Genomic DNA, 57,671 nt, shown 5'->3' with positions numbered 1-57,671 from the left:
GCTTGATTGCTATCGCTTCTCCTATAGACTATCTACAAGTTAGTGCTGATTTTGAATATCTAAATGTAAATAGAAACTTTGCAGATGCTAGTTTTGATGATAATTACTGGATTCCGGCATTGTTTTTAGGCGCAGGTTATCGACAAGGTAACTTTGTGATAGGTGCTCGATATGATGTCCTATATGATAACGAGCGCAGTATATATAATAATGGGATTCAACCTTTTGTAAGAGTATTGTTTTAAAGACACGCTTTCGCGAAAGCGTCATAATTTACTGCCTCAATCTAAACTGAATCTTAATCCATTCTCGATTTATAAATCCTAGAATGATGCCGTGTTGCAAATGGCGTTCTTGAACATCTGCTAGATAGTAGAGTTGTTGTAGTTTAGGATTTGAGTCTTCTATAGCTTCACTAAGTAACGAAGCTAGCTCCATGAGAAACTCTTTAGGATTATTTTCTTCTATGGCCTCAAATCCAGATCGCTCCAGATCCTTATTTACCTGATTTTTATAAATCGTAAACACATGATGTCTAGACTCTAACTTTTCTTGTATTTGTGGTAGTAAATCACTCATTAACTAACACGACTCATTAAATCAAGTGAAAAAGCAATAAGCTGCTTTTTAGAGTCATCGCTTATAGCTAGTTGCTCTATAATATTAAGTGCTTTATCTGTATAAGTTTTTATGGCGTCTTGAGTTGCAACAGCACCACCGCTTTCTTCAAAAAATACTTTTACCGTTTCTTTTTTTGTTTCAATTTGCTCTTCATTCATCTCTTGATAATCCATAGCAAACCATTCTTTAAGCTCAGTAGCACAACCTTCATCTTCAATACTCTTTAGATACAAATAAGTCTTTTTATTCTCTCTTATATCACCACCTACTTCCTTACCAAAGGTTTCTGGATTACCAAAGGCATCTAAATAATCATCCATCAACTGGAACGCGAGTCCCAAATTAATTCCATAATCATAAATCAGTTCCTGTTCCTTTTTATCTACTCCTGCGATAATCGCTCCCATTTGTAATGCGCAACCTACCAGAACAGAAGTTTTTAATTTAATCATGTTGATGTATTCTGGTATTGTTACATCATCTCTTGTTTCAAAATCTACATCATATTGCTGTCCTTCACAGACTTCAAGCGCGGTCTTTGAAAAAACCTGATTCAACTCATAAAAAGTTTCAGGATCATAAGAATTAAATAACTGGTAAGCCATAATTAACATTGCATCACCAGATAAAATACCTGTATTTACATCCCATTTGACATGTACCGTTTCTTTACCACGACGCAAGTCTGCAGCATCCATAATATCATCATGCAATAAAGTAAAGTTGTGAAATACCTCTACCGCAATAGCAGCATCCATAGCCTTATCAATGCTCGCACCATACATCTGTGCACTCATAAGAGTCAGTAGTGGTCGCAGCCGCTTACCACCTAATTGTAATATATAGTGTACTGGATCATATAAAGATACAGGCTCTTGTGCGGTAACTCTAGATGTTAACGCTTCTAGAAAGACAGTTCTTAATTGGGACATTTCATTCATATGGTAAAAGTAATCATACCTAAAGGATAAGAAAAGAATCTTTTACCTACAGGTTATGTTAAACAATTGTAAAACTTTGGAAACTCTAATCGTTTTTAAAGTTTCCGCTGTTTATATTTGCAGCTGCTTAAATTAGAATATGACCGATATTAAAACTGAGATATTACAAAAATCTACTGAGATGTTCTTAGACCTAGGGTTTAAGAGTGTGACCATGGATGATATATCTTCAGAAATGGGTATGAGTAAAAAAACACTTTATAGTTACTTTAAAAATAAGGAAGAACTCATCACAGAGGTGACTCTTGCTATATCTAACACTATTTGTGGCGGCATAGATAACATATGCAGCACATCAACTAACCCGATTGAAGAGCTCTATGATATCAAAAAAATGGTATTAACATCTCTTAAAGGTGATAAATCATCACCTATTCATCAATTACAACGTTACTATCCACGTGTACATCAAAAGGTAACTGCTATACAGTTTGAGTATATGAAGGAATGCGTTAATAAAAATCTAGAAATAGGTATAGAGCAAGGTTTATATCGTGATAATCTAGATAAGGACTTTGTTTCTAGAATCTACTATGTAGGCTTACAAGGCATTAAGGACTTACACCTTTTTCCTAATACTCAATTTCCAGTTCAAAAACTTCATGACCACTATTTAGAGTATCACTTGCGTGGTATCGTAACTCCAGCAGGACGTAAAATTCTCAACCTAATCACTAACACAAATCACGATTAAATGCCCTTAAAAATTAAAATAACATTATTGCTTTTTGGTCTCGCTTTCGCGAAAGCGTACAGCCAAGAAACTACACCATCCAGCTATAGCTTATCCTTGGAACAGGCTATCGAGCACGGATTAGAAAACAACTATCAATCTATTAATGCTAAACGCGATGTTGCTAAAGCTTTAAAACAAAAATGGGAAACCACAGCAACAGGTCTACCACAAATCAATGGTGCTATTGATTATCAAAACCAATTGAAGCAACCGGTAACACCTTTACCAGCAGAACTTGCCGGTGGTACTCCTGGCACCTTTATACCTGTGGTTTTTGGACCTAGACAAAACATGACTTTAACAGCTACATTAACCCAATTGATTTTTGACGGTTCATATATCGTTGCTTTAGAGGCTTCTAAAACCTTTCTAGATTTTTCTGAAAACGCAAATAACAAGACAAAACTAGAAGTCAGAAAAGGAATCATCAATGCTTATGGCGGTGTTTTACTCACGGAAGAAAACATAGACATTATCACTAAAAATCGCAATACGCTTGAAAAAAACTTAAATGAGACTACTAAAATCTTTGAAAATGGACTTGCCGAAGAAGAAGATGTTGAACAATTACAGATCACACTATCTCAACTAGATAATCAATTGAATAGTGCAAAGAGACAACGAGAGATTGCGCTAGACATGTTAAAACTAGCGTTAGGTATAGAACTTTCAACTCCTGTTACACTAACAGATGATCTTGAAGCATTAACCATGCGCAATATTGATCCTTCTGTAACTGAGGAATCTTTAGAAATGGATAAATCGGTAGATTACCAGATTGCTTATAATTACACGCAACAACGACGCTTAGAACACAAACTAGAACTAGCAAAAGGGTTACCTACAGTGAGCGGTTTTATCAATTATGGAACCCAATCTTTTGATAGTGATTTTTCATTTTTCAATAGCAATCAACCATGGTATCAACAATCGGTAGCAGGTGTTAGTATTAACGTACCTATTTTCAGCTCTTTTGGTAGAAAAGCAGCACAGGACCGTACTAAAATAGCATGGGATCAAGCCGAGACTGATTTACAACGCACCATGGAAGAAATACGTCTTAACTATGCTACTGCAGTAAACAATTATCAAACAGCGATTGATAATTATACCACTAGCAAAGATAATCTAGCACTGGCAGAACGTATTGAGAACAAAAACACCATAAAATTCAGAGAAGGAATCGCCACTAGTTTTGACCTAAGACAGGCACAAACTCAATTATACAGCACACAAGCAGAGTATCTGAATAGTATGTATCAAGTAATTACAGAAAAAGCAAACCTGGAAACCATACTTAACCTACCCAATTACACAACCAAAAACTAAATTTCACCACTGAACATTCTTATCATGAAAAAAATATTAATCATACTTACAACAGCACTTATCGTTTCTTGTGGTGGTAAATCTCCTTCTATAGACGAGCTACTAGCGCAAGGTGATGAAAAAGCAATCGCAGCAAAGAAGACAGAGCTAAATAATCAAAAAGCGTCTATCGACGAAACTCTAAAAAAAATACAAGATTATCAAAACGAGCATGGTGATAAGCCTATCAATACACAGGTAAGTACGATGATTGTAAAAGACACTCTATTTGATCATTTTATAGAACTTCAAGGTAGTGTTGACACTAAACAAAACATCACCATAATGCCAGAGATGTCTGGATTGTTAACGCAGGTATATGTAAAAGAAGGACAGAAGGTTGTCGCTGGGCAAATTCTTGCTAAAATAGATGATGGAGGATTATCACAACAGATTCAACAAATGCAAGTACAAGAACAGCTTGCTAAGACCACTTTTGAGCGTCAAAAAAGATTATGGGATCAAAACATAGGTTCTGAAATCCAATTTTTGCAGGCAAAAGCTAATTATGAAGGACAAAGTAAAGCTATAAGTTCTATGCAACGTACTTTATCTAAAACTACCGTTAGAGCTCCTTTTGCTGGTACTATAGATGATGTCATTACAGAGCAAGGTAATGTGGTAAGTCCTGGTATGACTGCCTTATTCAGATTAGTTTCTTTGAAAGATATGTACATCAATGTTGATGTACCAGAAACGTATATTACATCAATTAAAAAAGGTACTGAAGTAACGGTAGAATTCCCTGTATTATCTGAAAAAACAGAAAGTACGATTAGACAGACCAGTAGTTACATTAATCCTGCAAATCGTTCATTTTCTATTGAGATTCCTGTAGATAACAAAACAGGAAATATTAAGCCTAATCTTACTGCAAGATTGAAAATTAATGACTACACCTCTGAAAACGCTATTCTAGTACCATTGAGTGTCATCAGTGAAAATCAAGAAGGTGAACAATATGTAATGATTGTTAATGAGTCTGAAGATGGAGTACAAGCGATAAGACGTAAAGTAACTACAGGTAAAGCTAGCGGTGACCTAATAGAAATAACTGAAGGGCTTAAAATAGGTGATCAAGTAATTACTGAAGGTGCACGTACCGTAAGAGAAGGACAATTAATAGACATTAAAAACTCTTAATCATGGCTACTAAAAAGAAAAGTGATAAAGAGTTTAAACTCTCCTCATGGGCTATAGACAACTCTACAGTTGTTTATGTAATGATGGCTATTATATTCTTCCTAGGTTTAAGTGCATACAATAATATGCCTAGAGAAGATTTCCCTGAAATAAAGGAAACTAAAATTTATATCTCAAGTGTATGGCCTGGTAACACGGCTGAAGATGTTGAAAGATTAATAACAGATCCATTAGAAGATAAATTAAAAAATATCTCTGGTGTCACCGAGACAGAATCGACTTCTCAAGAAGACTACTCGATTATCATTGTTGAATTTGATGAGGATATTGAAGTAGAGACGGCAAAACAACTAGTAAAAGATGAAGTAGACTCTGAAAGTGCTGGAGAAGACTGGCCTACATTTAATAACAAGCCTGTTACTCCTAATGTTTTTAATCTGACCTTAAGTGAGGAAATGCCTATAATGAATATCAACATTAAAGGTGATTATACAGTTAGAAAATTAAAAACCTATGCAGAGTACCTTGAGGATGAGATAGAAGATATAGAGCAAATTAAGCAGGTTGATATCCGTGGTGCTCAAGATCTAGAAGTTGAAATAGCAGTAGACATCTATAAAATGACTGCGGCACAAATCAGTTTTGATGACATCTTGAATACGGTACGTGGTGGAAATGCAACTGTTAGTGCTGGTAATTTAAAATCTAGCGGTCAACGTCGCACCATAAGAATTGTAGGAGAGATTAGCGACCCTAAAGAATTAGAAAATTTTGTTATCAAGAATGAGAATGGGCCTATTTACATAAGAGATGTTGCAACGATTACGTTTAAAGAAGAAGATAAAAACACTTTTGCGCGTGAGTATGGTGACCAAGTAGTGATGCTAGATGTAAAAAAACGTTCTGGTAAAAACATGATTGTTGCGGCAGATGCTATTAGAGAAATAGTTAAAGAATCTCAAGAATCTGGTGCTTTACCAGCCGATCTTGATATAACAATCGCAAATGATCTTTCTTCAAAGACATTGAATCAGGTAGATGATTTAGTTAATAATATCATTTTCGGTATTTTACTAGTAGTAGGTGTTTTAATGTTCTTTTTAGGATTTAGAAACGCACTATTTGTAGGGTTTGCAATACCTATGTCCATGTTCATGTCTTTTGCAATCATTAGCTTTTTTGGATACACCTTAAATACGATGATTCTTTTTGCCATGATTATGGGATTAGGAATGCTAGTCGACAATGGTATTGTAGTAGTTGAGAATGTATATCGATTGATGGATGAAGAAGGCATGTCTCGTATTGAGGCGGCTAAAAAAGGTGTTGGTGAGATTGCCATACCTATTATCATCTCCACACTCACCACCGTAGCAGCCTTTGTACCATTAGGTTTATGGCCTGGATTGATGGGGCAATTCATGATTTATTTTCCTATAACTTTATCTATAGTTTTAGGTAGTTCCTTATTTGTTGCCATTTTCTTTAATTCAATGTTGGTTTCAAAATTTATGGAGATTGAAGACCGTAATCTAAGTGTAAAACAACTGCTATACCTGACGGCTATTATGGGAACCTTAGGGATATTTATTCTTATAGTCGGTGGACCTGTTAGAGGTTTAGGTAGTGTTATGGTATTAACAGTTATTCTTTTCTGGTTATACAAATACCTTATCAAACCATTAACACGTGGATTCCAAAAAACATTTCTTGCTTGGTTGGATAAAGTCTATGAAAACTTTTTAAAATTTGCCTTGAGCGGTATAAAACCTTATCTCTTTATAGGCGGTATGTTCATCATGTTTGTGGCTGTTTTAATGGCTTTCGGTAGCTCCATAGGATCTGGTAGGACAAAGATTGAGTTCTTCCCAGATAATAAGCCTAATCAGATTATAGTCTATGTAGAATATCCACAAGGAACTGCCATAGAAAAAACAAATCAGATTACTAAAGAAATTGAATCTCGTGTATTTGAAATTATTAATGCAGAGGAATATATGGAAGGTGATCGTAACTTTTTAGTAGAAAGTGCCGTGTCACAGGTAGGAATGGGCGCAGGAAATCCTCAAACTGATGGTGGAAGTGCTGCAGAAATGCCACATAAAGGTAAAATCACTGCAAGTATGCGTGAGTACAAATTCCGTAATGGAAAAGATAGCGAGGTGCTGCGCAAAAAAGTTCAAGAAGCACTAGCTGGTGTCTATCCAGGTGTATCTATTTCTGTAGAAAAAGATGCCGCCGGACCACCACAAGGCTATCCTGTAAACATCGAACTTGAAGGAAATGATTATGGTGAACTTATTGTAACAGCAGAGCAAATGGTGAAATTCCTTAACGCTCGTAACGTGGCTGGTGTAGACCAATTAAAAGTTGACGTTAACAGAAGTAAACCTTCTATGCTAGTGAGTGTCGATCGTGAAAAAGCAGGTGAACTAGGAGTTAGCAATAGTCAGGTAGGTATGCAATTGCGTCGTGCTGTCTTCGGAGAAAAAGCCGGAATTTATAAAAATGAAGGTGAAGACTATGATATCAATATCCGTTTTAATGAAGAGCAACGTTATGATCGCAGCGCTATTTTTAATCAACGTATCACTTTTAGAGACATGGCAACAGGACAGATTAAGGAAGTACCTGTAAGTGCTATTGCACAGCAAAAAAACACCTCTAGCTTCAGTGCTATAAAGCATAAAGATGCAAAACGTGTAGTAACCGTATATTCTGCTTTAAAACCAGGTTTTACTGATGCTGGTGCCGTTGTAGCAGACATCCAAAACGAGATGTTAGATTTTGAGACACCTGAGGATATTAAAATAGATTATACCGGTCAAATTGAAGAGCAAAATAAAGAAATGACCTTTTTAATGAGTGCTTTATTTGGTGGATTATTTTTAATCTTCCTTATTCTTATTTTTCAATTCGGTTCTATTTCCAAACCTACTATAATCATGGTGGCAATTTTCTTAAGTTTCATAGGTGTATTCTTAGGTCTTATCGTTACAGGTGATTCTTTTGTCATATTAATGACTATGATGGGAATCATATCACTAGCTGGGATTGTTGTAAATAACGGTGTGGTACTGATCGATTATATAGACATACTTAAACTGCGCCGCAGAGAACAACTAGACCTAGAAGATGATGACATCATTAGTAAAGAAGACATGTTTAATGCTATCGTAAAAGGTGGTAAAGCACGTTTAAGACCTGTAATATTGACGGCTATAACAACTGTGCTAGGACTTATACCGCTAGCGATAGGTTTAAACATCAACTTTTTTACATTATTTAGCGAGTTTGACCCTAAGATATTTGTCGGTGGAGACAATGTAATTTTCTGGGGACCACTTGCCTGGACCGTGATATACGGATTGATATTTGCCACTTTCTTAACCTTAGTAATTGTACCGGTATTATTGTACATGGTTCACCGTATAAAACTTAGATGGAGAAGATTTAGATCTCCTAAAACTGTTAAAGTGCAAGAACATATAGAAGCAGCCTAGTTTATCCCTATAAAACTGGTTGTTAATAGAGCCCTTTTCTTTATTGAAAAGGGCTTTTTTGTGTCATTGCTTAAGCTACTAATGACTTGGATAGAATGCAATTACATTCCGTTTTTCAGATCATAAATAACATGTTTATTTAAAGAAGACAAATGCTCTAAACCTGATGCAAACAACTCTTTTAGCTACTCATGTTACGCTTTCGCGAAAGCGTACTCCAATTTACCTTACCGCATAGAAAAGCTATTGTAGTAGGTGAAAGTGATTGTTATTTCTTGATGAAACAAAAAATCCTGCCTTTTACAAGGCAGGATTTTTTATGATAGACACGATACGTTTTAGTCTTCAAAACGTTTTGCGTCATACTCTGTATAATAGCGCTCTACTACATTCATCGCGGCATTCATGAGGTCGCGAGTTTCTAATAAAAGACCAAAGTATAAGGTCGTATTTTTAGGAGAGTTCTCAGTATCCTTTGTACGCTTTACTTGCTTATCAATCTTTTGATCAATTAGCCCTAGAAGCTCTTGTTTTAAAGTGATGATTTCAGCCAGTTTACCAAAGTCCTTTTTAGTAAAAATGGTTTGAGATACCGCAAATACTTCGTGACTTCTCAATATAATCTCTTTAAGATCTTTAATTTGAGTAAACTTTAAGCTCTTATGATTGTTATCGATGTGTGTCGTTGCAGATTTTGAAATATAATCTAGTGATTGTGATATATCCTGCAAGTTTCCTAGTACTTCAATATAGAACTTAGATGCACCTAGGTGTTGTTCATCTAGATTACGAATTAAATAAAAGATGTTATTGCGCAATCCATCAATCTCGCCACTTAACTTATTAGCCTCTTTCTTTGAGGATTTTAAGATATTTAAATCCTGTGATATTAATCCATCTAGTGTGTTTTTATAAATACGCTTAGAACGTTTGAAAACCGCAGCAACATTTTCTGAACTTTCATCAATGATACCTTGAATGGTATTGCTCTCAGCCTTTTTAAGCTCTTCTGTTTCTTTTTCTACCAGTTGACTATTCTTATGATTTACAAAGCTGCGTACTAATAAGACAATGGCTACTACAACTAGACCTAGTATAGCATAGAATCCACCATAATAAATAATCAACGCAAATACTGCAGCCGCTGTAAAGGCACTAAATGCAGTGAAAAACCATCCACCTATTACATTAAGTACACCTGCAATACGATACACAGCACTTTCTGTTCCCCATGCTCGATCTGCTAGTGATGTTCCCATAGCAACCATAAATGTCACATAGGTAGTTGATAATGGTAATTTAAAAGAAGTGGCAATCGATATTAATATACTAGCTACCATAAGGTTAACACTTGCTCTCACATAATCAAAGGCAGGCTTATCAGCATGCTTAGGCACTACTGCTGGCTCTGGTAATTTTTCGAATCTAGAAGCAATATAATTAGTAGCTTTTTCAGGTAGAATATGCTGTATAGCCTCGGCAGCGTTAAGTGAGTAACGTACTAAAATTCTAGAAAGAGCATTAGATTGAAAACGTTCTGTACCACTATCTTGTCTTGCAAGATCTACTGATGTTTTTACAACGGCTTGTGCTTTTGAAGAAAACCACAAAGTAACCACCATAATAACTCCAGCAAGTACTAATAACCATTTATTTGATGGAAGTTTTTCCCCTAATGCTGCCATACCATAAGCTGTAGCGTCTACTCCACTACCACTCCAGGCTTCCCATGCTTGATAAGCACCTATAGGCACACCGATAAAGTTAACGAGGTCATTCCCAGCAAATGCCATTGCAAGTCCAAAAGTCCCTAGAATAATAATTAACTTATAGATATCCCATTTCATCACATATACATAGAGATAACTGAACAACATCCAAAATACCGTTGCCCATCCCACTAAAGTATATACATCTAGGCCATTTAAAAAGCTCGTTAAACCGCCTAAATCTGCTCCTTTTAAACCTTTAACAATGATAAAGTAAAACAAACTCGTTAAAGATAACCCACCAAAGAATCCAGCCAGATAAGCAGGCCTTTTAGGGTAATTAAAAGTAAGCATCAATCTAGATAAAAACTGTACTAGAGCACCTATCGTAAAGGCAACCACTACTGATAGTAAAATCCCTAGAATAATTTCTATGGCCTTATCACTAGCAATATATTTACCTAAATCAAGAATTGTTTCTCCAGTCTCGCCTTCTCCATAAATTTTAATTAAAGACATACAGACAGCGGCACCTAATAGTTCAAACACAATAGAAACTGTGGTGGAGGTTGGTAATCCCATGGAATTGAAAAAATCCAACAACAATATATCTGTGATCATCACGGCCATAAAAATGATCATCACCTCATCAAAATAAAACTCGCTAGGCACAAAAATCCCTTTACGCGCGACTTCCATCATACCACTAGAGGACAATGCTCCTACTGCGATACCTATACTGGCTATAATCATTATGGTTTTAAAGCTTATCGCTTTAGAACCTATAGCACTGTTTAAAAAGTTTACTGCATCATTACTTACTCCTACGACTAAGTCAGTGATGGCAAGGCCGGCAAGTATAACCAGCATATAAACATAAATATCTCCCATTTGAGGCTAATTTAAGAGTGCAAAAATCATACTTTATTAGTTACTGTACGTTACCTAAGTGTTATAAATTCATCTCACTTGTAAGATTCCGCTTTCGCGAAAGCGTATATTATTAAAACCTAAAGAACATAACCTAGTTTCATAAAAAAAGCCACTCTATTGAGTGGCTTTTTCTTATAATAAGTAAAAGACTTTTAATTACAGTCCAGTAGTCCATCCTTGAGCCCATGCAGGAACCGCAGTTCCACTACCTGCACCTGTAGCTGTAGCATTTTCAGTAATTACCGCATTCGGGTATGTTGCGATTACATCAGCGCGAGTTGAAAAATCAGTCCCATCAACATTCATTAATGCATCTGTAGTAGTAATAGCTACGTTTGTGAAAATTAACTCAGAACCTGCTGCAAAGAATGCAGTAGTTGCTGCGTCATCAATTTCTATCGATTCATTATGACCGACTAAAACTATGTTATCAAAATCACCTTTAGTTCCACGACGAATTTTAAGACCATCATCTTCAGTTCCATCTCCGTTACCAACACCAGTCAAATTTGTTATAGTAGGACTAGAGATAGGAGTAGCATTGTTGTCTGCTTCTAAGTTATCAGCTTCAATAATTCTATGTCCTCTACCAGAAGTAAGATCTGCATACCAGAAAGAACCTGCACCTTGCCATCCTTCAGTCCAGTCAAAAGCATCATCTGTTGGATTATTAACTACTAAGTGATTTGCAGTTACATTACCACCAAAAAACTCAAAACCATCATCATTACCTTCAAATACTTGTACATAATCGACAGTTGTACCACTACCAACACCAAAGAAAGAAACTCCATTAAATTCTTTTGAAGAATTAAAAGTAGCTCCTGCATATTCAACTCTTAAATAACGGATAGAACCACTAGAATCTGTAGTCTCAGTACCACCGTAAGTTAAACCAGAAACCTCTGCAGTTACACTTCCACCTTTATTAGAAGGTGCTTTACCACACAATACAAGTCCACCCCAATCTCCGGCAGTTTTTGTTGCTAAACCAGATGTCATCACAACTGGATTAGTTGCTGTTCCTTGAACATCTATTAAACCACCTTGAGCAATCGCAATATAAGAAGAGGTACCACCTACTGCCTCTATAACGGTTCCAGCAGGAATCTCTAATTCCACACCATCTTCAATAACTACAGCCCCTGTTAATTTATAAGTTAACCCAGCATCAAGTCTTATAACACCTGCTTCAGTAAAAGTACCCTGAAAATCATTTGCATCAACAGTTATAGCAGTATCACCACCTGTTGTGTCATCATCACTACATGAAACTGTCAAAGCAGCAACTGCAAGCATAGATATGAATAATTTTTTCATCATTTAAAGTTTTAATTATTGTTGTTTAATTCTTGACAAAGAAACAAACACAACGTTAAGATGGTGTATTTCTAATTTTAAATAACTATTAATTGAAAATGCATAAAAAAAGGGCTCAGATTCCTCTGAGCCCTTTAAATTAGTGTAGTAGTTATTAAAATTTGAATGTTAAGCCTAGGTTAACATCGATTCCTCTTTGAAACTCTAAGACATTCACATCACCGATTGCTGTATCCTCTTGAAATCTTGAAACTGTAGGGTTAGTTAAATTTTTTGCAGATAAACTAATACCAAATTTTTTAGAAAGATTAGTTTTTAAGATGAAATCCAATGTTCCCACTGCTTCATCAAATTGATTTCCTAAATCATTATTTGTTCCAATAGCATATAACCTTTCACTGTAATAATTATAAGATAAAGTTGCTAACACACTTTTATCATTATCGAACTCTCTCAAATAAGAAATATCACCATTAACAAGGATAGGAGAAGCGCCAGTTAATTGGCCTTCTTCATTAGTAAATTCTACATTTAAATCAGTTTCCTCACGTATTTTCTCTTCGTCAAAATCCTGGACTGTGTATAAATAGGAAACATTGGCGCCAAATGAAAGCTTCTCTTCTAAATCATTTTCTTCACCGGATATCTCTCTTTTAAAAATATTTTTTCTCGCCTCTAGCTCTAGACCAACAGCATATGCACTTTCTCCTGAATTCACATATGAAAAGTCATTAGTTGAAGAAGCTACAACTAATTTGTTGATAGGATCTTGAATCAATTTACCAAATCCAGTTACCGCAATCACCTCATCGTCTTTCGGAAATATCTCCCATTTAACATCTAAATTATAATCTGTAGAAATAGAAAGGTCAGGATTACCAAATTCAATATTTTCATTTTCATCTTCAATTGGGAAAGGCGCTCTTTCTCTAAATTGAGGCAAAGTATAAGTTTTAGACGCACCAAATCTTAAATTTTGTTTTTCATTAAGTGCATACTTTGCGACAAGGCTAGGCAAGATTTGAAATGTATCAAAGTTAGTCTCTCCATTCGGTAATAAAATGGTATTATACTCCAGAGCTTGGTCAATATATTCAGCTCTCAATCCACCTTTTAAAAATAATTTTTCAGTCAATTGATATGAAGCTCCTATAAATCCAGCATGAATTGTTTGATCACCATTATAAGTTTGAGGCACTAATGCATTAGGTGATTGTATACCACCATTAAAAGTTGATATACTATAATCACCAGAGGCAAAATTAGCTTGATTAAAGTAATTATCTAAATTATTTGGATCTACGATACGATTATTAATTATTCTAAAATTAAACTGAGTAGCCTGAAAATCAACTGTTCTCATACGAGCACTATAACCACCAAATAATTTCCCTTTGTATTGCATGTCACCGTATTCATCTTCTTTACCTCCTATTTTATATTCCAAAGAAGCATTGGCTGCAATCTCATTATCTTCTATTTCTTGGAAAAACCTATGGTTAGTTGCAGACACATCATTATTGAAAATAAAGTCAGAACTACCTTCACTCGCAGGTTGTAAGTAGTTTTTCATACGATCTGGCGTATCATTTTTAACAATATTATAAGCAAGTCCCCATTTTAAATCTAGCCTATCGGATAAATCATGACTCCCTAATAATTGATTAATTAACAATGTTGTTCTATCAAAATTTGAACGACGTATAAAAGCATTTTCATCTGCAACATCAACTTCTCTACCTAAAGATTCTCTATGATTTTGACTTGTATCGTTAATCAATAAAAAATTATAAGTAATATTATTTGCACTATTTATCTGATACCCCATATTTAATATACCAGTAGTGTTCGTGCCGTATGAAAAATCTTCGTACTCAAAATCTTTATTAGCGAAACCTTGTTTGGTTACACTAGACTTAAATGCACCATTAATATATCTAAAGCTATTGTCATGGCTAATATTTGCAAAAACCCCTAATTTACCATCTTCTCCGATACTAAATCTCTTTCCTGCTCTAATACCAAAACTTAACCCTAAAGGTGTATTAGTTGATTGAGGATTCCAACTAGTTGGAAAATTGTAGCTCCCTAAAGGATTACTAGGAATATCAGTGTCATAAAAACCAGTTCTTCCTGGTCCATCCTGTAATCTAAAATTATCCTCACCCATTGCAGCTGAATTATATTTACTTCCAACTGTAACTTCAAACATACCTTTGCCGTTATAATTTTTAGTAACAATATCAATATTTGCCCCAGCAAACTCAGCATAACTTTCTACATTCATTACTTTATCAATAGATACAGACTGTACTATGTCTGTACTAAATATTCCCAGCTCAATGTTTTTGTAAAAAGGATTATTAGAAGGTAACGGCAATCCATTCAAAGAAGTAAAATTATACCGATCTCCTAAACCTCTAACATAGACATCACTACTTCCTTCTTGTTTAGAAACTCCCGTCGTTTTTGAGACAGCCGCTGCAACATCTCCTGCACCTTTACGTGACATTTCTTGTGCGCCAATCTCTTGTTTTATTTCAACAGCTTGCTGTTGTTCCTTGAGCAAGACCTCTTCTTTTTCTCTACTAATTTGAACAGTAATTACTATATCATCTAAAGCCGCTGCTTCTGCAGTCATAGGAATTGTAAGATCTGTTTTATTACCAGCCACAACTGTTACAGGTGTTTCAACCGTTTGCATCCCAACAAAGGTTACAATCAATGTGTAAGTGCCCGGAGAGATGGAAATGGTAAACTTACCGTCCATATCAGATTGAGCTCCTTTTGAAGTACCTTTTACTTGTATTGATGCAAATGCTACTGGCTCATCATTATAATCCTTATCAATAATTGTCCCGGCAATAGTTCCGTTTTGCGCTGACGCTAAGGCAGTTACGAAAAATAATAAAATAAAAACTAACTTGTTCATTACGTGTTATTTATATTTTGCAAATAAACAGCAGTAAACGACGCAAACAGGTTATGTGAACATTAACTATCTGCATAGGAATTGTTAAGAAATGGTAAATCTTTATAGGCCTGTTTTTATGGTTTAGCCTTCTTATATTGCAGCCCTAAAGCATCATCATGAATTGGGAAAACCTACTATCCTTAAAAAGACACGGCGACACAGCACCTAGACCTAGAAAATTACAAGATGAATTACGACTAGGTTTTGAAGTAGACTATGACCGAGTGATATTCTCACAACATTTCCGTAGTCTGCAAGATAAAACACAGGTCATCCCATTAAGCCAGACTGGCTTTGTACACACTAGATTAACGCACAGTCTAGAAGTATCTGTAGTAGGTCGTTCCTTAGGTCGTATGGCCGGACAACGCATATTAGAAAAGCACCCATCATTAGTAGAAGCAGGATATAAAATGCAGGATTTTGGTGCCATCGTTGCCGCTGCATCATTAGCGCATGATATCGGTAATCCACCATTCGGTCATAGTGGAGAGAATGCTATAGGTAGTTACTTCTCAAGTGGTAAAGGAAAGGTTTTTATGGATTCGCTTTCGCGAAAGCAACAACAAGACCTCATCGATTATGAAGGAAACGCAAATGGATACCGACTACTTAATCTAGATTCTCCAGGAACTCCTGGCGGCTTAAGATTGTCGTATGCCACTTTAGGCGCTTTTACAAAATACCCTAAAGAATCTTTACCATTAAAGCCGACTAATCACATATCCCAAAAGAAATTTGGTGTTTTTCAAGCAGATCTAGAACACTTTAAAGATGTCGCTCAAGAGTTAGGAATTAAAAATAATGACTCTAGCATGGAACCATACATGCGTCATCCACTCACCTATCTGGTTGAAGCTGCAGATGATATTTGCTACACTATCATAGACTTTGAAGACGGAATTAATCTAGGTTGGATTCCTGAAGATTTTGCTTTGGAATACCTAATTAATTTGGTGCGCAAGAATATTAAGTCAGAAGTCTACTCACAATTAACCTCTACCGCAGAAAGATTAACCTACCTAAGGTCACTAGCTATCAATAACCTGATTACTGATTGTGTAGATGTATTTATGAATAATGAAGAAACAATTCTTAATGGCACTTATAAACATGCCCTAACTGATAAGTCCCAGTTCAAACCACAAATAGATGATATTCTTGCGATTACTATAGAAAAGGTATATCGTAATGAAGAAGTGATCCAAAAAGAAATCGCTGGCTATAAAATATTGACAGATATACTGCATGCGGTAATCACAGCAACTGTAAATGATCTAGAAGATAATAAATCGATTTATGATAAACTTATTTTGAACACTTGCTCTGGATTGCAAAAAAACACGTCATCGCTATATGAGCGTATCTTAAATGCGTGTGGTTATGTGGCTTCATTAACTGATAGTAGAGCACTACAACTCTTCAGTGTTATCAATGGATCTATTAAATAAAGAGCTTTTTGTATCTTTAAAAATATAATTTTTTATGAAAAAGTATATTCTACTATCTGTAATTGCTGTGACTACGATAATTACAGTCTTATTTGTAATTAACTCTACAACAGAAGACTTGAGCGAGATCGCTCTTAAAAGACAACAGCACAAAGAATTTCTAGACAATAGTCCATTTAAAGACACAAGAAATCTTTCTAAAGAGAAACGTAAGAAATTAAGCTTACCACCTAATGCTTATAATGAGAGAGAATGGGAACTAACCATGAATCCTACATTAGGAATTCCTACTCCTTTTTTAGTAGAATCTACGACTCCTAGTTTATATACAACACTAGGTGCGCCAGGTAATAATACCACACCATGGCAAGAAAGAGGCCCGTTAAATACTGGTGGTAGAACGCGTGTGGTGTTTTTTGACCCTACTGATGTAGGAGCAAATAATGGTGATGGCGTCGATTACAATCGTGTTTTTGCCGGTGGCGTTGGTGGCGGACTATGGATCAATAATGACATCACTAGCGCAACATCAACATGGACAATTATACCAGGTATCGCAGGTGACTTAAGCGTTAACGCATATGCATTAGACCCTAATGACTCATCCACCTTTTATATAGGTACAGGAGAACAATATGCACAAGGCGCTGCAATAGGTAATGGTGTCTATAAAACTACAGATGGTGGCTCTACTTGGTCTCAAGTTAACATACAACCAGCAGGATCAGGTACCGTAAGTGGCGGTGGCTCTTTATTTAAGTCAGGATTATTTACCGTTAATGATATTGCGATAAGAGACGTTAATGGTACTAGTGAAATCTATGTAGGTGTAGGCTCTACTTTTTATGCCGCACCTAATGGTAATATCGCTAATCCTTCAAATATTCTGGGAGCTCAAAACGCTGGATTATATCGCAGTGTAGATGATGGAGCAACATGGACACGTATTGAAAATCCTGCTTTATCATTTAGTTTTTCCGGACTCACCTTTTATGTATCGCCTAACGATTTTGAAATAGGAGCAGACAATACCTTATTTATGGGATCAATCGCTTCTCCAGGTATAGGTCAAGGTGGCGGAAGAATCTATTCTAGTACTGATGGAACTAACTGGACACTCGATCAATTTATAGCCTCTACAGATCGTGTTGAGCTTGCCACTTCTCCTACAAACGCTAATCTTATTTATGCAGCAGTTGATGCCGCAGCTGGAGCAGATTTATACATCTCAACAGACAAGTTAACTACAATTACTGCCTTAAATGAACCTAATGATGCAGATAACAGCATCTCTGCAACAGATTTTACTAGAGGACAAGCTTTTTATGATTTAGTAATTGAAACTGATCCTACAAATGACCAAATCATCTATGCTGGTGGAATCGATTTACATAGATCTGCAAACGGTGGAAATAATTGGAATCAAATTTCAAAATGGTCAGAAAACCCTAACCTTAATGGATTAAATGTCCCTTTTATTCATGCAGATGTACATGCTTTAACCTTTAGACCAGGACTGAATAATGAAGCAATTATTGGGTCTGATGGTGGTGTATCATATGCCAACTCATTGAGTGGCGCATTATCATCGCCTAACGCGATAGCAAATAGAAATAACGGTTATAATGTGACACAATTCTATTATGGAGATATTGCAGACACTGATGTTGCAGATGGTGATGACTTTGCCGGTGGAACTCAAGATAACGGCTCACAACTTACTAATGATGCACCAGCCAATGGATTGACACCATTCTTTGATCCTATAGGTGGTGACGGAGCTTACACTAACATTGACAAAGACGGTAATTATGTAGTCTTATCAGTTACTGGACAAACACACCTTTATGCAGATTATCCAATTCCTCCAGGCAGCACGATTAACTCACTATTCGGGACTGGTAGCCTATATGCTATCTCTCAAGGTAGTGGTGGTGATTTTATTAACGTCGCAGAACTAGATGAAAATCTAGATGTGTTTTTTGCAAACGGCGCTACCTTTAATGGGGCAAACGGCATATTAGTTTGTGCATTAGGACCTAATGCTGCAAGCTGCAATACAATTACCAATGCTTTGATAAGTTCTTCAAGACCTACTGCAATGAAGGTTTCTCCTTTTACCATTACATCGACCAAATTATTTTTAGGAACGATAGATTCTAGACTAATAATGGTTGATAATGCCAACACAGCATCTCCTGTTTGGACAGAAATTACAGGATCTCAATTTTTAGGTTCAGTGTCTGACATAGAATTTGGTGCCACAGAGCAAGAGATTTTAATCACCATGCATAATTACGGAGTAGACAGCGTATGGTATAGTACAGATGGTGGTACTACATGGGCCAGTAAAGAAGGTAATCTACCAGATATACCCGTAAAAGCCATTCTTAAAAACCCATTACTGGCAGAAGAAGTGATCATAGGAACGGAAGAAGGAATTTATGTTACAGGTGATTTCAATAGCGTAAGCCCAACATGGACCCAAACTAATAACGGTATGACTAGTGTAAAGGTGGTTGACCTAGATTTAAGAGTTAGTGATAACACTATACTAGCCTCTACACATGGGCGTGGAATGTTTACAGGACAATTCAATACTCTAGGGTTTGAAGAGTCACAAATCTCTCAAAATAATATAAAACTCTTCCCGACTATAAATAATGGAACGATCAACTTAGTTTCAGGCACAGCTTTAGATAACGCTCAGGTGACTATTTACAATTTAAGTGGTCAAGAAGTTTACAATGAAATGATGAATCTATCTAGTCAGCAACAAAGCATATCATTAACTCAGCCTGCAAGTGGTATTTATATTGTGAATATCAAATCAGGCAGTTACGACCAAAGCTTAAAAATGATTATCGAGTAGATAAATCACTGATTAAATTATATACGGTCTCACTATCAATTCCAGCTATTTTATGCAGGTCTTTTGTGGGGCCATGTTGTATAAATACATCTGGGATTCCTAGTTTATAGATGTTGTTTTTATACGCTTTCGCGGAAGCGTAATCTACTACCATACTGCCTAATCCACCTATAATGGTTCCATCTTCTATAGTGATAATGTGCTCGTGCTGCTCAAAAATATCATCTAACATATCGTGGTCAAACGGTTTTAAGAAACGCATATCTACATGAGTGACATCAAGTTCTTCATCACTGATTAAATCATCTATCATTGCTCCTATAGAACCTATAGAAAGAACAGCGATCTTAGTACCTAAATGAATCACACGAGACTGACCAATTGGTAGTTTCTGAAAAGGTTGTTGCCAGTTCAATATACGACCACGACCACGAGGATACCTGATCGCTATAGGTAACTCAAGACCTAATTGCGCGGTATACATCATATTCCTTAACTCGATGGCATCCATAGGCGCAGCAATAATTAAATCTGGAATACAATTTAAATAAGCAAGATCAAAATTACCATGGTGAGTCGCTCCATCCTGACCTACTAAACCTGCACGATCCAGACAGAAAACAACAGGTAATTTTTGTAATGCTACATCATGAATAACTTGATCATAGGCGCGTTGTAAAAAAGTAGAATAAATATTACAAAAAGGAACTAATCCTTGTGTAGCCATTCCTGCCGCAAGTGTTACGGCGTGCTGCTCTGCAATTCCGACATCAAATGCACGATCAGGCATAGCATTCATCATGATCTTCATGGAACTTCCAGTAGGCATGGCTGGCGTGATCCCTATGATATTCTCGTTTTGCTCAGCAAGTTCTACAATGGTATTTCCAAAAACTTCTTGAAACTTAGGTGGCAATAAACTCGTATCTGCTGGTGTGATATCACCTGTAATTTTATCAAATTTACCGGGCGCGTGATAGCGTACTTGATCAATTTCTGCCTGTTTGAGACCTTTCCCTTTGGTGGTTCTTACGTGGAGTAATCGTGGACCTTTAAGAGATTTTTGTCTTTTTAGTTCTTTTAATAAAAGTGGTAAGTCATGCCCATCGATAGGACCAGAATAATCAAAATTTAACGATTCAAATATATTATCGCGACCTGTTTCTTTACCAGATTTGGTCTTAGTAAGGTAATCTTTTAATGCGCCTACGGCAGGATCTATTCCGATAGCATTATCGTTGAGAATCACCAATAAATCTGCATCGCTTACTCCTGCATGATTGAGCGCTTCAAATGCCATACCGCTGGCAATACTAGCATCACCTACTACAGCAATGTGTTTTCTGTCGATTCCTCTCAACTGGCTAGCCATCGCCATTCCTAGCGCAGCACTGATAGAAGTAGAACTGTGACCTACTCCAAAGGTGTCATAAACACTTTCATCTCTTTTAGGAAATCCAGAGATACCGTTCAAGTCTCTGTTCGTACGAAAAACATCTCGCCTACCTGTCAATATTTTATGGCCATAAGCCTGATGACCTACATCCCAAACCAGTAAATCTTCTGGCGTATCAAACACATAGTGTAACGCAATGGTGAGCTCGACAACTCCTAGACTTGCACCTAAATGACCTTCTTTAGTAGCTACTACCTCAATAATAAAATCGCGCAATTCTTGAGCAATTTGCGGTAACTCATTTTCATCTAGACCTTTTAAGTCGGCAGGTGAGTTGATTTGAGAAAGTAGTGTTTGAGACATTCCTCAAAGGTAAGATGAAAACTAATTTTTTGTTGAGTTGATGTGCTGATTATTTAATTTCAAATATTATCGGTAAGGAATATATTACTGTTGTTACTTCTCCATTTTGTTTTCCTGGTATGAAATCTGGTAATAGAGCAAGAACTCTTCTTGTTTCTTTTTCTAACTGATCTTGTGGAGCTCTAACTTTCACATCTACTATTTTTCCTTTTTCATTTATCGAGAATTGTGTGGTTATCTTTTGTCTTCCTTCTAAGTTTACACAAACAGAAGTGTTAAAATGCCGGTCAACATGCTCATTTATTTTACTTTGAAAATATTTCCTAGACTCTTCTTCACTTAATTCAAATGGAGTTTCTGGAAACTGAGGCACTTTCTCAACAATAGCAAAAGGAACTTCTGGAATCTCTGGAATATCCCAACCTATTCCACCTTGAACCTCTATAATTTCTCCTACTATAGGTGGTGGTGGCGGAATAGGTAATTTTCCAACTACAGGAATTATGTCTTCTACTGGTTGCTGCTGAGTGGAATCTATTGCCGATTTACATGAACTAGGATCCATAGGTGGCCTATGTAATCCTCCTGTAATAGGAATATCATCAATCGATTGTCCTAAAGAATCCACAACCTCAACCTGATCAATCTTTACTTTATTACCATAATCATCCTTACAGCTCATCAAACTTGTTCCCATCACAATCAACAATGCCAGTAAAAAAGAACGATGTCCTAATCGGTATGTACTTAAAGCTTGAACCGGAATTTTTATATGAATCAAATCTAACTGAGATTTTTTAATATGTCCACAGAGCTTCTGACCTTGATTCATTTTTAAAAAATCTTTAATCTGGTAATCGCTCATTATGGTAAAATCAATCACTGTTTTATCACAAGAACTACAGTGTCTTCCTTTAACGCTAGGTGTCATTTGGTTCCAATCTTCATGACATGGCTCTGGAATGCGCAATGAATAATACTTTCCCATAATTGGTGAATTAAGGTTTTCTTAACATCAAGATTCTTGCCATAAAAATGTCTCTTCAAGTTCCCATTTGTAGATGATTTAATATTAATCACACCCAAATTGATTTTGATTTTGATTTTAGTTTTATTTTTAAACCATGATAGAGCCTTACGACCACGAGTATTTTATGAAAAAAGCGTTACAAGAAGCGCAAACTGCCTTAGATCGTGGTGAAATTCCCGTTGGTGCTGTAATCGTTACTCAAAATCGCATTATTGCCAAAGGTCACAACCTTACAGAAACGTTGACTGACGTTACCGCACATGCAGAGATGCAAGCCATTACCGCTGGAGCAAGTTTTTTAGGAGGTAAATACTTAAAAGATTGCACACTTTACGTCACACTAGAACCTTGCCAGATGTGCGCTGGTGCTCTTTACTGGTCTCAAATATCAAATATAGTGTACGGAGCGAGCGATGAACATAGAGGTTATCTTAAAATGGGAACACAGTTACATCCTAAAACCAAGGTCGTTTCGGGAATTCTAGAAGAAGAATGTAGTGCAATAATAAATGAATTTTTTGCTAGAAAAAGAAGCTTGAATTAAGGCCTATTCTTCCTCATCATCATCTCTCAAAGCATCTGGATTCCAGATGAATGATTTCAATTTCTTGTCTTTATAGCGCACGATTAAAAAACCAGGCATTACTATAAAAAACAAAGTCATCACAGCGGCACCTATCGTCTTTTGTGCTAGCGCATAATCACCGCCATTATACAGATTATAAAAACCTATAATTAAGGTAATGATGACTCCTATTAATAGTATGCTTATAATTTTCATTAAAACTTTTCACTAAAATTGAACTATAAAATGAAATGATGAGCTTGTCAAAAAATCAACCTATTGTCATAAATCACGTCTCCGACAAGCTCAATGTGAGCTATCTCATCTTGATACTTAACGATTATAACGTAACCTTCAAGTTTAACTCTGTTAACTGCTCTTGATCAATTGCACTAGGTGCATCGATCATTACATCGCGACCACTATTGTTCTTAGGAAAAGCAATAAAGTCACGTATCGTTTCTTGTCCACCTAGGATAGAAACTAATCTATCAAATCCAAATGCTAATCCTGCATGTGGTGGCGCACCATATTCAAAGGCGTCCATCAAGAAACCAAACTGGGCTCTTGCCTCATCTGGTGTGAATCCTAAATGGTCAAACATTAATGCCTGTAATTTCTTATCAAATATTCTTACTGATCCACCACCTATCTCATTACCATTCATCACAAGATCGTAAGCGTTTGCACGCACATTACCTGGATCTGTTTCTAACTTATCAATGTCTTCTGGTTTAGGAGAAGTAAATGGATGATGCATCGCGTGATAGCGCTCTGTGTCTTCATCCCATTCTAATAGCGGGAAATCTACAACCCATAATGGTGCAAATACTTCTGGATCACGTAATCCTAGACGCTCAGCCATTTCCATTCTTAAAGCACTTAACTGTGTTCTAGTCTTATTTGCAGGACCAGACAATACGCAAATTAAATCACCAGCTTTTGCACCAGTAGCTTTTGCCCAGTTTGCAAGATCTTCTTGGTCATAAAACTTATCAACGCTAGACTTATACGTTCCGTCTTCATTACAACGCACATAAACCATTCCTAGCGCACCAACTTGTGGACGTCTTACCCAATCAATTAATTTATCAATTTCTTTTCTCGTGTAACTATTAGCACCGGGAACTGCTATTCCCACAACTAATTCTGCCTCGTTAAAGATTTTGAAGTCCTTCGCTTTCGCGAAAGCGTCTAACTCACCAAACTCCATCCCAAAACGGATATCTGGTTTATCATTACCATATTTCTTCATCGCATCTTCATAAGTCATGCGAGGGAAATCTGCAACATCGATGTTCTTTACCTTTTTCAATAAGTGACGTGTCATGTCCTCAAATATATTCAACACATCTTCTTGCTCTACAAATGACATCTCGCAGTCTATTTGTGTAAACTCTGGTTGACGATCTGCACGCAGGTCTTCATCACGGAAACATTTTACAATCTGGAAATACTTATCCATTCCACCTACCATAAGCAGTTGCTTAAAGGTCTGTGGCGACTGTGGTAAGGCATAAAATTGCCCTTCATTCATACGCGATGGCACGACAAAGTCACGAGCACCTTCTGGCGTCGATTTAATAAGTACCGGCGTTTCTACCTCGATAAAATCTTTACCGGCTAGAAAATTACGTACTTCCATCGCAACCTTAGAACGGAAAATCAAGTTCTCGCGCACTGGATTACGACGTATGTCTAGATAGCGATACTTCATACGCAACTCTTCTCCACCATCAGTATTATCTTCTATGGTAAAAGGTGGCGTTTTAGACTCACTTAAAATGTTCAATTCTTTTACGAGAATCTCTACATCACCTGTAGACATTTTAGCATTTTTAGATTCACGTTCAATCACGGTACCCTTAACCTGTATCACAAACTCACGACCTAGTTTTTGCGCTCTTTCTAGCAAGGCTTTATCGGTACGTTCTTCATCAAAGATTAATTGAGTAACGCCATAACGGTCTCTTAAATCCACCCAAACCATAAAACCTTTATCACGGCTTTTTTGAACCCAACCGGCCAGTGTTACTTCTTTATTTACATCGCTAGCGCGCAGGCTACCACAATCGTGTGATCTATACATAACTATTCATATAATAAGCTGCAAAAATAAGCCGATTTTAAACATCTCGAGCAGCAATAAAGCAAAGATTATGTGGCAATAGCGAACTTTAACGTCAAAAATCGTTAGTTTCAATAAAGTACAACGCACTCTTTAACAGTAGATTAAGCCTCTAATGTAAATTTAATGTTACCTGAATGTTGCTTATATGTATTTTTAAAGTTAAATTTGATTATCTAAAATGACGGAACGATGAAGAAATTAATTTTTATGTGCGCACTTTTTGTAGGAGTAATTGCAATGGCACAAGAGACAAAACCACAATTTGAAAAGCAAAACGACGGAACTATAAAAGCTACTTATTTTTATTCTGATGGAACTGTAGCACAAGTCGGAATGTTTAATGAAAACAATGAAAGACATGGTGAGTGGATTTCATATGATCTGGAAGGACAAAAAAGCGCTCAAGCCGAATATAAAAATGGTGAGAAAGCTGGAAAATGGTTTTTCTGGAATGATGAAAAACTTACAGAAGTAGATTATAGTAATAATGCTATCGTGTCAGTAAACACTTGGGTAAACAAAAACCCAGTAGCAACTAACAAACCGTAAGCAATACACTATCAATCTAGAAAATCCCTCTTGAAAGTTTCAAGAGGGATTTTTTTATGCAATCACTTTAAGTTTTAACTAAAACTGACGACTAAACCTTAACATAGTTTTGTTTAAACATATGTACTAATAAGTTAAACAATTCATATCTTTACACTAAAGTAATTTATTATGGCAACGGCAAAGAAAACCACCCCAAAAAAGACTGCTAAAAAGAAAGAAATCACTCGTCATGACGTGATTACTGCTTATATGGATTATGTTCTTGAGCATGAAAAAACACCTAAGAGCGTTTACAAATTTGCTAAGGACAACAACATGTCTGAATCAGAATTTTATAACTTCTTCGGTAATTTTGATGGGTTGCGTAAAGATATCTGGAACACTTTCTTCACCATGACTATGGATGTAGCTCATAAAAACGAAGAATATGCGCATTTTTCAAATCGTGAAAAAATGCTCACGTTTTTCTATACTTTCTTTGAGTTACTTACCTTAAATAGAAGCTATGTGCTTTTTACTCTTAAAGAGAATCTGCACATGATGAATAAGATGGAGCAACTCAAAGGATTGCGCAAGCATGTAAAAGGGTTTGCTAAGGAATTGATCCAAGAGCGCAATGAGAACAAGACCAATATACTTTTAGAACGCAGTGAGACTATTTATAGCGAAGGTGCTTGGGTACAAATGTTATTCTTAATGAAATTCTGGATGGATGATGATAGTGCTGGATTTGAAAAGACAGATATGGCTATCGAGAAATCTGTGAATACCATATTTGATGTTTTTGATAATACTCCATTAGACGCTGTTTTAGACTTCGGTAAGTTTTTGTGGAAAGAGCGTATGGCTTAGTTAAACTTAAATCTAAGTTTAAGCTCAAACCTAAATATCCAGACTGAATAAGTAAGCTTATTTTTTAGCCTTCGCGAAAGCGTTATCGTTACCAACCATTTTACAAATTTAAATCTTGAGTTGTTTCAAGAGTGTCACACTGAGCTTGTCGAAGTGGATTTCACAAAGTAAATTAATATGAAAACACTAGATAAAATACCTACCAGTAAAATAGGCCGTACCACAGAGCTAGTGAAAACTGGTGCTAAAATAGGTGCTAATTATATTAAATATTATTCTAAGAAAGCGGTGAACCCATCAATGGACCGTTCTTCGCTAGATGAGGATAATGCAACCGATATTTATGATGGGTTAAAAAGTTTAAAAGGTAGTGCGCTTAAAGTAGCGCAAATGCTTTCTATGGATAAGAGCTTGCTACCAGGTGCTTATGTAGAAAAATTCAGCCTTGCTCAGTTCAGCGTGCCTCCATTGAGCGCTCCATTAGTGCGTAAAACTTTTAAAAAGTACCAAGGCGCCTTTCCTGAAGAGATTTATGATACGTTCTCAAAAGATTCTGTAAACGCAGCTAGTATAGGTCAAGTTCATAAAGCGACTAAAGATGGTAAAGAACTAGCCGTGAAAATTCAGTATCCTGGTGTTGCAGAGTCTATAGGTAGTGACCTTGCCTTAGTAAAGCCTATTGCTATTAAAATGTTTAATCTTAAGGGTGAAGATTCTAAAAGGTATTTTGCAGAGGTTGAAGATAAATTAACTGAAGAGACTGATTACGAACTTGAGGTAAAACAAAGTGTAGAAATCACTGAGGCTTGCTCTCATATCCCAAATTTCAAATTCCCTACTTATTATCCAGACCTTTCCAGCAAGCGTATTATCACAATGGACTGGATGAGTGGTCAGCATTTGAGCGAGTTTGCAAAAACAGATTTTTCTCAAGAGACTGGAAATAAATTAGGGCAAACTCTTTGGGATTTTTATATGTTTCAAATGCACGGTTTAAAAGCCGTTCATGCAGATCCACATCCAGGGAATTTTTTGATTTCTAAAGATGAAGAACTAATCGCGATCGACTTTGGCTGTATTAAAGAAATTGTTGACGAATTCTACCAACCTTACTTTGAACTTGCTGTGCCGGCAAGTATTAATAATCCTGAGATTTTTAAAGCAAAGTTATTTGAGTTAGAAATTTTAAGACAAGATGATAGTGAGAAAGAAATCACTTATTTCAGTGCGTTATTTCACGAGATGTTGAGTCTGTTTACTAAGCCTTTTCAAGAAAAAACTTTTGACTTTTCTGATGAATCATTTTGGGATGAAATATCATCACTTAGTGAAAAATACAGCAATGATAAAGAGTTACGTAAAATGAATGGTAATCGTGGTAGCAAGCACTTCTTGTATATCAATCGCACGTTCTTTGGACTTTATAATCTTTTACATGATTTAAAAGCTACTGTAAATACTCATGAATATGTGAAGTATCTTGAGGAAAAAGGGTTTAAAAATCATAGTGCGTTGTAAAAGCCTACCTTTTATAAACCACTCCATCCTTCATTACAAAGCTCATCTCTTCTAGAGTTGCTACATTATCCTCTGGGTTTTCTGAGACTGCAATGATGTCTGCATAGAAACCTTGTTGGACTTGACCTATGTTATTTTCTTCATTTAAAATAATAGCTGGTACGATGGTAGCACTTTGAATGGTTTCCATTATAGGCATTCCAGCCTCGTGCATATACCCAAATTCCTTTGCGTTTTTACCGTGCGCAAAAACTCCAGCATCTGTTCCAAATACAATAGGAACTCCACGTTTATAAGCTCTAGCAAAAGTTCCTTGAATCTGTGGTCCTACCGTTCTTGCTTTAGGAACTACTATAGCTGGATAAAAACCATCTACTTCGGCCTTTTCAGCAACCTCTTTTCCTGCGGTGATAGTAGGTACTAGATAACAATCCATTTTCTTCATTAAATCCATCGTTTCCTCACTCATATACGTTCCATGCTCAATAGTTTTCACGCCACCTAAAACAGCGCGACGCATTCCTTCATCACCATGCGCATGTGCTGCGACGTGAAATCCATAGTCTGCAGCAGTTTCAGTAATTGCTTTAATCTCTTCTATAGTAAATTGCGGATTACTACCATTTTTTGCAACGCTTAAGACGCCACCAGTCGCCGTTATTTTTATACAATCAGCACCATTTTTATAACGATGTCTTACTGCTTCCCGACCTTCTGCAGGTGAGTTTGCAACGCCTTCACGTGGTCCTGGATCACCCATTAATGCTTGATTGCTTCCATTTGTAGGATCTGCGTGTCCACCAGTTGTGGCTATAGATTTTCCTGCAGTAAATATTCTAGGTCCTGGAACTTTACCAGAGTTAATGGCGTCTCTTAAAGATATATTGATACCGCTACCGCCTAAATCTCTCACAGTTGTAAATCCAGATAGTAAAGTAATCTCTGCATATTGGACAGAGCTATAGGCAACATCTGCTGGATCATCCACATATTTTGACACATAAGCATGTGGATTATATTCTGTCTCCATGTGTACATGCATGTCTGTAAAACCAGGCATGACCCATTTATCTTTGAGATCTATATAGGTGCCATCTTCAGGGACATCTTTGAATCCTTTTTCAACTTTTGAGACACGATCATTCTTAACCGTAATAGTCATTTGATTTTGCCATTCACCATTTTTAGTATCCAGCAAGTGACCAGCATGAATGTAGGTCATGCTATCTTGAGCAACAGCTATAAAAACCGTTAGTAATAAAAAGAATGTAAATTTAAATTTCATAACCTATCATTTGAATCGTGAAGTTATGAAAATGTCCTATTAAATATACTACAGAATCGTCAATTTCAAATATTGCCACTGTGGCTGGATAGGCTCATCCATGTCAACTTCTTGAACGGTATTATCAATAGGATGTACCATTAAAATAATCTCATTATCTGATATCCAAAAAGAATCGTTAAGACTTGAACTAACAACCCAAGATTGAAAGTTTACATAAAGGCTTTTAGTTGTTTTTAAATCGGCATCCAGCCAGCTGATTGCTATTTGAGCACCTTGTTCATAATATACCACTTCGTGACTTACTCCATATTTATTGTCAGGAGAAATATTGGGAATAGCACCATTAATACGTTCTCCTGTATATTGGTCTATCCACGCATATTCTAAACCTTCAAAATCTGCAGCGATTAGATATTTGTTTTGCTTTTTGAGCTCGCCCATATATTCTACGTTATGAGGAAACTCTCCAGTATGCGCCTTAACCTCAACAGAATCACCATTTTTTAGAGGCAGATAATACTTCTTAAGAAAATCAAATTCTGTTTCACTCTTTTCAATGGACAACAAATTCGGTTGAAAGCCGTAATCCAAGTCAAAATCTGTTTTTTTCTTTTCCTTAATTACTTTATTATACTCGACAAGTTCTAGTTTAATAAAATTTTGAAGTGTGTCTGCCGGTTGTGATATATAAAATTCATCACTATTAGTACGAGCAGTATGATATCCATGGTGCTCATCATACCAAGGATAACAATCTATATAAGCAGAATAATTGTAGGTATCTTTATCAATATGGTAGGACGATTCAAAATAGGTCTGAGATTCCTCTTCTTGAATTGAGAAATGATTGTACAGATACAATGAGCGTTCAGGAATCTCTTTAAGATGATAATCTAAATATGCACTGAAAACATAACCTTCGGCATTGCCCTTAAGTTCTTCATAAGGCACACTGCGCCATACTTTCACCCAGTAACCTTCTAGTTTCTTTCCATCGTCTACGACATATTCCTTGACATCATTTGATCCTGGCGGTGACCAGTCTAGCTTAGTTCCATAAGGAAGTTTTTCAATAATATTACCATGCGGTCCAGCTGCATTACGCATGTTTAAACCGTTTTTTGCAATCACGTATATACACTCTTTATCGTAAGATGGTGTGGTATACGCTTTCGCGAAAGCGTAATTCAAAAACAATAAAACTGTAAGTAGTATTCTCATTCCTTAAAACTGAATGGTTCCTTTTAAATAAATAACCTTAGAATCTTTCAACTCCTCGCCGTATAGAGTCACATTATCCATAGGCAACACGCCCATTATAAATTCGTTCTCTGCAATCCAGAAAAATTCACCAGCTGTAATCCAACTAGAAAAAGTGATAAAAGCTCCTTGCAGTATGGCTTCTTCATCAAACTCACCGACGGTAAAATAAGTGGTGTAGTCAAAACCGTTGTAATACTCGGCTATAAGATATTCACCTTTAGGGGAAATTGTTGGAAAACCACTTGATAACATAGACCTTTTCCCAGTGGTGCGATTCACAAGAATAACCTCTGCATCTTCTGCAAAGCCTGAGATTAAATAGCTGTCTAATTCATCAATCTGACCGTAGTACTCTGTTTTTGAAGCCCATTCTCCCAGATTATCTTTTATTAAAACAGAATCTTTACCACCATTTAATGGCAAGTAATACTGTTCCCATTCCACAGGTCGATAATCGTTCTCTAATTTGAATTTCTTAGGTTGCCAAGAGGTATCAATTTCATAGTTCCCTATGATTTTTTTATTGATGTAATCTTCTCGGTTGACTATTTCAAATTGAATAATATCTTTGAGTGCTTCTTTTGCGGCTGGATTATATTCATAACGCACATCGCAATGTGTTCCTGTTTCCCACATTTCTCTTCTGGAAGAAACACCTTTAGTAGGTTTATAATCGTCATGCGCCGCGCTATCATAAAGCTCTACAAAGTTATGAAGGCTTTGTGGCGGGATTGTAGTCAGGTGCTTGCTCAGATAAGCGTCAAAAAGATATAATCTTGTATTTTTATAGTAATCGCTATTAAATGTAGGTTCAACACGCACCCAACTTCCGTGTATTTTTTTGCCATTACCTATCACAAAAGTCTTCCCTACTGATGGAACATTTTCAATAACTTTCACTTGAGTGCCATAGCTAAATTTTCCAACAATCTTATGATTCACACTTGGTCCTTCTCTTAAATTCAAACCATTCTCTGCATTTATAAAATAGCAGTGACCTGTTTTTAACTGCGCTTTCGCGAAAGCGGAAAAAAGAAAAACCACTATAAAAAGAATGTTTAATTTTGCTTTCATAGTGGTTTTATTATCAATTATTAGACCTAAAATTAAATCTTTTTAGTAATCCAGTTGGTAATTTTATCAATTCTCAAAAAGAATATTATGGCAAGAGCTAGTTTAAAAATGTATGTTGCCATTTCAAAATCGTAAAACACAGCATTTGGCATATCCATAGTCTTTTCATAAACAGCAATACAATATCTGATTGCTTGTGGCAAGAAGTAAACTGCTCTCGCTATCCAGATGATACTTGTCGTTAAAAGAATAACTTTAGTCAGTGATTTTACATTTAAATCTATAGATATCGATTCTTCAGTTTTTACTAATTTCTTTGCAATCCATTCTGCTTTAATGATAAGGATAAAGGATACCAGAATATTTACAACTAATAAGAATAGATTTGAGAAATAAAACCTATCCATCGCCTCAACTGTTTTATCTAAAATATCCATCGCAGATATAGACCAAATCGAAAATATATAAGATCCAAAATGATCAAAAATCTTAGTGAAAAGAAAAATTCCTGCTATTCTTAAAACTAAAGTTAATAGACTACGATGAGTCATGTTCTATCGATTTACAAATTCCAGAACAGCGTCTGTAATAAACTTGATTTGCTCATCATCTAGCTCTGTATGCATAGGTAATGAGATACATTCTTTCACAAGTTGATTGGTCACTTTAAAATCATCTTCATTGTAGCGCTCGTCTGCATATGCTTTTTGAAGATGCAGTGGTATTGGGTAATAAACACCACATGGAATGTCGTTTGCCTGTAAATGCTTCACCAGTTCATCACGGTTTGCATCTTTTATCACCAAAGTATATTGATGAAATACATGACAATCGCAACTATCACATACTAGTGGTGTAATGATTTTTTCATTGCTGGCAAAGGCAGCTGTATATTTTCTGGCAGCATCTCTACGGGCATTATTATAAGAGTCTAAATGCGGTAATTTTGCTCTTAAAACAGTTGCCTGCATGGAGTCTAGTCGCGAGTTTACACCTACCACGTCGTGGTGGTAACGTTCATACATACCGTGATTTACAACACCTCTAATGGTATGTGCTAGTTCATCATCATTTGTAAAGATAGCTCCACCGTCACCATAGCATCCCAAATTCTTAGATGGAAAAAAAGAAGTTGTTCCTACGTGACCAATAGTTCCTGTTTTGGATTTAGAACCGTCGCTATGCATGTAACTAGAACCTATCCCTTGAGCGTTATCTTCAATGACATAGAGGTTGTGCTCTTTGGCAATCGCCATAATTTCATCCATATTTGCCGCAAGTCCAAATAAATGTACAGGAACAATAGCTTTGGTCTTAGGAGTAATTGCTTTTTTAATCGCCTCAGTATCGATATTAAAATCAAACGGATTCACATCAACAAGTACTGGAGTCAAATTAAGTAACGCAATAACCTCTACCGTTGCTGCAAATGTAAAATCAGTAGTAATCACTTCATCACCAGGTTGCAGACCTAAACCCATCATCGCTATTTGCAACGCATCAGTCCCATTTGCACATGGAATAACGTGTTTTACATCTAAATAATCCTCTAGCTCTTTTTGAAAACTATGAACTTCTGGTCCATTAATGAAAGCTGTAGATTCGATAACACTCATCACGCCATTATTGACTTGATCTTTTATTTTTTCGTATTGACCTTTAAGGTCAACCATCTGAATTTTACGCATTTAAGAAAGATATTAATATCATCACGACTACTGTGATGAGTCTCGTAAAAATACATAATAATCACGGGTCTTCCCAAACGTTATTTTTATGTTATTTTTGATTAAAACCTATTAGATTGAAATTATTATACGACAGTCTTATTACCATTACTAAAGCCCTATTACCTATCGCTGGCGTTTTTAATAAAAAACTTCAACTAGGAGCTAAAGGCCGCGCTCATAGTTGGGATATATTAGATCAAAGTATTAAGAAAACGATGCCTAAAATATGGGTGCACGCTGCTAGTCTTGGTGAATTTGAACAAGTAGTTCCTGTATTAGAAAAATTAAATAGAGAAAACTATCAAATTGTCCTAACCTTCTTTTCACCAAGCGGTTATGAAAACAAAAAAAACACAACACTAGTAGATACCGTTTGTTATCTACCTTTAGATACTACTGCTAACGCATCAAAATTTGTTGAGATTGTAGAGCCGTCACTAGCCATTATGGTGAAGTACGAATTCTGGCCCAATTACTTAAAGGAGCTCAAAAAACGAGATATCAAGACCATATTAGTTAGTGGAGTTTTTAGAGAAAACATGTCGTTTAACAAATGGTATGGGAGCTGGATGACTAAATACTTAAAAGCAATAAATCATTTCTTTTTACAAAATGAAGATTCTTATAGAAACCTTAACCGATTAGGCTATCTTAATGCAAGAGTTAGCGGTGATACCCGATTTGATCGTGCGAGTCATCTTATTGAACGAGACAATCAACTCGATTTCTTAGATAGATTTATAGGTGATAAAAAATGTCTTGTAGTAGGTAGTAGCTGGCCAGAAGATATTCAAGTGCTACAAAAATGGCTCAGAGAAAACTATGAATCTGGTGATTGTAAAGTTGTTATTGCTCCGCATGAAACTGGATCAGATAAGATAAAACAACTTGTGGGACAGCTCGATGATGAACCTATACTATGGTCTTCTTTGAAGCGAAATCAAAAAACGTTGACGCCCAAAAGTGTTACCGCCTTACAACAAAGCAATATTTTAGTTATCGACACTATAGGTTTATTAACTAAGGTTTATAGTTATGCTACAATTGCCTATGTAGGTGGAGCGATGGGAACTAGCGGTTTACATAATATACTAGAGGCAGCTACCTATGGCGTGCCTGTTATCATAGGTAAGAACTATAAAAAATTTCCAGAAGCTGGTAAGTTGGAAGATTTAGGCGGATTATTTTCAGTATCAACGCCTGACGAGTTGATGGAAATTATGGATCAACTACTAACAGATGATTTCTTGAGAGATAAAACTGGAATGATTTGTGGACACTGGATTAATAGTAATACAGGTGCTACTCGAGAAGTGCTTAATTATTTAAAACAAATTGATGAAAAACTGGTTATTTCTTAGTGTATTAATATGTTCTTTAATCTCAACAGGTCAGGACATTACCATCAAAGATGCTACTTCTAAAAAAGGAGTTCCCTTTGCGACGATAAGTTTTGGTAATGGTAAGGGAACTTTTGCAGATGATGACGGTATTTTCAGATTTACTAAGAAGCTTTATAAAGACGTAGATTCTCTTTACATATCATCAATAGGCTATCAAGACCTAACTGTTGCAGCAAACTTGGTGAATACTGAAATACTATTGACTCAAGAAGCAGATCAATTAGAGGCTGTTATGCTTAGTGCAGAACTCAATGGTAAGTTCAAAAAGAAAAAGCAGAAACCCATAGCGCATGATAATTACTTTAATTGCTGGTTACCAACTGTAGAATCAGAAATCGCTGTTCGATTTAATAGAATAGACAATCAACCTACACGTATATCACAATTACAATTTCCTATTGTAAAGGAAGAAAGTCAAGTTAGTAAAAAAGGAAAGCTAAGAGCATTTTCTACAATGGTGAGAATTATGTTTTATGATGTTGAAAATGGACAGCCGTCACATCGCTCTTTTTATCCTAGTATAACTTATGTCGTAACTGAAAAATCAGATGATATCGTAGAGATTGATATCGATTATTTAAATATTAATATTCCTAAAACAGGAATATTTGCTGCCATTCAAATTTTAGGATACACTACACCAGATGGGAAATTAATTAAAGCCAAAAAGTATAGAGAAATACAGACTGTAAGAGGTCTACAAAAAGTATCTACCACCTATAGACCTTTATTACCATTTACTAATGAGGTAGAAGGAAAACAAACCTGGGTAAGACGTATTTTTTATAATAATAAAGAATGGGTTCCATTTGATCTTAATTACAACCCAAATTCTTCCCTAGTGCGCAGTGGTCATGATAATTATGGTATCGGCGCAGAGTTTAAGGTATTTTATAAAGAAGATTAAACTGTAACTGCTTTATTTAGATAAGCTCTAAAAGGTTTCATTTCTTTATAAACCTCAATACACTTTGCTTTAAAATCATCAGCTTGCACTTCATTTTGTGTTAAATCGTGTTGAACCGCAAATGTTTTTAATCGCAATAAGTCGATATGCTCATGATCTTGAGAGTATCCCTTAGGTGCTGTTTTTAAGGAATCGCCATCATTAATGATATGAAAAGTGTCTTTAAAAGACTTTTTATTGAGAATCTTTTTATAATCAGCTCCATTATAATCTATAGCATCCCTTAATGAGCTAAGAATTTCTTTTTTAGGTTTATAAAATCCACCAGCGATAAAAGATTCTCGTGTCCCTAGGTGTATATAAAAATCACCTTGCTTCCCATTTGCTGCAAGGTCCATTCCAGCACCAAAATGATCTTTATAAACCGGTTTATTTGGGTGAAACATCAAATTATTATTAATACGATTAATCGCTTTACGACCTGGTGTATCATGATAATCCTTATCAACTTTAGCTAGTTCTGTATTCAATTCGTCTAGCCATTGGATATACCAGTTGCGCACCTCTAGATATTGTGACCTATTCTCATCCATCCAGTCTTTAGAATTGTTTTTTTGTAGGTCTCGTAAGAAATTATATAGTTTATAAAAACTCATGATTAATGTTCCATTAAGTTAGCGTGTTTATAAGTAGTTCGCTTCCGCGAAAGCGAATTACAAAAACTTCCTATTCTACACCTATTTTTTAAGCTGAGCAATCTCATCGCGCAAACTATCCAAGCCTTGTTTTAAAGAAATCATGGCTTCTTCACCTTCATGGACATCTAAATCAAAGCTCAACTTTGAATTTACTTCCCAAAGCTCTTTAATTTCAGAAATGGATTGTTCTATAACTGGATAATCTCTATTTAAAGAAATAAGATTTACTAAATCACTTATCTCAGACTTGCGCAGTTTTTTTACAACAACCGTGTCTGCCGTTACCACCACATGTATGCGGTTATCATTTGCTTGTCTTACACTTTCTACTGCTTTACCCATTACCCATTCTGCAGGTTGTAATACAGGTAACATACTATCGCCGCGCACTTGAAAAGCTCTAAAACTACCTTCCTTATATTGAGGTAAAGGAATGCTAAAGGCAGGCAAATCTTGATACCAATCAGTATCTAGCACATTAGTAGCATAACCTGCACTGGCTTTTATAGGTACCATGATCATATTTTCTCGATCACTAGTATCCATACTTATAATTTTAGGGGCTGTGCTCGAGGTGGTTTCTAAATGTTTATTATAACTATTGCCATATAACCATAATGGGTTTATATGAAACTGACGCAAGAGCTCGGTCACAATTTTACCAGTAATTTTCTTTTTACCTCGTTCAATATCTGCAGTTGTACTTCCTGCGTCAAGCAGTTCTGCAAACTCAGATTGGGTTTTCCCTAACTCTTCTCTTACTTTTTTAAAGCGTTGTGCCTCTATAGATATCTCTTGTGCCATAGAACAAATATAGGCCTTTTAGGAATAATTCCAATTTTAACATAGGATTATTTCCAAGTTATTGGAATTATTCCATATATTTGAAATGTAAAACGGAATGATTCTTGGAATATTTCCATAAAACAAAATATTATGTGTGGAAGAGCAACTATAATAACACCGCAAGAGCAATTAGAAAAGCGCTTTAATGCTGTCTTTAAAAACAATGTTCAATTGCCAGAGAATGTAAATATATCTGCTGGTGAGCAACTTCCTGTAATTACAAGTGAAGCTCCTGGTGAAATTCAACTATTTACTTATGGTTTTACACCACACTGGGCACATAAGCAAACCTACATGTTAAATGCCCGTAGTGAAGGCAGTAATAACATAGAAAATGAAATGGATTATAAGGGAACATTAGGAATATTTAATAAACCTATGTTCAGACATGCCATTAAATCTCAACGATGTTTAATTTTAGTAGATGCTTTTATTGAAGGTCCAAAGCAAGAGAAATTAAACAAGCCTTTTCTGGTTTATCCTAATCGTGATCGTGGCCCATTTGCTATAGCTGGTATACATGATTCATGGCAACATCCACTTACTGGAGAAATTCATCATACGGTAGCCATGGTTACTACAACGGCAAACAGATTAATCAACCGTATAGGTCATCATAGATCACCAGTAATTTTAAGTAAAGAAGATGAGCAACGCTGGATACAACCTGACTTAAGTATTACCGAGATTTCAAAGTTAATGAAGCCTTTTGACTCTAAAGGTTTTAATGCTTACCCTATATCTCAAAAGATTAAAAAACCAGATGCAAATGGTCTTGAATTATTAAAACCTACTGGCGAGAAATTATTTAAAGATTATGACCGCTGTTTATACGAGCGCCTTAAATATGCAGAGGACCATTCATTTACTATAAGGGAAGAACGTCTGGTAGAAGGAGATCAATTCATTTTATTTTAAAAATGTATCAGGATATGAACATAGAACTCATAAAAACAGAACTGACACAACGAGTAGAACAACTTATGGTGTCAAGAAAAACAGGACACCAAACAACTATGAAGGTAGTTTACAAAGTGAAATCTTGGTCAGATAAAATAGCCGAAACAGAAGACCTTATACATAAGGTGTATCACACACTAAATGAAGTACTGTCTCAAAATGGTATTCATTTTAAAAATGAAATTGAAAAAGAAGGCTTTGTAAGTTTTATGGAACCTACAGTAAATGATTTAGTTATTAAAAACATGACCGATTAATTAAACTGTAGACATAAATAAAAACGAGTTATAGCCTATAAACCTCACAGGAAAAATCTTGTGAGGTTTTTTGACCGCTTGTTTTAAGCAATGTGTAATTAAAACTATCACACCACTTCAAAGAATAAAAGCTATGAGCGATAAACAAATCCTACATTTAGATCTCGACACTTTCTATGTTTCTGTAGAGAGAAAAATGGATGCACGTCTTACAAATCGTCCGATATTAGTAGGTGGGACTAGTGATCGTGGCGTTGTAGCAGCCTGTAGTTATGAAACTAGAGGTTATGGTGTCCATAGTGGTATGTCTATGAAACTAGCAAAACAACTATGCCCAGAAGCTGTGGTGATAAGAGGTAATGCTGGTATTTATTCAAAACACTCTGATGAGGTGACTGAAATTATCAAACAAGAAACTCCTCTTTTTGAAAAATCTAGTATTGATGAATTTTATGCAGACCTGTCTGGAACAGATCGCTTTTATGGATGTTATAAACTAGCAACAGCAATACGTAAAAAAATCATCGACGAGACTGGATTACCTATATCCTTTGGTCTATCTACAAACAAGGTGGTTTCAAAAATCGCGACAGGTGAGGCAAAACCAAACAGTCAACTTATGATTTCTGAAGGGACAGAAAAACTTTTTATAGCACCACTTTCAATAAAAAAAATACCACAAGTAGGTGATAAAACATATCAAACATTGAGACATCTAGGCATTAAACGTATCCACACCATTCAAGAAATGCCTGAAGAAATGATGATTAATGTACTAGGTAAAAATGGAGGCCTGATATGGCGACGTGCACAAGGAATAGATAACAGACCAGTCGTCGCATTTAATGAACGTAAATCTATTAGTACAGAGCGCACTTTTGATCGCGACACCATAGATATTAAAAAACTCAAATCCATTCTAATTGCCATGACAGAAAACCTAGCTTTTCAATTAAGGCGTGGTGATAAGTTAACTGGTTGCATTAATGTTAAAATAAAATACTCTGACTTTAACACGTATACTAAACAAATGCGCATCCCTTATTGCAGTGCAGATCATATTTTAATTCCACATATCATAGAAATCTTTGAAAAACTTTACAATCGTCGATTATTGATAAGATTAATAGGAATAAAATTCTCTCACATTGTTAACGGTCACTATCAGATCAACCTCTTTGACGATAATGAAACCTCTATGAATTTATATAAAGCATTAGATAAAATAAGAGAAAAATATGGAGACAGGACTGTTATGAGAGCAGCTGGAATGGAATCAAGAACCATAGGCAGAATGTTAAATCCATTTAATGGGCTACCACCAGTAGTCCTAGCACATCGTAAACAATAAAATACTCAACTTGTATTTAAATAATCACACATATTACTCTTTGCGTTATGGCACTTTTAATGAGCAAGATCTCATTGATCTAGCCCTAGAAAATGGTGTGAAAACAATTGTCCTTACAGATATTAACAACACCAGCGCCTGTTTAAATTTTATAAGACTATGTGCACAACATCAACTACATGGCGTGCTAGGTATAGATTTCAGAAACAATCATCATCAACAATACGTTGGTATTGCAAAAAACAATGATGGGTTTCAAGAGCTTAATACTTTTCTATCGTATCATCTAGAAAATAAAATTCCATTTCCTTCAGAGCCACCAGCCTTTGATAATGTATACCTTATATATCCGTTTGATAAAGTAATAGAGCTTGATAAAGTTCGCTTTCGCGAAAGCGAATTCATAGGTGTCTCTACAACCACATTACGTAAAATGCCATTTACTAGTTATGTAAACATGCTGGATAAAATGGTTGTGATGCAAACAGTAAGTTTTAGGTCTAAAAAAGACTATAACGCACATCGCCTATTGCGCTGTATAGACCTAAATATTCTTTTGAGTCAGCTACCAGAGTCGCAACAAGGTAATGTTGAGCAACAAATGATTCCAGTTTCTCAATTAAAAAAAGTTTTTAAAGAATATCCGATAATCCTTCAAAACACGACACAATTATTATCACAATGTCATGTCAGTTTCAATTTTGAAAACGCACAACTTAACGCAAATCAACAAGTCTACAGCACTAGTAAAGAAGCAGATTATGCAAAACTGAGAAAGTTAGCTTATGAAGGCATTAAGGATAGATATGGAGACAGAGAGGATAAGACAGTTGTTATTGAGCGCATAGAAAAAGAAATAGGTATAGTCCATAAAAAAGGTTTTGTTGCATATTTTTTAATCAATTGGCGCATCTGTGAATATGCTCGCAGTAAAGGATTTTTTTATGTAGGTCGTGGTAGTGGTGCAAATAGCATTTTAGCTTATTTACTTAAAATCACAGAGGTTGATCCGATAGAACTAGATCTATACTTTGAACGTTTTATTAATGACTATAGAACCAGTCCACCAGATTTTGATATCGATTTTGCATGGGACGACAGAGAAGATATTACACGCTTTATATTCAATGAATTTAATAATGTAGCGCTGCTAGCCACTTATAATACTTTTCAATATCGAGCAGTAGTAAGAGAATTAGGTAAAGTTTTTGGGTTGCCTAAAACAGATATAGATATGCTTACCACTGGCCATTTTCAACTAGAGCAACTAGATCAAATGCACCAACTGGTATTAAAATACAGTCATTTAATAAAAGGCATGCCTAATTATACAAGCATACACGCTGGCGGAATTTTAATCACGGAAAAACCTATTCATTACTACAGTGCTACCAGTTTACCGCCTAAAGGTTATCGTACGGTTCAATTTGATATGCACATTGCTGAGGATGCTGGGATTCACAAATTTGATATTCTAGCACAGCGTGGCCTAGGGAAAATACGTGATAGCATAGAGATCATTAAGTACAATCAACCCGATGCGACTATAGCAAATCTACAAACCGATGTGAAAAAATTTATGCTAGATCCAGAGATTAATAACATGATCTCACAAGCAAAATGCATAGGTTGTTTTTATATAGAATCACCAGCGATGAGAATGCTATTGAGCAAACTAGCCACTAATGATTATATAGGACTGGTTGCTGCAAGTTCTGTCATACGTCCAGGTGTAGCCCAAAGTGGTATGATGCGCGAGTTTATTTTGCGTACACGCTATCCTGAAAAGCGCAAAGAAGCACATCCCATTATGCAAGAAATAATGCCAGAAACTTATGGTATTATGGTCTATCAGGAAGACGTCATTAAGGTTGCTCACTACTATGCAAAGCTAGATCTTGCTGAGGCAGATGTATTGAGACGTGGAATGAGCGGAAAATATCGTTCTCGTGAAGAGTTTCAAAAGGTGGAACAAAAGTATTTTAAAAACTGTATCGATATAGGCCATGATCCTAAACAGACACAAGAAATTTGGAATCAAATAAAGAGTTTTGCTGGTTATGCTTTTGCAAAAGGCCATTCTGCATCGTATGCTGTAGAAAGTTACCAAAGTCTTTATCTTAAAAGATACTTTCCACTAGAGTATATGGTAGCCACATTAAATAATGGTGGTGGTTTTTACAGGCCTGAGCTCTATGTTCATGAAGCAAAGATGTGTGGTGCAACTATAGAATCACCGTGTGTTAACCATAGCGATATTGCTAATACTATAAAAGGAACTAGTATCTACCTGGGCTATAGCTATCTCAAAGAGCTAGAGAAAAAAACTATGATACGCATAATAGAGGCGCGTCATCTTAATGGAGTTTTTAAATCCTTAGAAGATTTCATAGATCGAGTACTCATAAGCATTGACCAATTAGCTCTTTTGATACGCATAGATGCTTTTAGATTTACAGGAATAGATCGCTATGAATTGTTATGGCACGCACATTTTAAATTAGATAAGTCACCTCAAAAGTATATACAGAATAAATTATTTGTTACTGAGCATCAGAAAGCAAGTATACCCAGATTACACACAACCGCTTTAGAGATGGCTTATGAACAAATAGAACTTCTAGGGTTTCCTTTGTGCTCTCATTTTGATTTACTGTTAGAGCCACCTCAAAATCATTACGGCCGTACAGAAATGATAGCACATCACAATAAAATGATATTAATGTATGGCTATGTTGTAAACATTAAAACCACTCATACTGCTAAAGGCAAGCGCATGCAGTTCGGTACGTTTTTAGACATTAACGGTGACTTTTTCGATACGGTTATGTTTCCTCCTGTGGCCTCTAAGATCAGCTTTCGCGGAAGCGGAATCTATAAAATATATGGTAAGGTGGTAGAAGAATTTGATTTCTTTTCTATTGAGGTACACAACATGCATAAGGCCGATTATATTCAAGATCCGAGGTATGCAGAAGAGAATCCCCAAACCATGCAACGTTTAGAAAAGCAATCCAACTTACGAGATCGTAGAATGGGAAATGGTAATGGGTATCGTAAGCTAGAATTACCTCTTGAAAAATAAAAATACATCAACCTAGAGTATCGAGAAAGTCAAGTAAAACTGATTGATTCTCATCTAATAATAAGAATAAAGCAATCATTATATAAAAGAGTTCAAATAAAAGTCTGAATAGTCTATACACATGAATTACGAGAGAATAAAAGAGAAATTAGAAATTCTAGCAGATGCTGCAAAATATGACGTGAGCTGCAGCAGTAGTGGAAGTAAAAGGCAAAATAAGAACAAAGGTCTAGGTGATTCTAGCGGTATGGGTATATGTCATACCCATACTGAAGATGGTCGCTGTGTATCATTACTTAAAATTTTATTGACGAACGTATGCATTTTTGATTGTGCCTATTGTGTGACTAGAAAGTCTAATGATATCAAACGTGCCGCTTTTACTGTACAAGAAGTGGTAGATCTTACTATTAATTTTTACCGCCGCAATTACATTGAAGGATTGTTTTTGAGTTCTGGAATTTTTAAAAGTCCTGATGCTACAATGGAAAGATTGATTAGAGTAGCAAAAAAGCTGAGAGAGGAAGAGAATTTCAATGGTTATATACATCTTAAGTCCATTCCAGGTGCTAGCGATGAACTGATGCAAGAAGCTGGGTTATATGCAGATCGATTATCTGTAAATATTGAAATCCCAACTAAGGCTGGATTGAAACTACTAGCACCAGATAAAGATCATAAAGATTTTATTAAACCTATGAAAGCGGTTCAAAACTCTATTCAAATATATAAATCTGAAAAAAAACTTATTAAAAATACACCTATTTATGCTCCAGCTGGTCAAAGTACTCAAATGATAGTAGGTGCTACAGGTGAGAGTGATCGCGACATTATGTATAGCGCAAATTTCTTTTATAATAAATTTCAAATGAAACGTGTTTACTATTCAGGATACATACCTGTGGCAAACGACTCTAGATTACCAGCAATAGGTACAGAGGTGCCCATGATGAGAGAAAATAGGCTTTATCAGACCGACTGGTTATTAAGATTTTATGGTTTTAATATTCAAGAAATATTAAATGAAACTCATCAAAATCTTGATATGGATATAGATCCTAAACTATCGTGGGCATTGCGCAACCTAGACCAATTCCCTATAGACATTAATAAAGCAGATAAAAGAATGATAGCTCGAGTGCCAGGAATAGGAATGCGATCTGTAGGTAAAATTATAAGAGCCAGAAGATATAGAAAACTAAATTGGCAACACTTGAAAGCAATAGGAATCTCTATGAATCGATCTAAATATTTCATGACCTGTGACTCACGCGATTTTGAGACTAGAGATCTTACTAGTTCTAAAATTAAAAACTTAATCATGCTTAACTCTAATAGTAAGTATCATAAAAACTTTAACAATCAACTCAATTTATTCTCATGACTACCACTTTATTATATGATGGTAGTTTAAATGGATTATTAACTACGATTTTTATCATCTATGATCATAAAATAAAATCACCTATTATTTCTAAAGCTTCCAAAACACAAAAAAATCTTTTTGACGGTATGGAGGTCATTACCACAGATATTGATAAAGCAAAACGAGTATGGAACCGTTTTGAATCTCTATGCAATTATAGAGACTCACATCAAGTCTATTGCGCTTTCTTAAGTGAAATAAATGGAATAGAAAATACTATATATGAATATATAAAATCCACTTTCCAAAAGCAAAAAACACCAAGCGGTGATTTCACTAACCCAAGTGTATTAAAAATTGCACAAGCAGCAAAGATGGTAGGTCGTGAAAAGCATCGAATGGAGGCATTTGTTAGGTTTCACTTAATAGATGAAAAAACCTACTATGCTAATATCGAACCAGACTTCAATGTTTTACCCTTAATTACAAAACATTTCAAAAACAGATATGCTGATCAAAATTGGGTCATATATGATTTGAGTCGGAACTATGGAATAAGCTACGATCAAAATATAGTACAAGAAGTTTATATAGACTTTAAAACTCCTAAAGGTCAACGAGGAATATTAAATACCACTGCTACTTCTAATAAGAACAATATTGAATTAACGACTGGTTTTCAAGAAAAAGAAAATAATTATAGAGATCTATGGAATCAATATTTTCAAAGTACCAATATAAAGTCAAGAAAAAACCTCAAACTACATGTGCAGCATGTTCCTAAAAGATATTGGAAATACCTAAGTGAAAAACTTTAAAGAACCTCTGATGATTTTTTGAAATCCAATTACGAAATCAACCATTCAACTTCAAATCATAGATGAAATCATACAACTAATCGATAAATAGCTATTTATAATTTAGAAATTAAGTTATTTAATCAAAAAGTATACATTTGTTTAATAAATCAATAAATCTACCTCAAAATGAAAAAATTATTTATCGGAGCGATGGCTCTTTCTCTTATGTTCGCAGTAGGATGTAGAGAAGTAGAAAAAGGAATGGAAGATGCTGCAAACGGCGTTGAAAATGCTGCAGATGCTGCAGGAGATGCTGCTGGCGATGCAATGGACGCTGCTGGTGACGCTGTAGAAAGTGCACAGGACGGTATTGAAAATGCTGGTGACGCAATTGAAAATGCTGCTGACAATGCAACTGGCGCTGCTAAAGAAGGGTTAGACAATGCAAAAGATGCTTTAGATGACGCTGGTGAAGCTGTAGAAAGTGCTGCTGGTGACGTGAAAGATGCTGCTAACAAAGCCGTAGATGGAGCTAAAGACGCTGCTAACACTGCAGTTGATAACGCTGGTGATGCTGCTAAAGGTGCTGCAGATAAAGCGACTGAAGCTGGAAAGAAAATGATTGGAAAATAATCCACTTTCTCTTTAAAAAACAAAACCGCCTAAAAGGCGGTTTTGTTATACATCAATATTAAAGCTACTACCTTAAAAGCTCTACATAAATCAATTTCTCAAAAATTATTATAATAAAAAAGAGGCTACCTATTTCTAGATAACCTCTTTGTACTCGAGACGGGACTTGAACCCGTACGGGCATTACTACCCATTGGATTTTAAGTCCAACGTGTCTACCAATTCCACCACTCGAGCGATTGTGTCCACGACACATCATTGGTATTATTAAAATCTTTTTAAGAACAAACTTTTGAGCGAAAGACGGGATTTGAACCCGCGACCTCCACCTTGGCAAGGTGATGCTCTACCCCTGAGCTACTTTCGCAAAATTGAAAAACTCAAAAGCTTTTCAAAGCGAGTGCAAATTTAACAACTTTCCTTTATCTGCAAAGCGTTTCAATTAAAATTATTTGATAAAAATTATTTTCCTTGAAGCATACGTTTAATCTCGTTAAGTTTCATGAGTGCTTCTACTGGAGTAAGCGTATCTATATCAACCATAAGTATCTCTTCTTTAATGTTTTGCAACAAAGGGTCGTCTAGGTTGAAAAAACTCAATTGCAATTCTTCTTCTTGAGTATCCTGCAAAACTTTTTTAGAATCCTCTTGTTGATGACTCTTTTCAAGTCTTTTTAAAATTTTATTTGCTTTTTTAATGACTTGCTGTGGCATTCCTGCCATCTTTGCCACATGAATACCAAAACTATGATGACTACCTCCAGGTATAAGTTTTCGCATAAATAATACTTTATCCTTTAATTCCTTTACCTCAACATTAAAGTTCTTGATACGGTCAAACATTTCCGTCATCTCATTTAATTCATGATAATGAGTTGCAAAAAGAGTTTTAGGCATGTAAGGATGTTCATGTAAGTACTCAGTAATCGCCCACGCTATAGAAATCCCATCGTAGGTGCTTGTTCCTCTTCCTATTTCATCTAGCAGCACTAAACTACTTTTACTAATGTTGTTAAGTATGCTAGCACTTTCATTCATTTCTGTCATGAATGTAGATTCTCCTTGAGAAATATTATCACTTGCACCTACTCGAGTAAAAATTTTATCTACAATACCCATTTTAACATCTGTCGCAGGAACAAAACTTCCCATTTGTGCAAGTAGTACAATCAATGCTGTCTGTCTCAATATTGCCGACTTACCACTCATGTTAGGACCAGTAATCATTATGATTTGCTGTTGATCTCTATCTAATAAAACATCATTGGGTATATATGGCTTATCTGCAGGAAGCATCTTTTCAATTACGGGATGTCTACCACCTGTTATTTCTAAAGCGTCACCTTCTAATAGTTGCGGTCTAACATAATTGCTTTGGACAGCATGTGCAGCAAATGATATCAAACAATCCAATTGTCCAATTAATTGAGCATTATTTTGAATCACTTTTATAAAAGGCACTATTTCCTGAACTATTTTATCAAAAAGCTCTTGCTGAAGAGCGTTAATACGCTCTTCAGCTCCTAAAATTTTTGATTCATACTCCTTTAATTCCTCAGTAATATATCGCTCTGCATTAACCAGTGTTTGCTTTCTAATCCACTCTTCTGGAACTTTATCTTTGTGAGTATTTCTCACCTCAATATAATATCCAAATACGTTGTTACTAGCAATTTTTAAACTGGTTATACCAGTCTCTTCTGTGTGTCTTGCAAGCATGTTATCCAGATACTCTTTCCCACTATTAGCGAGACCTCTCAACTCGTCTAACTCACTATTATAACCAGCAGCGATGGTTCTACCCTTTAAAATATTTACAGGAGCTTCCTCATATATAGACTCTTTAATTAATTGAGTCATGTGTGTACAAGCATTAAGGCTATCCCCTAATACTTGTAAGGCTTTATTTCCAGAACTTTCAGCTATTTTTTTTACTGGCTCAATGGCCTCAAGACTATTTTTAAGTTGTACAACCTCTCGAGGACATATTTTCCCTACCGCAACTTTAGAAACTAACCTCTCTAAATCACTCATGCGTTTAAACTCAAGTTTAATCGCATTCAAAGTTTCTGCAGATTTTGTAAAAAACTCCACTATATCATGTCTTTTCTCTACCTGCTGTTTATTTTTTAATGGAAATGCTAACCATCTTTTCAACATTCGACCACCCATTGCCGTTGTAGTTTGATCTATAATATCTATCAGAGTGACTGCTCCTGTACTTAATGCTTGATACAGTTCAAGATTGCGCACAGTAAATCGATCCATCCACACATAATCCTCGTCTGCGATTCTAGAGATTCCAGCAATATGATCTACCTTGTTATGTTGTGTCTCTTCTAAGTAATGTAAGATTGCACCAGCAGAAACGATGGATTCTTCTAATTTTTCAATACCAAATCCCTTTAAAGAATTGATTTTAAAATGTTTTAATAACGATTCATGGGCAAAATCTATTTGGAACACCCAATCTTCTAAAAAGAAATACGGCAAATCATAAGGGAAGTCATTTTTTAATAGCGTCTTATCCTTACGATTAATTAATACCTCGCTAGGATTGAAGTTTTGCAACAGTTTATCAATTTCTTCTCTTGACCCTTGACTCACTAAAAATTCACCTGTAGAAATGTCTAAAAACGCTACACCATAAATATTCTTATTTACAGATACAGCGGCTAAAAAGTTGTTGCTTTTGGACTGCAGCACCTCATCGTTAAGTGCTACACCAGGTGTGATTAACTCAGTAACACCTCTTTTTACTATCGTTTTAGTTTGCTTGGGATCTTCTAATTGATCGCAAATAGCAACTCGCTCACCTGCTTTTACTAATTTAGGTAAGTAGGTATTCATAGAATGATGAGGAAAACCTGCTAGTTCAATAGGTTCTCCACCATTATTTCTACTGGTTAAGACAATATTTAAAATACGTGCAGTCTTAATTGCGTCCTCTCCAAAGGTTTCATAAAAATCTCCAACACGGAAAAGCAACAACGCATCTGGATATTTAGTCTTTATCCTGTTGTACTGTTGCATTAATGGAGTGACCTTCTTAACCTTCTTTGACAAACCGTATACTTATGAGTGAGCATCAAAAATACGATTCTGTTACCGCTAGTTACGGCAATTCAAAGAGCATTTTTCAACAGCTTGTCAGTCTTATGGATTAGATGTTGTTTTAAAAATTAAAAGGTTGTTTTATTACGCTTTCGCGAAAGCGCGATAAAACAACCTCTACATCCTTACAACTATTTCCATGTATAATTTTTTAAGGCAGCTTTCTTTTTTACCGCATTTATCATGGCGCTTTCTAGACCATTTTCACCAGCATTTTGCGACTTTATATAAGCCTCTCTTTTCTCACTCAAATCTATAATACTCTTTTGCACGCTTTCCCTTTCCTTCTTTTTCACTAGAGTTATAGCCTTTATTTCCTCAATAGATTTATCTTTTAAATCTGCGTCTAGAGTTTTTTTATTTGCTAGAATTAAATCTTCTAGCATCTCTTCATCCTCTGCTGCATCAATTAAATCCCAAGCTGCATTATTATATACACTTTTTGATTTTACAACACTGCGATTTACATTTGCTGTTACAGATACACCAGCCGTTTGATTATCTATATAATTTTGTTGTGCAATTCTAGATTGACCTTGACTTCCGTAAGAAATATAAGTGCTGTTTAACTGTGAATTCAGCTGTAATATCTGGTCGTCATATGGTGTAGACACATATTGAGTTTGCTGATTATGATCAATTACCATGTATTCTCCTTTCCCTAAAAAAGCAGCGTTTTTCCATTTCAAAGAGATTCCTGTTTGTGCATCACCACAGAATATAGTGTTAACAGTAATATCTTTTTGAGAAGCATCTTTCATAACGTCATCTATAGAAGTATTGCCTTGAAGAAAAGATTCATTACCAGCTATAAATAACATCTTTAAATCTTGAGTACCATTGCGCCATTCTAGATTTTTAGTTGCGTGATTAATTACCGCACCACAATACTCATCACCACCATTAGTATCAAGGGCAAATAATTCTTTACTTATTAAATCTAGATCTGTAGAAAAAGGAACAATCTGCCTTAAAAAATCTTCTTGTTGTGGAATTGTAGTATTACCGTACTCATACAACGCGATTTCAATATTAGCCTGTACTTCATTACACTGCGCATAAGTCATTTTGTTTACCAGATTCCATAATTGAGTTTTAGCTTGATCTATTAATCCATTCATACTACCACTCGTATCTAGTAGTAATGCTATTTGAATAGTTGCTGGTTGAATAGGTTGAGAAGGCTTTTTCTCCAATAAAGCAACCTCTGGAATATTGTCATTTACAGGTTTTCCCATAGCTGCTCCATTACATGCAATGAATGTTATTAATACGGTAACTAGTAATATATTTTGAAAATTATTCATGGTTTTGCGTTTAAGAGTTAGGTAGTTGTTTGATGTCTACTGGACCTGTAGGCGATATGACATACACTTTAGGTTTAGGCTCTTTTACTGGTGCAACTGGTGCAATTGGCTTTGCAGGCTTAGGTACATATCGCAATGTTAAATCCATACCTAGTTGTATTACAGGTCTAGTAATAGCAGCATTTACGACAATATCATAACCAGAATGAGGAATAGGATCATAATAATATGAGATAGGTTTTTTAATACGTGTCACACCTTTTTTCTGTTTAAGTGCATCCATACTTATATTATTGGCTGCAACATAACTTTTATAGTGATCCTTAGGCATATGGTAATATTTTGCATCTGCCATGTGGACATCATATTCATCCATATCAAAACCCAATGCTGTATAGTATTCTTTCTTCTTTTTTACTTCGGCAAGTAGTTTAGTTTGTAGATCAGCATATATTGCCTCTAGGTTTTTCACATAATAATCTACTTTAACTAGGTTATAAACCTCGGCACTGGCACATGCCGACAGTATTTTTTCAAAGTCGGCATCATCACGGTAAGAAATCAATAAGTTTTGTTGTAATTCAAAACCGACCGGAACCTCTGTATATGTTTTGCTGAAAAGCTTTTTAGTCACTTCTATTTCATACTGAGGCATAAAAGATATCATGTCAATAGCAAATTGACCATTGAAACCTTTACCTTTTAATTCAGCTTTAATGGCATTAATTTTATCACTCATTAACTGTGTGGTCTCATCAGCCGTCTCACCTACCTGGTTGATATTAAAAACTGCTGTGTAATCTGTTGCCTCAACGTTATAAAGACTGCGCAAGCTTAAGTTTAATATATTACTGGGTTGTAAAGTCACGCTTGCAGCCGGGCTGGTGTTATAACCTATCACTCTCGCATTACCCATATCTGCGGTTGCAATATTAGCTCTCGAGATTTCCATTTGCGAGGCTTGGTTATTAAAATTACCTAAATGCTGTGCACTCAAACTAAGTGTACAAAGGATTAAAAATGTCGTTGAGATGATTTTCATTTTGTTAGAATTTTAATCAAATCTACTGGGATACTTTTCTTATAAATATGTCAAATGAGTGAAACCAGTATATGAATGAGTGTAATGGTATTTCTATCGAGTACACTTCTTAATTACCAAAATATATAAGCTCTAATCGGCCCATAAACGGCACAGTGCTTGAATCTATCTAACTTTTAATGCCTAAGTTTACAACCGAAATGAGAGCAATAATCTTATATATAATTTTATCCTTGGGTCTAACCTCTACGGTTATGGCGCAAAGTAATGAGTCACGTAAGACCAATAGTGAACGCACCACTATGGTTCTAGAAGGACGCGTGATTAGCGATAAAAAACAACCTGTATCTGGCGTTAATATTGAAGGGCCTATGGGACGATATGCAACCACAGATTTACAAGGCTATTTTAAAATACCAGCAAATCTAGGTGATGAAATTATCATTAGGAGATCTGATTTTGAGACTGTTTATTATACGATAAGAAGTTATGATAAAATTGAGATTCAAGTTATCGATGACCTCTCACAAAAAGAGCGCCTTAAATCATTGAGCTATGAAGTGTTAATGGATAGCGCCCAAGTTTATCTTAAAAAGGATGCACAAAAAACGGCAGACTTTTTAATTGCTGCTTTATCTAATAATTCTAGTGGCATTAGTACTAGCAAAGAGGCTCGTGCTTATGAAACATTAGGTGATTTATACATTTTCAACAAACAAGCAGACCTAGCGATTACCAATTATAGAGCCGCGATTAAGTCTGAAAACACAGCACAAAGACAACTCAAACTTGGCCAATCACTACAAAGCAACGGTAATTATCAAGAAGCGATCAAAATACTGGAAGCTCTTACTGTTAATGAAAGATCAATAAAAACGTCTTCTAACCGCAGTACAGGACTATCCACTCAACAAATAGTAACTGCATATACAACATTAGGAAATATCTATGAAATAACTAACAATACCGAGGCAGCGCTTAAAAATCATAAAGCAGCTTTACAAACTGCACAGACAAATAATTTAAAAGCATTATTACCACAACTCAACACTAATATTGCAAATGTTTATAATGCAACAGGACAAGTCACTACTGCAGAGTCTTATTATAGTAACGCCATTCAAGATTCAAAAAATGAAGGAATTATAAGTAATGTGGTCACACAATCTGCCACTGCAGATTTTTATAATAGCAATCAACAATACGATAAAGAAATTGCTTTGCGTAAAAAAAATATCGAACTTATTGATAAAGCTAGTACTGCAAAAAGAAAGGCGACGGTAACTAACCTTGAGACACCTAGCTCTAGTAATATTATAGAGATGGAAGATACCATTATGGAAGATCTAGAAGTGGGCGCGCCTATAGATACACCTGTGGATAACGTCACAACCGCATACTCAAAACAAAAAGAACAACTTAAAATTGCTGAAGCCTATAAAGCCACAAATAATTTTGTAGAAGCAATCGCTTCTTTTGAAAACAGTTTTAAGGAAGCTAGTGCAAATGATGATCTAGATACTAAAAAAGAGGCTGCGCGTAATCTTTATAAACTTTATCGCACCAATGGTAACACGGCAAAATCATTAAAATATAATGAGATTTACATTGAAACTGTTGACCGACTTTATGAGCAAAAAGAACAAGAAATAGCTTTAAACACTCGTAAAGCACAAGATTTAGTAAATAGACAAACTCGTATTTTAACACTTGAGAAAGATCGGGAACTTACAGAAAATAGAATCGCTCTAATTAATACAGAGCGTGAATTAACCCAACAGGTTAACAATCGACAACGCTGGATCATCTACTCACTGGTTGCCTTAAGTCTTTTATTGATTTCTCTCGCATATTTTATGTGGCGCAACAATAAACAGCAACGCATTAATAACCATTTATTAGCGCTCAAATCACTGCGCAGCCAGATGAATCCACATTTTATTTTTAATGCACTTAATTCTGTAAATAGTTATATCGCAATGAATGATGAACGTGCTGCAAATAAATATCTAGCAGACTTTTCTAAGCTCATGCGCAGTGTTCTCGAGAATTCAGAATTAGATTTTATACCACTAGAAAAAGAAACTGAACTGTTAGGTCTTTACCTCAAACTAGAACACGAGCGATTTAAAGATAAGTTTGATTATGAATTTATAGTAGATCCATTACTGGAAGGTACATCCTTACAAGTTCCACCTATGTTATTGCAGCCCATTATAGAAAATGCAGTATGGCATGGATTGAGATATAAGGATGAGAAAGGCTTTTTAAAGGTAGCTTTCGCGAAAGCAGAAAACGAAATCATCGTTACCATAACTGACAACGGAATAGGAAGAGCTAAGTCCAAAGAGCTCAAAACAGAACACCAAAAGAAACGAGAAAGTAAAGGCCTGGGCAACGTCATGAACAGAGTAGCATTACTAAATGAATTGCACGATTGCCAGATTGAAATGATAGTAAATGATGCTGGCCTATCTCCAGACATAGGGACTGCAGTCACCGTTAAAATGATTGTTTCTAATTAAAAAATGCTCTATGAATTTAAAAGCGATCATTGTAGAAGATGAGCAAATCTCTAGAGAGATTCTCAAGAAATACCTGTCTAAGTACTGTCCTAACGTCACAGTTCTTGCTGAAGCATCAAACGTCGATGAGGCACTACAGTTATTACGTAAAACTGACATTGACATTTTATTTCTAGATGTAGAAATGCCTTATGGAACAGCCTTTGACCTACTAGACAAACTAGGAAATAGAGATTTTGAAACAGTTTTTGTAACTGCTTATGATCAATATGCAAAAGAAGCACTAAATCAACAGGCTGCTTATTATTTATTAAAACCTATCGAAATAGACGAGCTTATTAAAGCTGTCGATATTGTAAAAAGTATTAAAGAGCGTGAGGAAGAAGTAAATATCGGCCTTTCTGTAAAAGAACAAGATAGCTCTCAATTAAATGATAAAATTACTATTCCAACACAAGAAGGTTTTGAAGTTATACCAGTAAAGGATATTATTTACTGCAGTGCAGATGATAATTATACAAACGTCTATTTAGCAAACTCTCATAAATTAGTTTCTAAAACATTAAAACATTTTGAGGATATGCTTACCGATAAAGGTTTTTGTAGAATTCATAAGTCTCATTTAATAAATGCCTCGCATGTAACAGCCTATAAGAAAGGTAAAGGCGGCAGTGTCATTCTGGGCAAGATAGAATTACCGGTGAGTCCCAGTAGAAAATTAGAACTATTTAAATTCTTTTGTTAAAAGTCTAGATAGTCCACTTTTCTATTATTGACTTCAACAGTTAGCAAGTCTAGCACTTGAGTATTGAGATTAGAATACAACTCATGATGACCTAACGAAGTCTGATCATTTAGTAAATTAAACTCCTTTAAAATATGAAGTGTTTGTCTTGCTACAGCAGCTCCACTATCTATGATTTTTACACGGCTAGGCAACAGCTCTTGTAACATGTCTTTAATGTAAGGATAATGACTACAGCCCAATACTAGATAATCTATACCTGATATCATAAAAGGCTCTGTAATACCTACCAAAAGGTTTCTCATTTCTTCAGAATCCTTTTTGCCAGATTCTATAAGTTCAACAATGCCCGTACCTACTATTTCTATAGTGTTTACATCCTTTGTAAAGGCTCTTTGAGTTCTATTGAACAATTCACTAGATAATGTTCCTTGCGTGGCTAGAATCCCTACCTTACCTGTAGTACTATTAAGCGCTGCTGGCTTTATAGCAGGCTCAATACCTATAAACGGCACATCATAATGTTCACGTAGATATGATATACTATTAGTGGTTGCAGTATTACAAGGCACAGCTATTAACTTGCAACCACGACTAAGTAAATACTCTGTGTTTTTAACACATAACTGAGTTATATCATTTTTAGGCTTACGTCCATAAGGCGCATGCTTGCTATCTGCTAGATAAATCGTGTTTTCATGTGGCAGTAATTGCACAACTTCTTTCCACACCGAAGTACCACCAACTCCACTATCAAAAAATCCAATAGGCTGTAAATTACTCATGACATAAAGATAATGTGATTACCAGAATTTAACGCATAAAAAAACCGCTTAGATGTACCAAGCGGTTTTTTTATAAGTATTAGTTAATTACTGAGTAATACCTAATTCTTTTTTTACATCTGGAGTGATATCATAACCATCTGCCATGATTACTCCTGTTCCTGTAGTAGAGTCTAGGACATAATCAAAACCTTTTGCACGAGCTACTTTTTGAATAGCGTCACGTACTTTCTTATATAAAGGCTTTAAAAGGTCTGTTCTTTTTTGAGCCATAGCTTGTTGAGAACTTTGGTAGTACTCTTCAAGTTTCTTTTGACCAGCCATAAGCTCTTGATAAGCACGTTGATTTTCTTCATCGCTACGTGATTCAGCAAGACTTTTTAATTGCTCAGCTTTGTTTTGCAATTCCTTATCCATTTCACCTAGAGTTGCTTCATAAGTCTTAGCAAGATCTCTTAGTTGTTTATCAGCAGCTTTAGCTTGAGGTAGTTGTTCCACTAACTCTTGAGATGCTACGTGACATACTTTACTAGGAGTAGCTTGAGCTTGCACTGTGTTGATTCCTGCCATAAGAAACATCACTACTACTGCTGTTATAAGGGTTTTTACTTGTTTCATTTTCTAATTATTAATTATTGTTTTGCTTTAACTTCTATTAATGCGGCTGCAAATATAATGGTATCGTGTTATTATTCACCGCCTGGAGGCGTTTTTTGATTAGCCTTCTTCTTTTCTTCACGTGCTTTTAGTATACTATCCTTGCGTCTCTCTCTAGCCTCGATGATACTATCTCTACGCTTTTGAAACTTTGCAGCTCTGGCTGCTTTGATAGAGTCACGCACTCTTAACTTCTCTAGACGTGCCTTTTCTCTATCATTTACTAGTTGTTCCTTTGCTTCTTCTTTTTTCTCTACAGTTTCTGCCTCTTCTACAGACAAGTAACGTTCTTCTTTCTCTTGTTCTCTCAATTCTTCTTTAGTAGGTTTTTTGTCATTACCTCTATTTCTAGAATCGATTTTTGCAGTTCTTCCTATCGCTTTTAAAACTTGATCACTTAAATCATGACGCTCTGCATTATAAAGCATTGCTGCCTCAGAACTATCAAGTATGTAATCATATTTCTTAAGGCTTCCTATCTTACGTATTTCATTAAAAACTTGATCTTGTACTGGTTGTATTAATTGTTCTTTTTGTAAAACAAAATCACCTTGAGGACCAAATCTTTTTTGTTGATAGTTTAAAAGCTCTTCTTCTTTTATCTTAATATCTTCTTCTTTTTCTTCAATAAGCTCATTAGTAAGTAAGACTCTTTCATTTTGTAAAGCATCTTTCATTTGTTGTACTTCTAGACTCATGGCATCAATTTCTTGCTTCCATTTACCCATCTTTTGCTCTAGCTGTTGAGATGCTTTTTGATATTCTGGCACATTCTCGAGAATATATTCCATATCAATGAAACCTACTCTAATACCTCTAGTTCCTCCTTGCGCTTTCGCGAAAGCGAAACTCATAAAGGCCATTATACTGATAACAAAAATCTTATTTTTCATAAGCTCAAAGTGTTTATAGAAAATATCGTGCCATTCTTAGAATTGTTGCCCGATGATGAAGTGAACATTCCATCCACTAGGATCATTACTTACTGCTGTAGGCACTTTATCAAAACCATATCCAAAGTCAATACCTAACAATCCAAAGGCTGGCATAAATATACGCAATCCAGCACCTGCAGATCGCTGAACCTCAAACGGGTTATAGTCTCTAAAATTGTTATAACTACCTGCTGCCTCTGCAAATGATAATACATAAATAGATGCTGCTTGCTCTAAAGATATAGGGTACCTCAACTCAAAAGAGAATTTATTATAAACGGTATCTCCATCTGCATTTGTAGTTAATGATGAGTTATCATATCCACGCATTCTTATAATGTCACGTCCATCTAATGAGAACGCACCTAATCCATCACCACCTACAAAGAAACGTTCAAATGGTACAAGACCACGATCTTGATTATAAGCTCCTAAGAAACCAAACTCAGTGTTAGTTTGTAAAACCAACTTATCATATAGACGAGTATACCATGTACCTTGGAATTTAACTTTGTAATATTCTAAGAATTTAAATCGTTCTTGATCAATTTTTGCTAAATCAGCTTCACCATTAGTTTGGAATTCTTCTTGATCTTCTAATGTAGCATAATCAACACCGTTGAATAAGGAATATGGCGGAGTTAACTTTGCGGTAATTGAGAATGAGGATCCATAAGTAGGGAAAATAGGGTTTACACCTACATTATTTCTACTTAATCCGATGGTATATGCTAGATTGTTTGAAAAACCATTAGGAAAATTAAATAAAGAGGTTTGATAATTCTTCAAGTTATAATGTTGGAATGATAAAGCTTGTGAAAATTGGAAATAGTTATCAGGCCACTCTAAACGTTTAGCAATC

Annotated in this window: 45 protein-coding genes and 2 tRNA genes (2 of these 47 only partly in view); 22 read left to right on the top strand and 25 right to left on the bottom strand. The window is 35.6% G+C overall.

What is annotated here, in order from left to right; translation table 11 throughout:
- On the top strand, positions 1–245 hold the end of the coding sequence (locus IL45_RS11035; protein ID WP_036583846.1) for a hypothetical protein. The gene continues 289 nt to the left of window position 1, outside the view; the window shows 245 of its 534 coding nt (coding positions 290–534); its start codon lies off the left edge, out of view; it ends in the stop codon at positions 243–245.
- Between the two features lie 28 nt (positions 246–273).
- Here the strand turns inward: IL45_RS11035 and IL45_RS11030 are convergent, their stop codons facing one another.
- Together IL45_RS11030 and IL45_RS11025 are read right to left on the bottom strand one after the other, a co-directional pair.
- On the bottom strand, positions 274–579 hold the full coding sequence (locus tag IL45_RS11030; RefSeq protein WP_036583843.1) for a hypothetical protein: 306 nt from the start codon (positions 577–579) through the stop codon (positions 274–276).
- Positions 579–1,562 (bottom strand): polyprenyl synthetase family protein, encoded by a 984-nt coding sequence (locus tag IL45_RS11025; protein ID WP_036583840.1) that lies wholly within the window; start codon positions 1,560–1,562, stop codon positions 579–581. Before IL45_RS11025 ends, IL45_RS11030 begins: the two co-directional genes overlap by 1 nt.
- A 139-nt stretch (positions 1,563–1,701) precedes the next feature.
- Between IL45_RS11025 and IL45_RS11020 the strand changes: the two genes are divergently transcribed.
- Genes IL45_RS11020 through IL45_RS11005 form a run of 4 tightly spaced genes read left to right on the top strand, consistent with a single transcriptional unit; the run spans position 1,702 to position 8,372 of the window.
- Positions 1,702–2,316 carry a TetR/AcrR family transcriptional regulator gene (locus tag IL45_RS11020; protein ID WP_036583837.1) on the top strand — a complete coding sequence of 205 codons (615 nt, stop codon included), beginning with the start codon at positions 1,702–1,704 and terminating at the stop codon, positions 2,314–2,316.
- Positions 2,317–3,687 (top strand): TolC family protein, encoded by a 1,371-nt coding sequence (locus IL45_RS11015; protein ID WP_036583835.1) that lies wholly within the window; start codon positions 2,317–2,319, stop codon positions 3,685–3,687.
- A gap of 24 nt (positions 3,688–3,711) precedes the next feature.
- Positions 3,712–4,869, top strand: a complete 1,158-nt coding sequence (locus tag IL45_RS11010) for an efflux RND transporter periplasmic adaptor subunit (protein ID WP_036583832.1) — start codon at positions 3,712–3,714, stop codon at positions 4,867–4,869.
- Positions 4,870–4,871: 2 nt separating this feature from the next.
- A complete protein-coding gene (locus tag IL45_RS11005) occupies positions 4,872–8,372 on the top strand; it encodes an efflux RND transporter permease subunit (protein ID WP_036583829.1) in 3,501 nt (1,166 codons plus the stop codon).
- Positions 8,373–8,710: 338 nt separating this feature from the next.
- On the opposite strand, the gene IL45_RS11000 is transcribed toward IL45_RS11005, so the two are convergent.
- The 3 genes from IL45_RS11000 to IL45_RS10990 all read right to left on the bottom strand — a co-directional run bounded on the left by IL45_RS11000 (position 8,711) and on the right by IL45_RS10990 (position 15,266).
- Positions 8,711–10,972, bottom strand: coding sequence for an inorganic phosphate transporter (locus IL45_RS11000; protein ID WP_036583827.1), 2,262 nt, complete (start codon positions 10,970–10,972; stop codon positions 8,711–8,713).
- 198 nt (positions 10,973–11,170) lie between these two features.
- On the bottom strand, positions 11,171–12,334 hold the full coding sequence (locus IL45_RS10995; protein WP_036585290.1) for a hypothetical protein: 1,164 nt from the start codon (positions 12,332–12,334) through the stop codon (positions 11,171–11,173).
- Positions 12,335–12,488: 154 nt separating this feature from the next.
- Positions 12,489–15,266: a TonB-dependent receptor gene (locus IL45_RS10990; RefSeq protein WP_036583825.1), complete on the bottom strand. Its 2,778-nt coding sequence runs from the start codon at positions 15,264–15,266 to the stop codon at positions 12,489–12,491.
- Positions 15,267–15,424: 158 nt separating this feature from the next.
- Between IL45_RS10990 and dgt the strand changes: the two genes are divergently transcribed.
- Positions 15,425–16,759: a dGTP triphosphohydrolase gene (dgt, locus tag IL45_RS10985; protein ID WP_036583822.1), complete on the top strand. Its 1,335-nt coding sequence runs from the start codon at positions 15,425–15,427 to the stop codon at positions 16,757–16,759.
- 34 nt (positions 16,760–16,793) lie between these two features.
- On the top strand, positions 16,794–19,631 hold the full coding sequence (locus IL45_RS10980) for a T9SS type A sorting domain-containing protein (RefSeq protein ID WP_036583820.1): 2,838 nt from the start codon (positions 16,794–16,796) through the stop codon (positions 19,629–19,631).
- Here IL45_RS10980 and IL45_RS10975 read toward each other — a convergent pair.
- Together IL45_RS10975 and IL45_RS14830 are read right to left on the bottom strand one after the other, a co-directional pair.
- Positions 19,621–21,390 carry a 1-deoxy-D-xylulose-5-phosphate synthase gene (locus tag IL45_RS10975; protein ID WP_036583818.1) on the bottom strand — a complete coding sequence of 590 codons (1,770 nt, stop codon included), beginning with the start codon at positions 21,388–21,390 and terminating at the stop codon, positions 19,621–19,623. The genes IL45_RS10980 and IL45_RS10975 overlap by 11 nt on opposite strands.
- A 49-nt stretch (positions 21,391–21,439) precedes the next feature.
- On the bottom strand, positions 21,440–22,378 hold the full coding sequence (locus IL45_RS14830) for an energy transducer TonB (RefSeq protein ID WP_051788716.1): 939 nt from the start codon (positions 22,376–22,378) through the stop codon (positions 21,440–21,442).
- A 136-nt stretch (positions 22,379–22,514) separates the two neighbouring features.
- On the opposite strand from IL45_RS14830, the gene IL45_RS10965 reads away from it, so the two are divergent.
- Positions 22,515–22,964 (top strand): nucleoside deaminase, encoded by a 450-nt coding sequence (locus tag IL45_RS10965; protein ID WP_036583816.1) that lies wholly within the window; start codon positions 22,515–22,517, stop codon positions 22,962–22,964.
- Positions 22,965–22,967: 3 nt separating this feature from the next.
- Here IL45_RS10965 and IL45_RS10960 read toward each other — a convergent pair whose 3' ends face one another.
- Together IL45_RS10960 and aspS are read right to left on the bottom strand one after the other, a co-directional pair.
- Positions 22,968–23,201 carry a hypothetical protein gene (locus IL45_RS10960; protein ID WP_036583815.1) on the bottom strand — a complete coding sequence of 78 codons (234 nt, stop codon included), beginning with the start codon at positions 23,199–23,201 and terminating at the stop codon, positions 22,968–22,970.
- 124 nt (positions 23,202–23,325) lie between these two features.
- Positions 23,326–25,074: an aspartate--tRNA ligase gene (aspS, locus tag IL45_RS10955; protein WP_036583813.1), complete on the bottom strand. Its 1,749-nt coding sequence runs from the start codon at positions 25,072–25,074 to the stop codon at positions 23,326–23,328.
- A 231-nt stretch (positions 25,075–25,305) separates the two neighbouring features.
- Between aspS and IL45_RS10950 the strand changes: the two genes are divergently transcribed.
- The 3 genes from IL45_RS10950 (at position 25,306) to IL45_RS10940 (ending at position 28,038) form a co-directional block, all read left to right on the top strand.
- Complete coding sequence (locus IL45_RS10950; protein ID WP_036583810.1) at positions 25,306–25,665, top strand: toxin-antitoxin system YwqK family antitoxin; 360 nt, start codon at positions 25,306–25,308, stop codon at positions 25,663–25,665.
- A 171-nt stretch (positions 25,666–25,836) separates the two neighbouring features.
- Complete coding sequence (locus tag IL45_RS10945) at positions 25,837–26,520, top strand: TetR family transcriptional regulator C-terminal domain-containing protein (RefSeq protein ID WP_051788715.1); 684 nt, start codon at positions 25,837–25,839, stop codon at positions 26,518–26,520.
- 177 nt (positions 26,521–26,697) lie between these two features.
- Positions 26,698–28,038, top strand: a complete 1,341-nt coding sequence (locus tag IL45_RS10940) for an ABC1 kinase family protein (protein WP_036583808.1) — start codon at positions 26,698–26,700, stop codon at positions 28,036–28,038.
- 4 nt (positions 28,039–28,042) lie between these two features.
- Here IL45_RS10940 and IL45_RS10935 read toward each other — a convergent pair whose 3' ends face one another.
- From IL45_RS10935 to IL45_RS10915, 5 genes are read right to left on the bottom strand one after another with little or no spacing between them, the layout of a single operon-like run.
- Positions 28,043–29,323, bottom strand: coding sequence for a metal-dependent hydrolase family protein (locus IL45_RS10935; protein WP_036583805.1), 1,281 nt, complete (start codon positions 29,321–29,323; stop codon positions 28,043–28,045).
- 48 nt (positions 29,324–29,371) lie between these two features.
- Positions 29,372–30,547 (bottom strand): SH3 domain-containing protein, encoded by a 1,176-nt coding sequence (locus tag IL45_RS10930; protein WP_036583803.1) that lies wholly within the window; start codon positions 30,545–30,547, stop codon positions 29,372–29,374.
- 3 nt (positions 30,548–30,550) lie between these two features.
- A complete protein-coding gene (locus IL45_RS10925) occupies positions 30,551–31,663 on the bottom strand; it encodes an SH3 domain-containing protein (RefSeq protein WP_036583801.1) in 1,113 nt (370 codons plus the stop codon).
- 32 nt (positions 31,664–31,695) lie between these two features.
- A complete protein-coding gene (locus tag IL45_RS10920; protein WP_036583798.1) occupies positions 31,696–32,214 on the bottom strand; it encodes a hypothetical protein in 519 nt (172 codons plus the stop codon).
- 3 nt (positions 32,215–32,217) lie between these two features.
- Positions 32,218–33,351, bottom strand: a complete 1,134-nt coding sequence (locus IL45_RS10915) for a DegT/DnrJ/EryC1/StrS family aminotransferase (RefSeq protein WP_036583795.1) — start codon at positions 33,349–33,351, stop codon at positions 32,218–32,220.
- A 116-nt stretch (positions 33,352–33,467) separates the two neighbouring features.
- Here IL45_RS10915 and IL45_RS10910 point away from each other — a divergent pair, with 116 nt between their 5' ends.
- Positions 33,468–34,754 (top strand): 3-deoxy-D-manno-octulosonic acid transferase, encoded by a 1,287-nt coding sequence (locus IL45_RS10910; RefSeq protein WP_036583792.1) that lies wholly within the window; start codon positions 33,468–33,470, stop codon positions 34,752–34,754.
- Positions 34,732–35,703 carry a carboxypeptidase-like regulatory domain-containing protein gene (locus tag IL45_RS10905; RefSeq protein WP_036583789.1) on the top strand — a complete coding sequence of 324 codons (972 nt, stop codon included), beginning with the start codon at positions 34,732–34,734 and terminating at the stop codon, positions 35,701–35,703. The genes IL45_RS10910 and IL45_RS10905 overlap by 23 nt, the downstream gene beginning before the upstream one ends.
- On the opposite strand, the gene IL45_RS10900 is transcribed toward IL45_RS10905, so the two are convergent.
- Both IL45_RS10900 and IL45_RS10895 read right to left on the bottom strand, forming a co-directional pair.
- Positions 35,700–36,359: a DUF2461 domain-containing protein gene (locus tag IL45_RS10900; RefSeq protein ID WP_036583787.1), complete on the bottom strand. Its 660-nt coding sequence runs from the start codon at positions 36,357–36,359 to the stop codon at positions 35,700–35,702. The genes IL45_RS10905 and IL45_RS10900 overlap by 4 nt on opposite strands.
- Positions 36,360–36,440: 81 nt before the next feature.
- On the bottom strand, positions 36,441–37,205 hold the full coding sequence (locus IL45_RS10895; protein WP_036583784.1) for a LexA family transcriptional regulator: 765 nt from the start codon (positions 37,203–37,205) through the stop codon (positions 36,441–36,443).
- Positions 37,206–37,337: 132 nt separating this feature from the next.
- Between IL45_RS10895 and IL45_RS10890 the strand changes: the two genes are divergently transcribed.
- The 7 genes from IL45_RS10890 (at position 37,338) to IL45_RS10860 (ending at position 45,699) form a co-directional block, all read left to right on the top strand.
- A complete protein-coding gene (locus tag IL45_RS10890; protein WP_036583781.1) occupies positions 37,338–38,165 on the top strand; it encodes an SOS response-associated peptidase in 828 nt (275 codons plus the stop codon).
- A 14-nt stretch (positions 38,166–38,179) separates the two neighbouring features.
- Entirely contained in the window at positions 38,180–38,464 is a 285-nt protein-coding gene (locus IL45_RS10885; RefSeq protein ID WP_036585279.1) for a hypothetical protein, read from the top strand.
- 133 nt (positions 38,465–38,597) lie between these two features.
- A complete protein-coding gene (gene dinB / locus IL45_RS10880) occupies positions 38,598–39,815 on the top strand; it encodes a DNA polymerase IV (RefSeq protein ID WP_036585273.1) in 1,218 nt (405 codons plus the stop codon).
- A 10-nt stretch (positions 39,816–39,825) separates the two neighbouring features.
- Positions 39,826–42,900: a DNA polymerase III subunit alpha gene (locus IL45_RS10875; protein WP_170062949.1), complete on the top strand. Its 3,075-nt coding sequence runs from the start codon at positions 39,826–39,828 to the stop codon at positions 42,898–42,900.
- A 121-nt stretch (positions 42,901–43,021) separates the two neighbouring features.
- Positions 43,022–44,284 carry a putative DNA modification/repair radical SAM protein gene (locus tag IL45_RS10870; protein ID WP_036583779.1) on the top strand — a complete coding sequence of 421 codons (1,263 nt, stop codon included), beginning with the start codon at positions 43,022–43,024 and terminating at the stop codon, positions 44,282–44,284.
- Positions 44,281–45,084: a TIGR03915 family putative DNA repair protein gene (locus tag IL45_RS10865; RefSeq protein ID WP_036583776.1), complete on the top strand. Its 804-nt coding sequence runs from the start codon at positions 44,281–44,283 to the stop codon at positions 45,082–45,084. The genes IL45_RS10870 and IL45_RS10865 overlap by 4 nt, the downstream gene beginning before the upstream one ends.
- Before the next feature lie 168 nt (positions 45,085–45,252).
- The gene (locus IL45_RS10860; protein WP_036583774.1) at positions 45,253–45,699 is read left to right on the top strand and encodes a hypothetical protein; all 447 of its coding nucleotides are present in this window, start codon (positions 45,253–45,255) and stop codon (positions 45,697–45,699) included.
- Between the two features lie 151 nt (positions 45,700–45,850).
- Here IL45_RS10860 and IL45_RS10855 read toward each other — a convergent pair.
- From IL45_RS10855 to IL45_RS10835, 5 genes are all read right to left on the bottom strand, one after another.
- Positions 45,851–45,936, bottom strand: a tRNA-Leu gene (locus tag IL45_RS10855).
- Positions 45,937–45,994: 58 nt separating this feature from the next.
- Positions 45,995–46,066, bottom strand: a tRNA-Gly gene (locus IL45_RS10850).
- A gap of 95 nt (positions 46,067–46,161) precedes the next feature.
- The gene (gene mutS / locus IL45_RS10845; RefSeq protein ID WP_036583772.1) at positions 46,162–48,765 is read right to left on the bottom strand and encodes a DNA mismatch repair protein MutS; all 2,604 of its coding nucleotides are present in this window, start codon (positions 48,763–48,765) and stop codon (positions 46,162–46,164) included.
- Between the two features lie 179 nt (positions 48,766–48,944).
- On the bottom strand, positions 48,945–50,120 hold the full coding sequence (locus IL45_RS10840; protein ID WP_036583770.1) for a vWA domain-containing protein: 1,176 nt from the start codon (positions 50,118–50,120) through the stop codon (positions 48,945–48,947).
- A gap of 10 nt (positions 50,121–50,130) precedes the next feature.
- Positions 50,131–51,162 (bottom strand): SIMPL domain-containing protein, encoded by a 1,032-nt coding sequence (locus IL45_RS10835; protein WP_036583767.1) that lies wholly within the window; start codon positions 51,160–51,162, stop codon positions 50,131–50,133.
- 254 nt (positions 51,163–51,416) lie between these two features.
- On the opposite strand from IL45_RS10835, the gene IL45_RS10830 reads away from it, so the two are divergent.
- Positions 51,417–53,687 (top strand): tetratricopeptide repeat-containing sensor histidine kinase, encoded by a 2,271-nt coding sequence (locus IL45_RS10830; protein ID WP_051788714.1) that lies wholly within the window; start codon positions 51,417–51,419, stop codon positions 53,685–53,687.
- A gap of 10 nt (positions 53,688–53,697) precedes the next feature.
- A complete protein-coding gene (locus IL45_RS10825; RefSeq protein ID WP_036583765.1) occupies positions 53,698–54,432 on the top strand; it encodes a LytR/AlgR family response regulator transcription factor in 735 nt (244 codons plus the stop codon).
- On the opposite strand, the gene murI is transcribed toward IL45_RS10825, so the two are convergent.
- From murI to bamA, 4 genes are all read right to left on the bottom strand, one after another.
- Positions 54,429–55,217 (bottom strand): glutamate racemase, encoded by a 789-nt coding sequence (gene murI, locus IL45_RS10820; RefSeq protein ID WP_036583763.1) that lies wholly within the window; start codon positions 55,215–55,217, stop codon positions 54,429–54,431. The genes IL45_RS10825 and murI overlap by 4 nt on opposite strands.
- Before the next feature lie 87 nt (positions 55,218–55,304).
- Positions 55,305–55,835 carry an OmpH/Skp family outer membrane protein gene (locus IL45_RS10815; RefSeq protein ID WP_036583761.1) on the bottom strand — a complete coding sequence of 177 codons (531 nt, stop codon included), beginning with the start codon at positions 55,833–55,835 and terminating at the stop codon, positions 55,305–55,307.
- Between the two features lie 71 nt (positions 55,836–55,906).
- A complete protein-coding gene (locus tag IL45_RS10810) occupies positions 55,907–56,767 on the bottom strand; it encodes an OmpH/Skp family outer membrane protein (protein WP_036583757.1) in 861 nt (286 codons plus the stop codon).
- 36 nt (positions 56,768–56,803) lie between these two features.
- Positions 56,804–57,671: the 3' portion of an outer membrane protein assembly factor BamA gene (bamA, locus tag IL45_RS10805; protein ID WP_036583754.1), read on the bottom strand. Its footprint extends 1,712 nt past the window's final position; only the last 868 of its 2,580 coding nucleotides appear in the window; its start codon lies beyond the right edge, outside the window; the stop codon is at positions 56,804–56,806.

It is taken from the genome of Nonlabens ulvanivorans, from assembly GCF_000732625.1.
GTDB lineage: Bacteria > Bacteroidota > Bacteroidia > Flavobacteriales > Flavobacteriaceae > Nonlabens > Nonlabens ulvanivorans.
This window is presented reverse-complemented; position numbering and strand designations above follow the sequence as displayed.

Excerpts from the sequence above, each read along its gene's own strand:
- IL45_RS10870 (WP_036583779.1), top strand. The coding sequence starts at position 43,022 with ATGAATTACGAGAGAATAAAAGAGAAATTAGAAATTCTAGCAGATGCT.
- IL45_RS10930 (WP_036583803.1), bottom strand. The coding sequence starts at position 30,547 with ATGAGAATACTACTTACAGTTTTATTGTTTTTGAATTACGCTTTCGCG.
- IL45_RS10825 (WP_036583765.1), top strand. The coding sequence starts at position 53,698 with ATGAATTTAAAAGCGATCATTGTAGAAGATGAGCAAATCTCTAGAGAG.
- IL45_RS10815 (WP_036583761.1), bottom strand. The coding sequence starts at position 55,835 with ATGAAACAAGTAAAAACCCTTATAACAGCAGTAGTAGTGATGTTTCTT.
- IL45_RS10935 (WP_036583805.1), bottom strand. The coding sequence starts at position 29,323 with ATGAAATTTAAATTTACATTCTTTTTATTACTAACGGTTTTTATAGCT.
- IL45_RS10840 (WP_036583770.1), bottom strand. The coding sequence starts at position 50,120 with ATGAATAATTTTCAAAATATATTACTAGTTACCGTATTAATAACATTC.
- IL45_RS11030 (WP_036583843.1), bottom strand. The coding sequence starts at position 579 with ATGAGTGATTTACTACCACAAATACAAGAAAAGTTAGAGTCTAGACAT.
- IL45_RS10890 (WP_036583781.1), top strand. The coding sequence starts at position 37,338 with ATGTGTGGAAGAGCAACTATAATAACACCGCAAGAGCAATTAGAAAAG.
- IL45_RS10965 (WP_036583816.1), top strand. The coding sequence starts at position 22,515 with ATGATAGAGCCTTACGACCACGAGTATTTTATGAAAAAAGCGTTACAA.
- IL45_RS10865 (WP_036583776.1), top strand. The coding sequence starts at position 44,281 with ATGACTACCACTTTATTATATGATGGTAGTTTAAATGGATTATTAACT.
- IL45_RS10905 (WP_036583789.1), top strand. The coding sequence starts at position 34,732 with ATGAAAAACTGGTTATTTCTTAGTGTATTAATATGTTCTTTAATCTCA.
- aspS (WP_036583813.1), bottom strand. The coding sequence starts at position 25,074 with ATGTATAGATCACACGATTGTGGTAGCCTGCGCGCTAGCGATGTAAAT.
- IL45_RS10990 (WP_036583825.1), bottom strand. The coding sequence starts at position 15,266 with ATGAACAAGTTAGTTTTTATTTTATTATTTTTCGTAACTGCCTTAGCG.
- dinB (WP_036585273.1), top strand. The coding sequence starts at position 38,598 with ATGAGCGATAAACAAATCCTACATTTAGATCTCGACACTTTCTATGTT.
- IL45_RS10895 (WP_036583784.1), bottom strand. The coding sequence starts at position 37,205 with ATGGCACAAGAGATATCTATAGAGGCACAACGCTTTAAAAAAGTAAGA.
- IL45_RS11000 (WP_036583827.1), bottom strand. The coding sequence starts at position 10,972 with ATGGGAGATATTTATGTTTATATGCTGGTTATACTTGCCGGCCTTGCC.
- dgt (WP_036583822.1), top strand. The coding sequence starts at position 15,425 with ATGAATTGGGAAAACCTACTATCCTTAAAAAGACACGGCGACACAGCA.
- IL45_RS10920 (WP_036583798.1), bottom strand. The coding sequence starts at position 32,214 with ATGACTCATCGTAGTCTATTAACTTTAGTTTTAAGAATAGCAGGAATT.
- IL45_RS10940 (WP_036583808.1), top strand. The coding sequence starts at position 26,698 with ATGAAAACACTAGATAAAATACCTACCAGTAAAATAGGCCGTACCACA.
- IL45_RS10925 (WP_036583801.1), bottom strand. The coding sequence starts at position 31,663 with ATGAAAGCAAAATTAAACATTCTTTTTATAGTGGTTTTTCTTTTTTCC.
- IL45_RS10995 (WP_036585290.1), bottom strand. The coding sequence starts at position 12,334 with ATGAAAAAATTATTCATATCTATGCTTGCAGTTGCTGCTTTGACAGTT.
- murI (WP_036583763.1), bottom strand. The coding sequence starts at position 55,217 with ATGAGTAATTTACAGCCTATTGGATTTTTTGATAGTGGAGTTGGTGGT.
- IL45_RS10945 (WP_051788715.1), top strand. The coding sequence starts at position 25,837 with ATGGCAACGGCAAAGAAAACCACCCCAAAAAAGACTGCTAAAAAGAAA.
- IL45_RS11025 (WP_036583840.1), bottom strand. The coding sequence starts at position 1,562 with ATGAATGAAATGTCCCAATTAAGAACTGTCTTTCTAGAAGCGTTAACA.
- IL45_RS11015 (WP_036583835.1), top strand. The coding sequence starts at position 2,317 with ATGCCCTTAAAAATTAAAATAACATTATTGCTTTTTGGTCTCGCTTTC.
- IL45_RS10885 (WP_036585279.1), top strand. The coding sequence starts at position 38,180 with ATGAACATAGAACTCATAAAAACAGAACTGACACAACGAGTAGAACAA.
- IL45_RS10980 (WP_036583820.1), top strand. The coding sequence starts at position 16,794 with ATGAAAAAGTATATTCTACTATCTGTAATTGCTGTGACTACGATAATT.
- IL45_RS11020 (WP_036583837.1), top strand. The coding sequence starts at position 1,702 with ATGACCGATATTAAAACTGAGATATTACAAAAATCTACTGAGATGTTC.
- IL45_RS10835 (WP_036583767.1), bottom strand. The coding sequence starts at position 51,162 with ATGAAAATCATCTCAACGACATTTTTAATCCTTTGTACACTTAGTTTG.
- IL45_RS10975 (WP_036583818.1), bottom strand. The coding sequence starts at position 21,390 with ATGTCTCAAACACTACTTTCTCAAATCAACTCACCTGCCGACTTAAAA.
- IL45_RS10830 (WP_051788714.1), top strand. The coding sequence starts at position 51,417 with ATGGCGCAAAGTAATGAGTCACGTAAGACCAATAGTGAACGCACCACT.
- IL45_RS10950 (WP_036583810.1), top strand. The coding sequence starts at position 25,306 with ATGAAGAAATTAATTTTTATGTGCGCACTTTTTGTAGGAGTAATTGCA.
- IL45_RS10860 (WP_036583774.1), top strand. The coding sequence starts at position 45,253 with ATGAAAAAATTATTTATCGGAGCGATGGCTCTTTCTCTTATGTTCGCA.
- IL45_RS11010 (WP_036583832.1), top strand. The coding sequence starts at position 3,712 with ATGAAAAAAATATTAATCATACTTACAACAGCACTTATCGTTTCTTGT.
- IL45_RS10810 (WP_036583757.1), bottom strand. The coding sequence starts at position 56,767 with ATGAAAAATAAGATTTTTGTTATCAGTATAATGGCCTTTATGAGTTTC.
- IL45_RS11005 (WP_036583829.1), top strand. The coding sequence starts at position 4,872 with ATGGCTACTAAAAAGAAAAGTGATAAAGAGTTTAAACTCTCCTCATGG.
- IL45_RS10915 (WP_036583795.1), bottom strand. The coding sequence starts at position 33,351 with ATGCGTAAAATTCAGATGGTTGACCTTAAAGGTCAATACGAAAAAATA.
- IL45_RS10900 (WP_036583787.1), bottom strand. The coding sequence starts at position 36,359 with ATGAGTTTTTATAAACTATATAATTTCTTACGAGACCTACAAAAAAAC.
- IL45_RS10960 (WP_036583815.1), bottom strand. The coding sequence starts at position 23,201 with ATGAAAATTATAAGCATACTATTAATAGGAGTCATCATTACCTTAATT.
- IL45_RS14830 (WP_051788716.1), bottom strand. The coding sequence starts at position 22,378 with ATGGGAAAGTATTATTCATTGCGCATTCCAGAGCCATGTCATGAAGAT.